Origin of the sequence: Pseudoalteromonas sp. Angola-4, from assembly GCF_028599265.1 — a bacterium.
Classification (GTDB): domain Bacteria; phylum Pseudomonadota; class Gammaproteobacteria; order Enterobacterales; family Alteromonadaceae; genus Pseudoalteromonas; species Pseudoalteromonas atlantica.
The window spans coordinates 1-57,671 of the sequence record NZ_JAQREK010000019.1; the positions used below are offsets into that span (position 1 = coordinate 1).

The 57,671-nt window shown below is 41.7% G+C and carries 46 protein-coding genes (1 of these 46 running past the window's edge); 29 read left to right on the forward strand and 17 right to left on the reverse strand.

Annotated features, from left to right (window positions below; translation table 11 throughout):
- Window positions 1-83 precede the first annotated feature (83 nt).
- From PSH48_RS17555 to PSH48_RS17595, 9 genes are all read left to right on the forward strand, one after another.
- The gene (locus PSH48_RS17555) at window positions 84-9,698 is read left to right on the forward strand and encodes a T1SS-143 repeat domain-containing protein (protein ID WP_273611974.1); all 9,615 of its coding nucleotides are present in this window, start codon (window positions 84-86) and stop codon (window positions 9,696-9,698) included.
- Complete coding sequence (locus tag PSH48_RS17560) at window positions 9,695-11,815, forward strand: ATP-binding cassette domain-containing protein (protein ID WP_273611975.1); 2,121 nt, start codon at window positions 9,695-9,697, stop codon at window positions 11,813-11,815. Before PSH48_RS17555 ends, PSH48_RS17560 begins: the two co-directional genes overlap by 4 nt.
- A complete protein-coding gene (locus PSH48_RS17565; RefSeq protein ID WP_273611976.1) occupies window positions 11,815-13,122 on the forward strand; it encodes an HlyD family type I secretion periplasmic adaptor subunit in 1,308 nt (435 codons plus the stop codon). The genes PSH48_RS17560 and PSH48_RS17565 overlap by 1 nt, the downstream gene beginning before the upstream one ends.
- A gap of 12 nt (window positions 13,123-13,134) precedes the next feature.
- The gene (locus PSH48_RS17570) at window positions 13,135-14,436 is read left to right on the forward strand and encodes a TolC family outer membrane protein (RefSeq protein WP_273611977.1); all 1,302 of its coding nucleotides are present in this window, start codon (window positions 13,135-13,137) and stop codon (window positions 14,434-14,436) included.
- A gap of 2 nt (window positions 14,437-14,438) precedes the next feature.
- Window positions 14,439-15,017, forward strand: coding sequence for an OmpA family protein (locus PSH48_RS17575; RefSeq protein WP_138684499.1), 579 nt, complete (start codon window positions 14,439-14,441; stop codon window positions 15,015-15,017).
- A gap of 116 nt (window positions 15,018-15,133) precedes the next feature.
- Window positions 15,134-15,718 (forward strand): YqaA family protein, encoded by a 585-nt coding sequence (locus PSH48_RS17580; RefSeq protein ID WP_273611978.1) that lies wholly within the window; start codon window positions 15,134-15,136, stop codon window positions 15,716-15,718.
- 231 nt (window positions 15,719-15,949) lie between these two features.
- On the forward strand, window positions 15,950-16,855 hold the full coding sequence (locus PSH48_RS17585) for a GGDEF domain-containing protein (protein WP_273611979.1): 906 nt from the start codon (window positions 15,950-15,952) through the stop codon (window positions 16,853-16,855).
- A 153-nt stretch (window positions 16,856-17,008) separates the two neighbouring features.
- A complete protein-coding gene (locus PSH48_RS17590) occupies window positions 17,009-18,370 on the forward strand; it encodes a hypothetical protein (RefSeq protein ID WP_273611980.1) in 1,362 nt (453 codons plus the stop codon).
- Window positions 18,371-18,546: 176 nt separating this feature from the next.
- Window positions 18,547-21,252 (forward strand): DUF2339 domain-containing protein, encoded by a 2,706-nt coding sequence (locus tag PSH48_RS17595; RefSeq protein ID WP_273611981.1) that lies wholly within the window; start codon window positions 18,547-18,549, stop codon window positions 21,250-21,252.
- 82 nt (window positions 21,253-21,334) lie between these two features.
- Here PSH48_RS17595 and PSH48_RS17600 read toward each other — a convergent pair whose 3' ends face one another.
- Complete coding sequence (locus PSH48_RS17600) at window positions 21,335-24,775, reverse strand: PAS domain-containing hybrid sensor histidine kinase/response regulator (RefSeq protein ID WP_248530587.1); 3,441 nt, start codon at window positions 24,773-24,775, stop codon at window positions 21,335-21,337.
- A gap of 392 nt (window positions 24,776-25,167) precedes the next feature.
- Here PSH48_RS17600 and PSH48_RS17605 point away from each other — a divergent pair, with 392 nt between their 5' ends.
- The 12 genes from PSH48_RS17605 (at window position 25,168) to PSH48_RS17660 (ending at window position 38,832) form a co-directional block, all read left to right on the forward strand.
- Window positions 25,168-25,431 (forward strand): DUF4212 domain-containing protein, encoded by a 264-nt coding sequence (locus tag PSH48_RS17605; RefSeq protein ID WP_004586074.1) that lies wholly within the window; start codon window positions 25,168-25,170, stop codon window positions 25,429-25,431.
- Window positions 25,432-25,441: 10 nt separating this feature from the next.
- The gene (locus PSH48_RS17610; protein ID WP_004586075.1) at window positions 25,442-27,166 is read left to right on the forward strand and encodes a sodium:solute symporter family protein; all 1,725 of its coding nucleotides are present in this window, start codon (window positions 25,442-25,444) and stop codon (window positions 27,164-27,166) included.
- A gap of 113 nt (window positions 27,167-27,279) precedes the next feature.
- Window positions 27,280-29,118 (forward strand): DUF294 nucleotidyltransferase-like domain-containing protein, encoded by a 1,839-nt coding sequence (locus PSH48_RS17615; RefSeq protein ID WP_004586076.1) that lies wholly within the window; start codon window positions 27,280-27,282, stop codon window positions 29,116-29,118.
- 15 nt (window positions 29,119-29,133) lie between these two features.
- Window positions 29,134-29,757 (forward strand): 3'-5' exonuclease, encoded by a 624-nt coding sequence (locus PSH48_RS17620; protein WP_273611982.1) that lies wholly within the window; start codon window positions 29,134-29,136, stop codon window positions 29,755-29,757.
- Window positions 29,758-29,894: 137 nt separating this feature from the next.
- Window positions 29,895-30,623 carry an SIMPL domain-containing protein gene (locus PSH48_RS17625; RefSeq protein ID WP_273611983.1) on the forward strand — a complete coding sequence of 243 codons (729 nt, stop codon included), beginning with the start codon at window positions 29,895-29,897 and terminating at the stop codon, window positions 30,621-30,623.
- A 79-nt stretch (window positions 30,624-30,702) separates the two neighbouring features.
- On the forward strand, window positions 30,703-31,365 hold the full coding sequence (locus PSH48_RS17630) for a peroxiredoxin-like family protein (protein ID WP_055252797.1): 663 nt from the start codon (window positions 30,703-30,705) through the stop codon (window positions 31,363-31,365).
- 178 nt (window positions 31,366-31,543) lie between these two features.
- Window positions 31,544-32,554 carry an erythrose-4-phosphate dehydrogenase gene (gene epd / locus PSH48_RS17635; protein WP_273611984.1) on the forward strand — a complete coding sequence of 337 codons (1,011 nt, stop codon included), beginning with the start codon at window positions 31,544-31,546 and terminating at the stop codon, window positions 32,552-32,554.
- Between the two features lie 63 nt (window positions 32,555-32,617).
- The gene (locus PSH48_RS17640) at window positions 32,618-33,793 is read left to right on the forward strand and encodes a phosphoglycerate kinase (RefSeq protein ID WP_004586081.1); all 1,176 of its coding nucleotides are present in this window, start codon (window positions 32,618-32,620) and stop codon (window positions 33,791-33,793) included.
- A gap of 203 nt (window positions 33,794-33,996) precedes the next feature.
- Complete coding sequence (fba, locus tag PSH48_RS17645) at window positions 33,997-35,061, forward strand: class II fructose-bisphosphate aldolase (protein ID WP_004586082.1); 1,065 nt, start codon at window positions 33,997-33,999, stop codon at window positions 35,059-35,061.
- A 634-nt stretch (window positions 35,062-35,695) separates the two neighbouring features.
- Entirely contained in the window at window positions 35,696-36,385 is a 690-nt protein-coding gene (gene phoB / locus PSH48_RS17650) for a phosphate regulon transcriptional regulator PhoB (protein WP_004586083.1), read from the forward strand.
- 58 nt (window positions 36,386-36,443) lie between these two features.
- Entirely contained in the window at window positions 36,444-37,751 is a 1,308-nt protein-coding gene (gene phoR, locus PSH48_RS17655; protein ID WP_273611985.1) for a phosphate regulon sensor histidine kinase PhoR, read from the forward strand.
- A 115-nt stretch (window positions 37,752-37,866) separates the two neighbouring features.
- Window positions 37,867-38,832, forward strand: a complete 966-nt coding sequence (locus tag PSH48_RS17660) for a PstS family phosphate ABC transporter substrate-binding protein (RefSeq protein ID WP_055015103.1) — start codon at window positions 37,867-37,869, stop codon at window positions 38,830-38,832.
- A gap of 91 nt (window positions 38,833-38,923) precedes the next feature.
- Here the strand turns inward: PSH48_RS17660 and PSH48_RS17665 are convergent, their stop codons facing one another.
- From PSH48_RS17665 to sfsA, 8 genes are all read right to left on the reverse strand, one after another.
- The gene (locus PSH48_RS17665; RefSeq protein ID WP_055015104.1) at window positions 38,924-39,160 is read right to left on the reverse strand and encodes a hypothetical protein; all 237 of its coding nucleotides are present in this window, start codon (window positions 39,158-39,160) and stop codon (window positions 38,924-38,926) included.
- 30 nt (window positions 39,161-39,190) lie between these two features.
- A complete protein-coding gene (gene panC, locus PSH48_RS17670) occupies window positions 39,191-40,039 on the reverse strand; it encodes a pantoate--beta-alanine ligase (protein ID WP_138611784.1) in 849 nt (282 codons plus the stop codon).
- Window positions 40,039-40,833: a 3-methyl-2-oxobutanoate hydroxymethyltransferase gene (panB, locus tag PSH48_RS17675; RefSeq protein ID WP_055252800.1), complete on the reverse strand. Its 795-nt coding sequence runs from the start codon at window positions 40,831-40,833 to the stop codon at window positions 40,039-40,041. Before panB ends, panC begins: the two co-directional genes overlap by 1 nt.
- A 30-nt stretch (window positions 40,834-40,863) precedes the next feature.
- Window positions 40,864-41,349, reverse strand: a complete 486-nt coding sequence (gene folK / locus PSH48_RS17680; protein ID WP_029773910.1) for a 2-amino-4-hydroxy-6-hydroxymethyldihydropteridine diphosphokinase — start codon at window positions 41,347-41,349, stop codon at window positions 40,864-40,866.
- Window positions 41,350-41,353: 4 nt separating this feature from the next.
- Complete coding sequence (gene pcnB, locus PSH48_RS17685) at window positions 41,354-42,685, reverse strand: polynucleotide adenylyltransferase PcnB (protein WP_273611986.1); 1,332 nt, start codon at window positions 42,683-42,685, stop codon at window positions 41,354-41,356.
- A gap of 234 nt (window positions 42,686-42,919) precedes the next feature.
- The gene (gene gluQRS / locus PSH48_RS17690; protein ID WP_273611987.1) at window positions 42,920-43,864 is read right to left on the reverse strand and encodes a tRNA glutamyl-Q(34) synthetase GluQRS; all 945 of its coding nucleotides are present in this window, start codon (window positions 43,862-43,864) and stop codon (window positions 42,920-42,922) included.
- Window positions 43,865-43,880: 16 nt separating this feature from the next.
- Complete coding sequence (dksA, locus tag PSH48_RS17695) at window positions 43,881-44,324, reverse strand: RNA polymerase-binding protein DksA (RefSeq protein WP_004586092.1); 444 nt, start codon at window positions 44,322-44,324, stop codon at window positions 43,881-43,883.
- Between the two features lie 226 nt (window positions 44,325-44,550).
- The gene (gene sfsA, locus PSH48_RS17700) at window positions 44,551-45,267 is read right to left on the reverse strand and encodes a DNA/RNA nuclease SfsA (RefSeq protein ID WP_273611988.1); all 717 of its coding nucleotides are present in this window, start codon (window positions 45,265-45,267) and stop codon (window positions 44,551-44,553) included.
- Window positions 45,268-45,387: 120 nt separating this feature from the next.
- On the opposite strand from sfsA, the gene pepB reads away from it, so the two are divergent.
- Entirely contained in the window at window positions 45,388-46,683 is a 1,296-nt protein-coding gene (gene pepB / locus PSH48_RS17705) for an aminopeptidase PepB (RefSeq protein WP_273611989.1), read from the forward strand.
- A gap of 182 nt (window positions 46,684-46,865) precedes the next feature.
- Entirely contained in the window at window positions 46,866-47,432 is a 567-nt protein-coding gene (locus tag PSH48_RS17710) for a phosphoribosyltransferase (protein WP_004586095.1), read from the forward strand.
- 145 nt (window positions 47,433-47,577) lie between these two features.
- Here PSH48_RS17710 and PSH48_RS17715 read toward each other — a convergent pair whose 3' ends face one another.
- Window positions 47,578-48,234 (reverse strand): Crp/Fnr family transcriptional regulator, encoded by a 657-nt coding sequence (locus PSH48_RS17715; protein WP_004586096.1) that lies wholly within the window; start codon window positions 48,232-48,234, stop codon window positions 47,578-47,580.
- Window positions 48,235-48,719: 485 nt separating this feature from the next.
- Here PSH48_RS17715 and PSH48_RS17720 point away from each other — a divergent pair, with 485 nt between their 5' ends.
- Window positions 48,720-48,950 carry a YgjV family protein gene (locus tag PSH48_RS17720; RefSeq protein WP_004586097.1) on the forward strand — a complete coding sequence of 77 codons (231 nt, stop codon included), beginning with the start codon at window positions 48,720-48,722 and terminating at the stop codon, window positions 48,948-48,950.
- 50 nt (window positions 48,951-49,000) lie between these two features.
- Here the strand turns inward: PSH48_RS17720 and PSH48_RS17725 are convergent, their stop codons facing one another.
- The 6 genes from PSH48_RS17725 to PSH48_RS17750 form a co-directional block, all read right to left on the reverse strand.
- Window positions 49,001-49,678, reverse strand: a complete 678-nt coding sequence (locus PSH48_RS17725) for a FlgO family outer membrane protein (RefSeq protein WP_004586098.1) — start codon at window positions 49,676-49,678, stop codon at window positions 49,001-49,003.
- A gap of 120 nt (window positions 49,679-49,798) precedes the next feature.
- On the reverse strand, window positions 49,799-51,454 hold the full coding sequence (locus PSH48_RS17730; RefSeq protein WP_273611990.1) for an amidohydrolase: 1,656 nt from the start codon (window positions 51,452-51,454) through the stop codon (window positions 49,799-49,801).
- 131 nt (window positions 51,455-51,585) lie between these two features.
- Window positions 51,586-51,822, reverse strand: a complete 237-nt coding sequence (locus PSH48_RS17735; RefSeq protein ID WP_004586100.1) for a calcium-binding protein — start codon at window positions 51,820-51,822, stop codon at window positions 51,586-51,588.
- Window positions 51,823-51,830: 8 nt separating this feature from the next.
- A complete protein-coding gene (locus tag PSH48_RS17740) occupies window positions 51,831-52,067 on the reverse strand; it encodes a calcium dependent protein (protein ID WP_024033183.1) in 237 nt (78 codons plus the stop codon).
- Window positions 52,068-52,355: 288 nt separating this feature from the next.
- A complete protein-coding gene (locus PSH48_RS17745; RefSeq protein ID WP_004586102.1) occupies window positions 52,356-52,583 on the reverse strand; it encodes a hypothetical protein in 228 nt (75 codons plus the stop codon).
- Between the two features lie 25 nt (window positions 52,584-52,608).
- Window positions 52,609-52,842 carry a calcium dependent protein gene (locus PSH48_RS17750; RefSeq protein WP_004586103.1) on the reverse strand — a complete coding sequence of 78 codons (234 nt, stop codon included), beginning with the start codon at window positions 52,840-52,842 and terminating at the stop codon, window positions 52,609-52,611.
- 301 nt (window positions 52,843-53,143) lie between these two features.
- On the opposite strand from PSH48_RS17750, the gene PSH48_RS17755 reads away from it, so the two are divergent.
- From PSH48_RS17755 to PSH48_RS17770, 4 genes are read left to right on the forward strand one after another with little or no spacing between them, the layout of a single operon-like run.
- Window positions 53,144-54,595, forward strand: a complete 1,452-nt coding sequence (locus PSH48_RS17755; protein ID WP_273611991.1) for a sensor histidine kinase — start codon at window positions 53,144-53,146, stop codon at window positions 54,593-54,595.
- A gap of 4 nt (window positions 54,596-54,599) precedes the next feature.
- Window positions 54,600-55,121, forward strand: a complete 522-nt coding sequence (locus PSH48_RS17760; protein ID WP_024033179.1) for a hypothetical protein — start codon at window positions 54,600-54,602, stop codon at window positions 55,119-55,121.
- Between the two features lie 2 nt (window positions 55,122-55,123).
- Window positions 55,124-56,473 carry a sigma 54-interacting transcriptional regulator gene (locus PSH48_RS17765; RefSeq protein WP_004586106.1) on the forward strand — a complete coding sequence of 450 codons (1,350 nt, stop codon included), beginning with the start codon at window positions 55,124-55,126 and terminating at the stop codon, window positions 56,471-56,473.
- Between the two features lie 20 nt (window positions 56,474-56,493).
- Window positions 56,494-56,994 (forward strand): DUF1543 domain-containing protein, encoded by a 501-nt coding sequence (locus tag PSH48_RS17770; protein ID WP_138576894.1) that lies wholly within the window; start codon window positions 56,494-56,496, stop codon window positions 56,992-56,994.
- 8 nt (window positions 56,995-57,002) lie between these two features.
- Here PSH48_RS17770 and PSH48_RS17775 read toward each other — a convergent pair whose 3' ends face one another.
- Window positions 57,003-57,230 (reverse strand): hypothetical protein, encoded by a 228-nt coding sequence (locus PSH48_RS17775; RefSeq protein WP_004586108.1) that lies wholly within the window; start codon window positions 57,228-57,230, stop codon window positions 57,003-57,005.
- A gap of 125 nt (window positions 57,231-57,355) precedes the next feature.
- On the opposite strand from PSH48_RS17775, the gene PSH48_RS17780 reads away from it, so the two are divergent.
- A protein-coding gene (locus PSH48_RS17780) for a multifunctional CCA addition/repair protein (RefSeq protein WP_273611992.1) crosses the window boundary here: on the forward strand, window positions 57,356-57,671 show its start. 935 nt of this gene lie beyond the right edge of the window; the window shows 316 of its 1,251 coding nt (coding positions 1-316); the start codon lies at window positions 57,356-57,358; the stop codon falls past the right edge of the window.

Consider the following 57,671-nt stretch of genomic DNA (forward strand, 5'->3'; position numbering starts at 1 on the left):
AAAATGGCGAGTATGTTACTGATCCGATTGATGCAAGCGCACTAAACGACGGCACACTCACTGCTACAGCCAGCGTATCCGATGTGGCAGGTAACCCTGTTACAGCTGAGGATACAGTTGAACTTGATAACACCGCAGCGCTCACAACCAGCATTGATAAAACCGCCGACGGCGTGATTAATGGCAACGGCGAAAGCGCCGCCATGGTTGTGCGTGGCACGGTTAGCGATGTGGAAGACGGCCAAACCGTGACGGTGATCATCAGTGATGGCACAAACCAAGTTGAAACCGCGGCGCTTGTGCAAAACGGCGAATACGTTACTGATCCGATTGATGCAAGCGCATTAAACGACGGCACGCTCACCGCTACAGCAAGCGTGTCAGATTTAGCGGGTAACCCGATTTCAGCACAAGATTCAGTCGAACTTGATAACACTGCAGTTATTACAACCAGCATTGATAAAACCGCCGACGGCGTGATTAATGGTAATGGCGAAAGCGCCGCCATGGTTGTGCGTGGCACGGTTAGCGATGTGGAAGACGGTCAAACTGTGACGGTGATCATCAGTGATGGCACAAACCAAGTTGAAACCACGGCGCTTGTGCAAAACGGCGAATACGTCACCGATCCGATTGATGCAAGCGCACTAAACGATGGCACACTCACTGCCACAGCCAGCGTATCCGATGTGGCAGGCAACCCGATTTCAGCACAAGATTCAGTCGAGCTTGATAACACCGCAGCGATCACAACCAGCATTGATAAAACAACCGACGGCGTGATTAACGGCAACGGCGAAAGCGCCGCCATGGTTGTGCGTGGCACGGTTAGCGATGTGGAAGACGGTCAAACTGTGACGGTGATCATCAGTGATGGCACAAACCAAGTTGAAACCACGGCGCTTGTGCAAAACGGCGAATACGTTACCGATCCGATTGATGCCAGTAGCCTAGATGATGGTACGCTCAGCGCTACAGCTACGGTAAGTGATATAGCAGGCAATAACGCAACAGATACAGATACAGTGACTCATGATAAAACAGCTGTGACCAGTATTGATGTGGCAACCGGTGATGATGCATTTATTAATACCGCAGAGCAAGAAAGCGTGGTAGTAAGTGGTGTGATAGAAGAAGCTGATGCTAACCAAACAGCCACGGTTGTCTTTACCGATGTGAACGGAGACAAAGTCACTGTTGAAAACGTAGCTATTAATGCAGATGGTGAGTGGCAAATAGCGGCTACGGATATTTCAACGCTAGCAGATGGTGAAATTACAGCGAGTGTTAGCGCATTAGACGTTGAGGGTAATTTAGCCACAAACGAAACCAGCTTTACTAAAGACACCACAGTTGCCGTAACGGTAGATATAAACGATACAAGTGACAACGTAATAAACGGCAATGGTGAAAACACCAATGTTGAAATCACTGGAACTACAACCGGCGTTGAAGATAACCAAACAGTCACGGTGGTTGTAAAGGATGCAGCGGGTAATGAGCGCAGCTTTGAAGCGACGGTTATTAATAATGCCTACACGATTACCGGTGCTGATTTATCAGGGCTAGATGACGGTACATTAACCGCCACAGCCACCGTAAGTGATGTTGCAGGCAATACCGCAACCGATACAGACACAGCCATTCACGATAAAACCGCAGCAACCACCATTGAAATGGCAGCAGGCGATGACGTTGTTAATACTGATGAGCAGGGTAATGTTGTAGTAAGCGGTGTAATAGAAGAGGCTGATGAAAATCAAACCGCCACGGTGGTCTTTACCGATGTAAATGGTGACAAAGTCACAGTCGAAAATGTAGTTATTAATGCCGCGGGTGAGTGGGTAATTAATGCCACTGATATATCAGAACTTGCTGATGGAGAGATTACCGCGGAAGTGAGCGCACTTGATATTGAGGGCAATTTAGCGACTAATTCAACAACTTTCACTAAAGACACCACCATTAATATTGATATTGATACTGGTGAAAGCGGCATTAACAGTAGATCATTTAAAGACGGTGAAGTAACCACGTTAAATGGTACAACCGATGCTGAACCAGGTTCTATCGTTACACTTACGATTTTTGATGGCACTACTAGTGAAATAGTGACTGCAGCAGTAGCAAATGGTGGAACTTGGACTGTTAACGGTATAGATGTATCTGAGCTTGATGATACACAGTCGTGGACTATTACAGCAACCGTTACCGATTCTGCAGGAAACACAGCGCAAGATATCGCACCCACATTAGATGCGCTTGATAGCCAAACATTAAACGAAAGTAATACTGCAAGTGGTGGCACAAGCTCAGCGACTAGTTCAATAGAAATAGATAACGCTGACCTTACATTAAGTACAAATCAATCTGGCCTTGAAGGCTTAACGGTAGATGGAAACCCTGTAACTGTTACCTTAGCAAATGATGGTTTATCGTTAGAAGTTAAAGACTCTCAAGGCAACTTAGTGTTAAGTGTGGCGCTTGCTGGCGGTGAGCTTACTACCACGTTACATGCCCCCATTGATCATGAAAGTGAAAGTTTACTAACAGATATTTTTGTCGATGCGTTGCAAACAGATGCCGATGGCACAACCGAGCTTGTCGTTGTACCAACATCCGTTACGATTACCGACTCAGCCCCACAAAGCAGTGACGACAGCTTTACAGTCACCGAAGCAGACACTGATGCAGGTAGAGTATCAACAGGTAGCTTAGTCACTAACGACAGTGTAGTAGAGGGCGCACCAATCGTTACAAGTGTAACATTTAATGGCACTGATTATGATGTAACAACAAATACACCAGCTACGATAGTAACCGATGAAGGCACGTTAACGGTTAACAGCGATGGAAGCTGGAGCTTTAACGCGCTTGATAATCGTGATTCAACCCCTTCACCACAGTTTACTATTGAATACACAATAGCAGATCGCGACGGTGTAGGTAGCTCTACCAGTACAGCTACATTTACAGTACAAGATGGCAGTGCGGGCAGTTTTACTAACCAAGCAACCACCTACACTGAAAGTGACTACGGCGTTATTACCACGAATAACAAAAACTTTGATGTTGTGGCAGGTTCTGATGCATTAGTTGCCGATTCAATCACCTTTGATGACACTATTGCAAGTTTAGATTCGCTTAACTTAACAAGTTCAGGCTCTGCTATTACCTTTGTTTTAAGTGAAGACGGAAAAACAATTACAGGCTCAGCTAATGGCAGCGAAGTTATTCGCTTTAGCGTAAGTGCAACGCAAGATGCAAATGGCAAAGATTTAGATGCTAAGGTTCAAACAACAGTAAGCTTACCCCTTGATAACCCTAATGGAGAGAATATTGATTTTGCGCTTTCTATTAATGGGGAGGACAGTGATGGTACAGCAATCAGCGGTGCGGGTAACGTAACCATAACCGTTCAAGATGGCGGTGGGCCTCAGGTTGAAGATACCTCAGAAACACCTATTAGTATTGACGAAAGTGGTTTAGACCCCGCTAATAACACCACCGTATCTCAGCAAGGTACCGTGAGCACAACAGTTGGCAGTGACACAATTACATCGCTAGCATTCTCTAGTGATTCACAACCAAATTTAACTGCCGGTGGTGTCGCGCTTGTATACACTTTAAGTGATGATGGAAGAACGATAACGGCAAATACTGGCGAAGGTACAGAAACAATTTTTGTAGCGACGTTACCCGACATTAATGGCACGAGTAATCAAAACTTAACATACGAGTTTACGCTTTACCGTCCATTTGACAACACAATAGAAGGTACCGGCGTACCATTGCAAGTCGAAGTGATCGATAATGATGGGGACAGTAATACGACCACATTAAACATTACCGTTAATGATGGCGGGGCAGAGCATACTCAAAATGATATTACTTTAAATGTTTCTGAAACACCTAACAGCGTGGCTGACAATAACGAAGATGGAGATGGCCAAGCAAATACTGATACTGATACCTCATTTACAGTAACAGCAGGTCTTGATGATGTAGTGGACATGCAAGTTAGTATTACTGATGGGGCAGCGGTGCTTGATAGTAATGGTAATCAGCTAACGCAAACTACGCTCGATGAGAACGGTAATGCTGTCACCACAAATATTGTTTGGCAAGTTAATAGCGACGGTACCGCACAAGGTATTTTAGAAGGCACTTCAACCGAGGTCTTTAAAATCACTTTACCAGATGTAAATGTTGATGCACAAACCTCTGCCACCTATGCTATTTCATTCGAAATTTCAGGTGCAATAGATCACACAGGTGATACCACAGATGCACCGCAAATAGTGATTCCAGTGTACACAGAAGATACCGATGGTTCACAAGTTACAAGTAATGTTACGGTGACATTAAACGACGGTACCGACCCTGTAATAGCTAACTCAGCTACAAGTGTTGATGAAGCTAACCTTAGAGGTAATGACTCAATAACGGCAACAGGGCAAATTAGTGTTACCCAAGGCTCTGACGAGATTATTGAGATTAAGCTTGTAGATGACTTTATAACAACCTTTAACAACGAAGGTTACGTTACTGCAGATGGAAATAATGCAATTACATTAAACGATAAAAACGCTGATGGCTGGTATATCGCTACAGCAAGTGGCGAAGATGTTTTACGCGTTAAATTTAATCCTGATGGCTCTTACACTTACGAGCAATTTACAGCAATAGAACATCCTGATGCTAACGGAGCCAATACGAAGGATATTAGCTTTGATGTAACAGCTGTTGATGCTGATGGCGATACAAATAACGCGTCAGTAACTATTTCAATAACAGATGATACACCAACAATTGATGCAAACCCTGTTGAAGTCAATTTAGTCGAGGGGCAAAGCACGACTATTGATTTATTAGACACAAACAGCAATGACTTTGTAGGCAATGATAATAACCCAGGCGCTGATGGTGCCAAACTGTCTTCATTTAATTACGGTGGTACTGAATATACTGCGTTTGATTCAGGCAGTGATACCAACGGTAGCTATAAAGAAGTGGCTCTGCAAGATGAAAATGGTAACGATACTCAAGGTACATTGAGAGTATACGAAAGTGGTAAAGTGGTATTTGATACATCTGCATTTGATCAAACAGCAAGTGTTGATTTTAATGAACAAATTACTTACAACGTCATAGATAACGATGGTGATGAAGTGACAGGTTCGATTATCGAACTGACCACTAGTGATGCTGAAGGTTCGATGAGCGTAACAGCACAGAATATCCGTGAAGATGCAACTGATGATAATGGCATTGTAAACTCAGCGCGTAGCCAAATCATAATAAGTATTGACCGGGGAGACATAGATCAAAACGAAACAGTGAGTGAAATTAGAATAGAAGTTGCCTCTTTACAAGGCGGTGAACTTTACCTCAATGACGCTTTAGCAACGGATAACGCTAACGTTTCGATTGTTGATGGCTACTATGTATTCACTGGCGATACGATTACAATTAACGCTGATGATACAGTGACAATAAGTGACTTATTTTTTCAACCTGCGCAAAATAGTTCAGATGAAACCCAATCTGTAACTGTAAATATAGAGGCGACAATTGGCATCGGCAGTGCCTCTAGAGAGTTGTCGGCTAGTGATACTATTGCCGTTGAGTCAGTGGCCGACACCCCTGATTGGGATGACACAAACGATTACAGTTACACAACAGCAGAAGATACCGAAGCTACTATTAATATTGGCGCTTCACTGCAAGATACAGATGGATCAGAAACACTCACTTATATAATCAATAATATACAAGAGGGCTTAATTGTTAGTGCCGATGGCCGTGAACTATCAAACGGTGATGAAATAACCGCAGCAGAGGCGCAAAGCTTAACTGTCGTTGGCGAAGAGCACGTAGCAGGCACGTTTACATTTGATATTACTGCAGTTGCTACTGAAGCTGAAAATGATGATAGTGCATCATCAAACACGCAAACGGTAACGGTTGAAATAACTCCTGTTGCTGATGAACCTCGCTTATTTGTGCGAAACCAAACCGTAGATGAAGATGCGCTCACCCCAGCTATCGATTTATTTAGTGGTTTACTTGTAGATGAAGATGGCTCAGAAACACTGCGTTTTGAAGTTGAATTACCAGAAGGTTTTGAGCTAGTAGATGAAAATGGAAATGTATTAACTCAAGATACAGATGGAAATTGGCTAGTCAGTGATACAGAGCTGCAAGCAGGGAACATATTCTTAAAACAAAAAGAAGATGCCAGCCGTGCAACCGATGCTACCTTCGATATTACGGTTACAGCTATTGCAACAGAAACCAGCACCGGTGAAGAAGCACGTACACAGCCAGATACTCTACAATTAACTGTTATAGGTAAAATAGATCCGCCAGAGCTAGATGAAGAAAATAGCAATGATAACTGGGCATTTGCAGAGGTAGATGAAAACAACTTTACGCTGCAAAACACTCAAGGTACGGAAGATACTAACCTACGTTTAGATTTTTTAATTGTGACCTCTGATGTGGATCAGTCAGAAGCAATTAGCTTAGTTATTTCTGACTTACCAGACTCGGTAATGCTAGTTGATGTAAACGGCGACCCAGCAGATTTACCAATTGTTGGTACTGATGCTAACGGCAAGCCAATGTACAGCTTAACGGCTGCAGAGATGGAGAATTACTATTTAGCGCCTGTTGATGACTTTAGTGGTGAAGTTAACTTTAATATTAAAGTAGTTCCAACAGAAGCTGATGGTGATACTAATGATTACAACATTGCTGTAACCACAAACTTTAACCCAACAATCGACAATAATACGCAAAGCCTAGCAACAACGTCTGAGGGTAATGAAGATACACGCATTGCACTTAACTTTAATCCCGATTTAATCGACAGCGACGGGTCAGAAACAATAACAGGTGCCGTAATTACAGGCATACCAGCAAACACTACCTTGTATGTTGATGGCAACGAAGTGAGTGTAGGTAGCGGGTATGATTTAGCTGATTTAATTAATGACGAATACCCAACACTTGAGGATGTTTTAGCCAGCGATAGAGTGCGTTTACTGCCTGATGAGGATTTCTCAGGCACGCTTACTGTTGATGTACTTTATACCGTGACCGATACATCTGATGTAGGCAGTGTGAGCGAAGACATTAGTAGTCAAGTTACAGTAACCGTAAACGGGCAAGTTGATACCCAAAGCAGTGCCGAGCGCGATAATAGTGGTGCTGTTACCCGCCTTGAAGCAACCGATGAAACAATAACGAGCTCAAGCAGAACAATGAGCTTATCAGGTGCTGTTAGCTTTACAGAAGAAGATATCGATGGCTCTGAGGTTATTACTCATATAGAAATAATACTCCCTGATGGCGTAAATATAGAGGTGCTTCATCCAAATGGGGCGTACCCAGATGGCTCTGGCCGTTGGATTATACCTATTGATGCAGGTACAAGTGACACAGTACAAGATGTAATTAGTGACTTACTTGCTGATGTGACCTTAGAAGCGCAAAACTCTACGGGTGATATAGATGTTACTGTTAAAGCGCGCGTAGCCGATGGCAGCCACGCCGTATTATTAAGTGACAACTTTACCGTTAACTTTAGTGTAACAGGTGAAGGGAGCAGCTCAGAAGCTTCTGAAGTAGGGCAATTACAAATTTCAGTGGTTGATGCTGTAGAAGATGAAGTTGTTGATTTTACAGGCCATATTAATACCAGCTTGACTGATGATGAAAACGACACCGTGACTGTTTACATAAGCGCAGACAGCTTACCTGAAGGCCTTATTATTGAAGGTGACGGTGTTATCGCAATCCCTGGGGATGATGGTGAAGTTGCTGAGTATATTATTCCAGAAGAGTCGCTTGGCAACTTAAGCTTTACCAGTGCAGGCGATGACTACTCAGGGCAATTAATCATTCCGGTAACCATTATTGCAGTAGATGATGATAGTGGTGATGAGTATATTGATGACACTCAATCTTTAGAAATAGATGTAACCCCTGTCGCCGACGGTGGTGAGTTTAGCGCTGCTATTAACAAAATTAAAGAAGATAACCGCACCACAGCGCTTGGCTTAACGTTAGCATTAACCGATTTAAACCAAGTGGATGATGATTCAAACCCTCAGCAAAATGGGGGAGTTGAAGAGGTTGATTTCAGTCAGCCTATTACTATTACTTTACCGGACGGTGTGGGGCTATATGACCCTAATAATATGTTTACCGACAACGGCGATAACACATACACCTATAACGGGACAGAAGCAGAGTTTGCCGCTGCGCTTGCAGGTATTGGCGTTGAGCCAATTGAGGACCAATCAGGAACTGATATTGATATTCAAATAACGGCAACCATAGTTGATACCGCACAATTAAGTACAGGTACAGCTACAGCTACAACGCAAGTTACTAATACAATTAGTATTGCAGTAGAGGCGGTAACCGATGAAGCCGTATTAACAGTGGCAGATGCACAAGGGAGCGAAGATGCCGATATAGCATTAGCAGGCTTAAGCGCGCTTCTAAAAGATGATGATGGCTCTGAAACTATATCAATTACTATTTCGGGCGTACCAAAAGATGCCGTATTAAAAGACGCTGATGGTAATTTACTTGTTAATAACGGTAAAGACGGTGGCACCTTTAATGGTGAAGACACCACAAGCTGGACCGTAACTGCAGAGCAATTAGCTGGTTTAATTATTGTACCGCCGCTTGATTTTAGTGGTGAGTTTGAATTAACCCTAAATGCGCTAACACAAGACGAATCACCTGGTGAAATTGTACAAACCTCAGCCTCGTTTATCGTTGTAGTAAACCCTGAAGCGGATGCGCTCGATTTTTCTAAGCAGCCGTTTGAAAGCTACGATGGGCAAGAAGATGACACTATAACTATTGACCTTGAAGCATTTAGTGAAGAGGCTGATGGCTCAGAGACAATTCAGTTAACGGTTAATATAGCAGCCGATTCGGACAGTAGTGCTCTTGAGTATATTGACGGCGAAGCGTTTATTACTATTGGGAGTGAAACTGTATTCTTTACCAGTGATGGTAATGGCGGCTTTAGCGCAACAATTACAAGCGATAGCAGTTCAATAGAAAACTTTGACTTTAATGCCGGTGGTCTTGCGTTTGGTACATTGAACATGAGTGTCGATGTAGCAACAGTTGATAGCGCAGAAATTAATGGCGAAACAGTAACAAGTGTGGGTGATACACAATCATCAGAGTTTATTATTGAGTTAGAGCCTCAAGCTGATGCGCCTGTATGGACTGCCGCAAATGATGTTACAAGTAATTCAACCAACAATATTGCCCTAAACTTAGATGCAGACTTGCAAAACCCTGCAGCAGATGAAACCGGCTATATTGAAATTACCGGCTTACCTGATGGATACAGCTTTAACTTTGGAGAAAAAGTAGGTGATACGTGGACCGTTGATATTGCTGATATTGAAGCTCTCGAAATTATTGACGCCGATGCAGGTGATAGCTTCACGCTAACGCTTAATGCGTTTTCTACACTTAACGGTGAGACTCAACAAGCTCCCACCGAAGAGGTGGATGTGACAATTTCAGCTTCAGCAAGTAACACTTCAAGCTCAAGCGGCGCTCAAGCTCAATCATATAGTGAGGGCTCAAGTGGCAGCGACACTGCTTTTGCTCAAAGTATGAATGAAAGCCTAGACGGCGATCAAAACGTATGAAGTTAAATTTAAAACGAGAACAAATGCAGGCACTGGGCAAGCACATTGCTGATGCCCTGCATTTACGCCATCAAAGCGATAACTTGTTACTTGGTTTGCCTAGCAATGAATTTTCGGCTCATCATTTAGAACAAGCATTGAGTAATATTAATGTGAGCGCTCAGCAGCAAACTGCGCCTAAGCATTATGCTTATCCTGCTTTGGTACTCGATAAAGATGGCTATTTTTGGTTTTTTGAGAGTAAGGGACAAAGTACATTTAGCTCGCAAGATGGAGCGGAACCAAAGCAGTTAACTGATATTGATAAAGAGTTAATTTGGTATCTCTCTCACGAAGATGTAACCGATGAGCGCTCAGAAAAACTCCATACCCGTATCCCCGGTTGGCTAAGACCTGCCTGGGAGCAGGTAAAACCATTTTATAACTCATTATTATTGGCGTCACTAACGGTAAATTTACTCGCATTAGTAGTGCCACTATTTACTATGAATGTGTATGACCGTGTTGTACCCAATGCAGCGTTAGATACCTTATGGGTGTTAGCAACGGGTGCAACAATAGCGATTGTATTTGACTGGCTTTTAAAACAAGCGCGAGGGCATTTGACTGATGCCGCAGGCAGGCAAATTGATTTACGTATTAGCAGTATGTTGTACGCTAAAGTACTCGGTATGAGGCTAGAGCAGCGCCCAGCTTCTTCTGGTGCTTATGCAAAGCAAGTACAAGATTTTGATAGCGTAAGGGAATTTATCACCTCTGCAACCTTGGTCTCTGTTATTGATTTACCCTTTACCTTATTGTTTTTAGCTTTAATTTTTTGGCTTGGGGGATTAATTGTACTTATTCCTGTAGCCGTGCTTAGTATTGTTATTATTACAAGTGTTGTACTCCAAGCTAGATTAAATGAAAGCGTAGAGCAGGCATCTAAGCTATCTACCCAGCGTCAAGCGTATCTAATTGAAAATTTAAACCAACTTGTTGAGCTTAAGCAAATGAATGGCCAAGCAGGGGCACAACAAAAGCTTGAGCAAACACTCGCACAAATGGTTGATTGGCAAAATAAATCACGTCACAGTGCAACAACTCTAACGCATACCGTTTCTAGCCTCAGCCAATTTACCAGTATTGGATTAATCGTTTTCGGTGTGTACTTAATTAGTAATGGCGATATTAGTATGGGCGCACTGATTGCTATTGTTATGTTAAGTGGGCGTGCATCAGGGTCAATATCGTCGTTGGCTGGGCTTGTTTTAAAGTACAAGCAAACTCAAACGGCTATTGAGTCCGTTAAAAATATAATGGCGTTAGAGCAAGAGCAGCAAAGCGGTGAAAGTACTATTGATGCAACGTTAAGTGGCAATATTACAGCTCGTTATTTAAGTTTTCAATATCATGAGCAAGAGCTCGAAGCTATTCATAATATTAATTTTGAAATAAAGCCAGGTGAAAAAATAGGCTTATATGGACGAGCAGGGTCAGGTAAGTCAACCTTGTTAGCTATTATTGCTGGCCAGTTCCGAGCAACCTCTGGGCAGCTTTTAATAGACGATATAGATATAAAGCATTGGTCTTTGAGTGCACTGCGCAGACAAAGTGGCTGGGTAGCACAAAGCCCAAGCCTATTTTACGGCACCGTGCTTGAAAATATCACATTAGGTGCTCAAAACATAAACCCGACTGAACTCACCAAAGCGCTTGTTCAATCTGGCGTAAGCCGCTTTATAGATCGTTTAGAATCGGGGCTTGAAACCCAAGTGGGCGAATTTGGCCGATTTTTATCTGGCGGCCAACGCCAAGCTGTTTGTATTGCACGAGCGCTACTACAAAGTAATAACGCCTTACTTCTGTTAGATGAGCCTTCTTCAGCTATGGATGAAGGGCACGAAAAACTATTAATAAAAACCCTAAAAGAGCGCACCGAAACTGTGGTTATTTCTAGCCACCGTAAAGAAATGCTCTCAATTTGCGACAGAATTTTTGTCATAGACCATGGCCGATTAAAAAGTATAGAAACCCCAAAATCATTATTTAGCGAAAAAGTGTCGGGCGGCGTAAAACTGGTGAGTAAAAAAGTAACGCGAGTAAGTAATGCCAATATTGGGAGTGGGTCTAAATAATGGCTGATTTATATATGGGGCAGCTGCAAGCTGCAAAGCAAGCTAAGCGGTTGGTTATTATTGTTTTTATTTTGCTGTTTTCAGTCGTTTTGTGGGCCAAGTTTGCTAAGCTAGAAGAAGTGATTATAGGACAAGGCACTGTTATTCCTGTTCAGCGTGTACAAACAATAGAAAACCTCGACGGTGGCATATTAAAAGAAGTACTTGTACATGAGGGACAGTTAGTTGAAGTGGGCGACCCATTGCTTTTAATTGATGAAACTCGCTTTGCCGCAGCATTTGCTGAATCAAGCCAAGAGCGAGAGTCTTTACTCGCAAGGCGTAACCGCCTGTTAACAGAGCTTAAAAGTGTTGAACTTGATGATAAAAGTAGTTTTGGAGCCACTATTCAGCGCCTAGAAATACCACGAAAAGGCGTGTCGCCAGAGGTATATAGGCAAGCCTATAACACTTACACATCTCGTTTAACTCAGCTCGAGTCACAATTACAGCAGCGTACGCAAAGCTTATTGCAACAAGAGCAGGCAAGTAATGAACAACTGGCTAATATTTCAGCGTTAAAGCAAAGCTTAAAGCTTACGAGCAGAGAGGTAGAGTTAACGCAAAGCGCAGTAGATGCTGGAGCCGTTGCTGAAATGGAACTGGTTAAGTTACAACGCGATGAAATCGCAATGAAAGGTGAACTAAACCAAGCTACGGCACTGTTACAGCAGCTTAGAGCAGCCAAAAGCCAAGTGCTTGAAGAGCGTAAAGCTATTGTATTTGATTATTTAGCCGATACGCAAAACCAGCTAGATGAAGTGAGTAATGAGCTGGCTAAAATTTTGCAAAGCAGTAAAGCACTCGAAGACAGATTATTAAAAGCACAAGTAAGAGCGCCAGTAAGAGGGACTGTTAAAAATATAGTCTCGCGTTCTATCGGCAGTGTCATCGACCCTGGTGAAGTTATGATGGAAATTGTGCCGCAAAATGATCAGCTTTTAATTGATACCAAAGTACAGCCAAAAGATATTGGCTTTATCAGAGTGGGCATGCCTGCCAAAGTAAAATTTACTGCATATGATTTTGTGATTTATGGCGGATTGGAAGGCGAGGTTACTTATATCAGCGCCGATGCTCAATATTTAGAAGACGGCACCGCTTATTACCAAGCTTTTATAAAAACCACCGTAAGTCAGATTGCTCAGCAGCCTATCATACCGGGTATGCAAACTCAGGTAGATATAATTACTGGGAAAAAAACTGTTTTAGATTACTGGTTAAAACCTTTGCTAAGAGCAAAGGCAAATGCCATGCGTGAACCATAATAGGAATATTAAATGCGAATTATAGGATTACTCTCTGTTTTAGCTTTAACACCGGGGTATGCAAGTGCTCTTACATTAGAGCAGTCGGTAGCAGAAACATTAAATACAAACCCTCGCTTAATGCAAAAGTATGCGAGCTTTGAAGCTAAGTATCGTGATAAACGCAGTGCATTTAGTGAATACTTACCGCAAATACGTTTATATGCGGCCTATGGCTATGAGCATGTGAATTATAAATCGGGCAGCGAATTTGACACAGAACTAGACCGCCGAGAATTGGGCTTAAAAATTACGCAAATGCTGTTTGATGGTTTTAGCACTTCTTCTGAGGTGGCTAGATTAGATAACGAAGCACGCGCCGATCAACTCGGTTTGATCTCTGAGGCAGAAAATATCAGCCTTGAAGTTGTTCAAGTCTATTTAGATTTATTAAAAGCAATTGAATTAATTGAATTGTCTGAAAAAAATATCGAAATACATAAAAAGATTTTAAGTGATATTGAGCAGCGCCACCAACGTGGTTTATCAAGTGATGCCGATGTAGCTCAAGTGCAATCACGTTTAGCAACATCGCAGTCTGGTTATCTAGCCGCTAAGAATAATTTATTAGACATACAAGCAAATTATTATGATTTAGTAGGCAAGTATCCTGAGGATCTCGTTATCCCTAAAGCGGATGCACATTACCTACCTGACTCTTTAGAAGAGGCTATGAGAATTGCAAAAAGCGCACATCCTGAGATTGCTGCCGCTATTTACGATATTCAAGCTGCTGATAAACAAATACAAAGAGAGAAAAGTGGGTATTGGCCTAAAGTGAGTTTAGAGTTAGATGTAGCTGATAACCGAGATATATCAGGATCGCCTGGGCGAGATGACAATGGCAGAATAATGCTAACCATGAGTTACGACTTATACAGTGGCGGTAAAACTAATGCTGATACTGACGCCGCTAAATGGCGCTATCAAGAGGCTGTAGCAGTAAAAGACTCAACACATAGACAAGTAAAAGAAGCAACGAGCTTTGCGTGGAATGCGTATATATTTTTAGATGAGCAAAAAAAGTTTTACCAAGAAAACGTAGGGTATGCAGAAGTTGCACAAAGAGGCTACGAAAGACAATTTGGTTTGGGGCGTCGTTCATTATTAGATGTACTTGATTCGCAAATTGAATTATTCACAGCAAGAAGAAACTATATTGAATCAGCGTATGATCAACGTATTGCAAGTTACAGACTAATTAATGCAACGGGTCGTTTAGTGAGTGCCTTAAAAGTAGATAAGCCAGATGCTTGGCAGCTTGGAGATAGATAATAATGAAAAAAATAGCTTTATTAAGTGCCGCTTTACTTTTAACAGCCTGTGCTACTGAGCCAGGTCCGTACGAGCAAAAATTACAGTCTAATGATTTGCTTGATCAAGACCAAGATGGGGTTATTAACGAGCGCGATAAATGTGCAGACACGCCCTTTAAAGCGGTAACAGATAACGACGGTTGCCCGCTTGAGGAAAACATAAGCACAACTCGTGGGGTGGTAATTAACTTTGAATTTGATAAGCATGCACTTACTACTGATGCAAAGCAAAAAGTAGCCGAGTTTGCTCGCTCTATTGAAAATTCACCACTACTGAGTGTTATTTTAATAGGCGATACCAGTAAAAAGGGCTCACTTGAATACAACCGAAAGCTAGCGTTAAAACGTATTGAAACGGTTAAATCAGCACTGCTTGCGCTTAATGTGAGCGAAGAGCAAATTTCGCAACAAACGTTTATCGAAACTAAAAAAATTCCGACAGAGCTACAAGGCCGAGAAACGCGTGTTATTGCTTTAGTTGAAGGTGAGCAGTCTAGCGTTATGCAAATGCAGTTTGACGTATATAACTCAACCATTTAAATAGCGCACAACAATGGATAATAGCCCGTTTTATAACGGGCTTTTTTATGCTTAAGCGTACCTTAATACTCTTACTATACACTGTGCTTACAATGGCAAATTATTAAGGGATTTACATGGCTATTCAAAAAAAACTAAAAGAAAAAACACGGCACTTTATAGATTCTAAACATATGCTAACAGGCATTACCGTAGCGTCGTTTTTAGAATCTACGATAGTCCCTATTCCGCTTGAAGCAGTGCTTGTGCCTCTTATGCAAGCACGTCGTGAAAAGCTTTGGTTAATAGCGCTTATGGCTACAGTTGGGTGCGTGATTGGTGCTTTATTTGGTTATGCGCTGGGTTATTACCTATTTGACGCTGTAGGTGACTGGGTTATTGAAATGTTTTCAAGCCAAGAGCAATTTGACAATGTTAAGCAGCAAATGCAAAGCCAAGGTTTTTGGTTTGTAATGACGCTGGGCATTGTGCCCATTCCGTTTCAAATTGCGATGCTTGCCGCTGGGGCTACGAAATACTCTATTGGTTTGTTTTTATTAGCCTCTGGTATTGCTCGTTCAATTCGCTATTTTAGTTTAGCCGTTGTTGTATATTACGCAGGTAATAAAGCCGAGCAAATAATCAGTAAACACAAAACTAAAGCGATGATTGCTATTACTATTTTAATATTAGCTTTATGGGGCCTTAGCACTCTAATATAGTTTTATGCTTGGTTGGTATAGTTAAGTAAGCTGCTCAGCGCGACTAAAACTGTGTAGGTACTAATGCAAATGTGGGTTTGTAGCTTTGCATTGTATTTGTGTCTGCATTGCTCAAGCTTTTGTATACAAGGTGGTGAAATAACCCAGCAAGTACAGGGTAAGGTAACCTTTTATAACGGTTTTTTCTGGTGTGCTATAGTTTGTTAATAACGCACTAAAAAGCGCCACCCTATGATTGAAACTGTAAAACTTACCGTTAGGCTGTCTAACTTTTATAAAATGAGTTGGATAAATAAGGCGGTAAGTATAGCGTTACTGCTCTACATTATTGTTTTCTCACTTTATGCTTTAAATACTTTCCCCCCTTTAGATGTGCAAAATAACGTGTACGGTTTTACTACCGACTTTTGCAATCTCATCGTGCTCGTATTTTTATTTTGGATAGTGCAATGCTCTGAGCTTTCAAAACAAGCGTACGTGTTTTCTACTTTAGGTTTATTGCTATGGAGTATGGGTACAACGGCTGATGTAATAGATGAATTAGTTGTGCAGCCTTATTGGATGAGTGTTTATTTTGAAGACTTATGCAGAACCATGGGAATGCTTTTTACCGCCTATGGGTTATTTAAGACCATGCGTTTTGTACAAAGTATACATAACCGTTTAGCGCACGAGTTGATAACGGACGATCTTACACAAGTACATAATAGGCGTTATTTTTATCGGCATGTTAAAACTGCCCCTAGTACGCCTTACGTTATTTTAATTATAGATATTGATCATTTTAAGGCTATTAATGATGAGTTTGGACACGATGAAGGTGACTTAGTGCTACAGCAGCTAGCCACTAAATATAATCGTGTGTTTGTTAATAACGCTAAATTTGCGCGCCTCGGTGGTGAGGAATTTGGTGGCTATTTGCCTACCGGTAATATAAGCCAAGCGGCTGAATTTTGTGGGCAACTAATAGACATTGCACACAATATTAAAGTTAAACAGGTCAAACAGCTTACCGTAAGTATTGGTATGGCGCTGCAAAGCGCTAACGAGCCCCTCGACAAGGTAATGAAGCGGGCAGACATGGCTTTATACGTTGCTAAAAATAATGGCCGAGATCAATATAAAATAGCCCCTTAAGCTTTCTACGCAAATATCCTTTTTATTTGCACATTTATTACACTTTTAAACGTTTTCGTAAAGAACTGTCAGCGAGGGTAATACTTTGTAAACTATGAAATTAAAATGCAGCAAAGAAGTCATAATAGTGATTTTAATAATAAGGAAACTTTAATGACCAACTCTCTGTTGAAAGCTGCTTTACCTCTAAGTTTAATGTCTATTTTAGTTGGTTGTGGCGGCAGCGACGGCTCAAGTGATACAGGCTACGTACAATTATATAACGGCTCATATAACAGCCCATATACGCGTTTATTTGTAGACGAAACTGAGCGCTCAGGCACTGATTTTGCTGATGTAACCACGCGTCATAATTACAGCACCGGCACTTACGATTTAAGCTTTGAATACTTAGATGCAAACGACAGCTACATTACAATTAGCGAACAAGAAGTATCAATCAAAGGTGACAAAACCGAACTAATTGTAATGAGCGGTAACTTTGACGAACCTACGTTCACAGAGCTAAGTGTGCCCATTTCAAGTGATACAGATGAGTTTTACTTAGGTTTTTACAATATCACCAGTGAAGACACTAGCTACGATATTTACCTAGCAACCGATGATGGCGTATTTGAAAGTGCTGAACTATTTACATCAACACAGTATTTAAGTGAACTAGATTTACAAACCCTTGATGAGGGTTACTACACAATTTATATCACTGAGGCAGGTAGCACTGATGTAGTGTATGAGTCGGAGTCGGTTTATTTTTACGATGAAGAAAGCTACGTAGCCATGATCCGCCCAAGCTATGCAACAGAAGAAAACGGTATCACGCTCGATATTGTGACTGACAATAACTATGTTACAGCGCTAAAGCACCAATCAGCGTTAGGCCAATTGCGCTTTATAAATACCGTTGACGATTACTCGCCAGTTAGCTTTAGCACGACCCGTGGCACCACAGTTAACGATACCAATACGGTAGCAAGCGATACCTACACCGATTACATTGAGCTTTCGCCAAATAGTTACAGCGTTGCAATGTACGACGAAGAGGGCACTAAGCTTGCCGATAACTTTTTAATGACCCTAGAGCGCGAGCAAAGTGCGGTAGGCGTTTTTTACAACGATGTCGATAATGGTTTACGCATGATGAGCGTTGAGGAAAACCTAACACCTAGCAGCTACAGCCATACTATTTCGGTTGTTAACCTAATTGAAAGCTACGCAGGGCAAACAGTAAGCGAAGTTGACGTGTACTTTACCTTAAATGGTGAAACTGTTGATGACGCCACCAATGTAATTGATGGCTTAGATAGATACGATCAAGAAGAAATTGATGTAGATGATGAAGCTTACACCGTGTATGCCGTATACGAAGATAACGGCCAACAAATAGTGTTAATTCAACAAAGCGATATAGATTTTACCGAAGAAGGTAACTATATCTTAATTTTAGAGCACGATGAGACAACCAGTTCAGGCTTTAAAATGAGTGTAACGCGGACAATTACAGACAGCGTAGAATAAGTAACATGTAACACGTTCTAGAAAGTAAAAGCCCTAAGCTTTATTGTTTGGGGCTTTTTTTTGCCTAGCTGTAGCGTGATTTTGTTTACATTAAATAAACCCATATATAAGCAGAGTGCTATAACTTTTAAAAATTTTAGGTACACTCATAACATAATAAATAAAAAGAGCGTGCCATGGATGAGTTTTTAGGAATAGTGGGTTTATTTGCATTTGCTATAATGGCCGGTGCTATTTGCGGTATTGTCGCAATTGCACAACTTAGTAATTTAAAGCAAGAAATTGCCCAATTAAAAGCAAAAGTACTTAGTTTAGAATTAGCTAACAACGCACAAAGCCACGGTGAAAACGCCGATAAAAGCACCAATTGCTCCACAGCTGAACATGCGGACACGGCCCAAGCAAATAGCAATGAAGCGACTTTTAATCAAGTTAGTCCTAATCAATCCAATCAGCCAAGTCAGCCTCGTGGGCAGGTAAAAACGCCAGCTTCAGCAATAAAGACTCCCGGTAATGCTTCTGCCAGTAAACATAAGCAAGGCAGTAAAAACCTCAAACCCACACTTTTCACTTCTTTTTTTGAAAAACTGCGTAGCGACTTTGAACAAAACTGGATGACCTGGATAGGCGCAATCGCATTGGCGCTAGGCGGTATATTTTTAGCAAAGTACAGTTTAGAAGCCGGGTTGCTCTCTCCTGCAATGCGATTAACTCTAGGCGGTTTATTTGGTGGTGGCTTAATTGCAGCCGCAGCTTATATGCATTACAAAAATAGTGTATTTGAAGGGTTTAATAACTATATACCTGCAGCGCTTGCCAGCGGGGGTTTTATTACGTGCTTTGCACTGACCTTATTAGCGTATAGCAGCTATAACATGATCAGCCCTTTAACAGCATTTGTTGTCCTTGGGGTTATTGCCATAAGTGCGAGCGCTATGGCAATAATGCTTGGCCCAGTATTAGCCGTACTAGGTATTATTGGTGCTTATTGTGTCCCCGTGCTGATTAATACCGGCAGCAATAATTTATTTGCGCTTTATATGTACATTGGGTTTGTGAGCTTATCTGCTGCGCTGGTCGCGCATAAAGTACAGCGTGCATGGCTGTGGTATTTACTTTGGGCGGGGCATTTGAGCTGGTATGTTGTTGGCTTTACTTTAGCTAACAGCAGCACCATTTGGCTTATGGGCACGTATGGGCTATTAAGTATTATTGGTTTAATTGCCGTGCCACGCTTGGGGTTAAAACTTGCGGTGGTTGAAACTCGCCCACATAGTTTAAAGCGCCTAATAAGCGCACTCCCTAGTAACCCTTTAATGCTTGCCTGTATTGTCCCTTTGTTACTGGCTATGCTTTTTGATAGTAATAACTACTTACAGTGGCAAATAATAAATGCGTTAAGCATATTAACATTGCTGTTTTTAGTGCTTAAAAATAGCCGCTGGGATTTATGGCAAGGGGTGGCGATGTTAATAGCTGTACTCTGGCTATTAAGCACGCCTTCTTATTATGCTGATTATTCTGACTCGCTATTTATATTTAGGCACCAATATGGTGGCGCTATATTTTTAGGGTTAGCGCTCAGCGTATATGGGCTTTATTTTGGTATAAAGTGGCAGCCTAAACGATTGGCTTTTCATATTACTGCCTCGTTTAGCGTATTTATAATGATTGCCACCTTATACGCTATAATCCCAAACCATGCGTTGGCCACAGCCTATCCATTGTGGGCAGTGATACTACTTACAAGTAGCGCCATTTTAATTAAGTGCGCAATAGGTGGCGCAACGCTTTTTCAGCGCTTTACATATTGGGTGGGGGCAAATGCCAACATCACGCTTGCTATCACTATGTTATTAAATGACAGCGGTCTAACCATTGCACTGGCTATTCAAGTTTTACTTATTAGCGTGTTAATAAACCGCTATCGGGTGCCTATACCACATTGGCCAATTAAAGCGCTGGTGGCTGCATTACTACTTCGCCTTACACTGTCACCGTGGACCCCAAGTTACGAGGCGCTTAGTGTATTGGGTGTACACTGGAGCTTAGTAGTTTATCCTTTGTGTGTGGTGTTATTTTATACTGCAGCCAAATGCTTTAACGCATCGCATTTAAAAGTTTGGCTTGAAGGCGCAGCGCTGCATTGCTTGGCGTTATTTATTACCACCGAAACCAGCTATCAACTGGTAGGGCACTATCCGCAGTTTGATTCTTTGAGCTTTTACGAACAAGCTTTACTCACCTGTAATTGGCTTGCGCTGGGTTGTGTATATTTACACCGTGCTCGTATTGCCGGTAGCTTAGCTAAATTATACCAAGTGGCAGGCATGGCATTAGCAGGTGCTGCGGGTGTTACTGCACTGAGCATCTTACTAAACGCCAACCCATTTTTAAGCTCTATTTATATTGGCGAATATTTTGTATTTAATTGGCTATTTTTGCTTTGGTTAGTGCCTGCGGGTCTCGTGCTTTGGCTTTATACGTTAATTAAGCCGCTGTATACAAAAGCTGCGCCATCTATACTCACAGTAGCGGGTGTATTGAGTGTATTGGCAATTAATGGCTTTATACGCCAATACTGGCAAGGCCCTTATATTTACTTATCAACAGGTGCAAGCAACGCAGAGCTTTATAGCTACTCGGTTATTTGGCTTGTGTTAGGGGCTATTACTGTGGTGTTAGGGCATTTAAAAAATCAGCTATTAATCCAAAAAATAGGGTTAGGATTATTGGCAGCCGTTATTTTAAAAGTATTCTTAGTGGACATGGCTAATTTAACGGGACTTTTAAAAGCGCTGTCGTTTATTGGCTTAGGCTTGTCGTTAGTGGGGCTTAGTTGGTTATTTCAAAAACTACGAAGCCAAGCCAAACCAGCCTAATAATTAAGGGTTCCAACGCCTTGGTTAAGCACATAAATAAGCCCAGCTAATACTGGGCTTATTTTTTGCTGCCAATTGGCTATTACGTACTGTGATTAAGTAAGGCTTTAAGCTTACCTGGCTTAATAGGCTTACTTAAATAATGAATATTAGCCGCTTTGGTTTCTTGTTTAAGCTCGGTGTCGCGTACGGCGGTTATAAGTATGGCGGGCACTTCGCTTTGCCATGTATCACGCAGTGTTTTTATAAGCGAAATACCATCGCAATCATTACCTAATTGGTAATCCATTAAAATCACATCGGGCGCTGCGTGCTGTTTAGCGTGCGCGAGTACTTTATTTACATCGTCAAACAAGGTGTAATTGGCTTGCCACTTTTTAAGTAAACTGGCCATTGCTGCTAGGTTTTCGGGGTCATCGTCTACCGCGACTATGTTAATCGCGGCGCGGTTTTCTACTAAACTGCTGGCAGTTGCCTTTTGTTGTACAAACTGCGCATCGCCATAGGGTACTTCAATACTAAAGCGGCTGCCTTTACCGGGCTCAGAGTGCACATCAAGCTCTAAGCTAAGTAAATCGGCCATACGTTTTACAACGCCAAGCCCTAAACCAACGCCTTTGTTATCACCGGCTTCTATACGGTAAAAGTCGTTAAATATTTTAGCTTGTTCTATTTGGCTAATACCTGGGCCGGTGTCCCATACTTCTATACGTAAATTATGTTTACGGTTTCTGCACGCTATTAATACTCGCCCTGTTTCGGTGTATTTAACCGCATTAGACACCAAGTTTTGTATAATTCGGCGCAAGTAGGTAATATCGCTATGCACAATTTGTGCGTTTGAACGCACGGTTAGTTTTAAGCCTTTATCGCTTGATAAAATAGCGTACTCGCTTTGCAGTGGCATAAGTATATCGTTTATACAAAAGTGGCGTGGGGTAGGGGTCATTGCGCCTTGCTCTAACTTGGCAATTTCTAGTAAGGCCGACATTAAATGCACGGTTGAGTCTAAACTGTGGCCAAGCTTATTAAAGCTATTTTGGTTAGTTGTATCAAGCTGCTTTTCATCAATGGCTGCAAGGTATAAACGCGCCGCGTTAAGGGGCTGTAAAATATCGTGGCTTGCCAGTGCTAAAAATCGCGTTTTACTGTCGTTGGCTTGCTCTGCTTCGCGCTTGGCTAAAGTAAGTGCTTGCTCTGTTTTTACTCGGCTATCTATTTGTGCTTGTAAATCTTTATTAATGGTTTGCACTTCTTGGGTTCGCGCTTCAATGCGGTTTTCAAGATCCATGTTAATTTCTTCAAGCGCATTTTGCGTACTTATATGGTTTGTAATGTCTGAAAAACTCGTTACAAAGCCGCCATCGGGTAGGGGGTTACCTATCATTTCGTACACTTGGCCATTACGGCGGTGACGAATAAAATGATGCGAGCTACCATTTTTTAAATGCTGAACGCGTTTTTCTACTTGGCGCTCTATTTCGCCTGGGCCACATTCACCGCGTACTGCGTTGTACCTTATTATATCTTCAATGGGTTGCCCCACTTCTAAAAAGCCGTCGGGGTAGCCAAACATTTGGCTGTAGCGCTTATTCCATGCCACTAGTTTTAAATCTTTATCGACCACCGAAATACCATGGCTTAAATTTTCGAGCGAGGTATACAGCAAGTTTTGGTTAAACTGCAGTGCTTGTGTGGTTTCGTCAAAAAAGTTAACCACCTCTTCAAAGGCCATACGTTTACCCGATGAAACCGTACGTATTAGCGCCTGCGCCGAAGACGCCCCTAACACCCCAGTTAACGCACGCTCGCAGTAGGCTATAAATTCGGGCTCGGGGTGGGCATTATTGTCACTTAGCTGGTGCGAAAGTGAAAAGTGCGCCAGTACTTGTTGGCTACGCTGAATACCTAAAAAGGTTTGCAGCAGTATTTTAAAGTCATAAACCGTGGCTTTAACATTTTTGTTTAAGCGGCGCGATAAAATAGCCTGATCTTTAGGGTTAACAAATGCAGCCGCCTGAATTTTATCTATCAAGCGCTCTTCTGCCCCTAACGAAAAACTAATATAACAACCAATGTTAGCAAATAAGGCAATCAGAGTGCCGCGTGTAATAAGAGTTTGCTGAAGCTCGCTATCAAGCGCGCTACCGGCATCTAAAATTGGCATCATTAAAAATAATACCCAACAAATAAAACCCGCTAATAGCCCCGCATATACACCATAAGCATGGCCTTTACGCCAGTAAAGCCCGCCCACAATAGCCGGGAGCAGCTGCGTTACTAACGAAAATGCCACCAGCCCCATACTAGCCAGCGCACTACCATGGCCAAACCATTGCTGATAAAAATAAGCCAATATAAGTATGCCGGCTATGGTAAAACGCCTAACTAATAAAATTTGCGATTTATAACTGCTGGTAATTAAGTTGCGCTTAAACTTACGGCGTAGCAGAAGCGGCAGCACTACATCGTTAGAGATCATGGTGCTAAGCGTAAGTGTGGCCACCACTATCATGGCGGTGGCTGCAGAAAGCCCGCCAATAAATACAAAGGTACTTAAAAAAGCTTGGTCGTGAATAAGCGGTAGCGCTAATACAAAGCTGTCGGGTGAAAAACTGCTACCAATACTTGGGTGAATTGCGGCAGTAGCAATAGGAATTATCATCGCGGCGGTGAGTAATAAATACAGCGGAAAAGCCCAGCGAGCAGTAAATAAATGGCGTTTGTCTTGGTTATCTACCACGGTGACATGAAATTGTCGTGGTAAACAAATTATGGCCGCGGCAGCCATAAGTGACTGGCCAATAAAGTTAAAACTAAAAAAGTTAAAGTTGCCCCAGTGTTGCCAAATCGACTCTGTGACTTTGTCGCCGCTAAGGGTGGGTAAATTAAATAAGGTGTACAAGGCTAAGCCAGCGACGGCAATAAGCGCAATCAGCTTTATCATTGACTCAAAGGCGACTGCTAGCATAAGCCCAGAGCGGTATTCGGTAACATCTACCTTACGGGTACCAAAAAATATTGCAAACAGCGCCATAATTAACGTGGCGGTGAGGGTAAGCATTTCGCCAGATATTTGATTGCTGTTTTGCAAAAGCAAAAAGCTAGTACTGAGTGCTTTTAACTGCAGCGCAATATAGGGAATGGTAGCAAGTAGGGCAATAACAGTGACCAGTATTGCACTGGTTTGACGTTTACCGTAGCGGGCAGAAATAAAATCGGCAATGGTGGTAATGTTTTGTTTTTTACTTACTAATACCAGTTTGCGTAAAAAGCCTTGGCCAAAAAAGAACAACAATGAAGGCCCCAATAAAATGGGTAAATAGCTCCAACTACTGGTGGCAGCGGTACCAACCGAACCATAGTACGTCCACGAGGTACAATAAATCCCTAACGATAACGAATACACAAAAGGATGATGGCTAATCCGTTTAGCAAGTGGTGTTGTTTTATCGCCCCAATTAGCAAGCCAAAACAGCACCCCAATGTAGCCTAATGCTACAAAAATCAGTACAGCAGTCATGTTGTTATTAAACCTTATTATTTATACCCACACACAATAACAGAGATAACTTTAAGTGTGCGTGCACAATTTTATGCAAAATATTAACGTTGTTTTTATTGTGTTGATTTTAAATGATTATTTATATTGTTGATGATTTATTAGACTAATGTCGCATTTTTACACAAAGCCACTTAAATTTTGCCGTTAGCGCCCTTTGGTAAAAGCTAACCTACTGAAAATTATGTGTAATTGTATTTTTAAATACAATTGCATTTGCAGTTTACGTAAACGTTAACAGGCTGTTACGACTATGGTCTCACTTCACTCTTCACGCCGCGTTGCTAAATTAATAACCGACTATAAAAAAACCACTCATTGCAATTATGCAATGCTTAAAGGGGAAAATAAAAATGGCTTTTAAAGATGAAGAACAAGCAAAAGCTTATTGGGCAGAAAACATTTCACTACTGTTTAAGTTACTAGCAGTGTGGTTTGTGGTCTCATTTGGCTTTGGCATATTACTGGTAGATGTACTGAATGAAGTACGTTTTTTTGGGTTTAAACTTGGCTTCTGGTTTTCACAACAGGGCGCTATTTACACCTTTGTAGCTTTGATTTTTGTTTACGTTTTCAAAATGAACACGTTAGATAAAAAATACGGCGTAGACGAATAGGAGCTAGGTAATGGATGTTCAAACACTCACATTTATAATTGTTGGTTTAAGTTTTGCGCTTTATATCGGCATTGCAATTTGGGCGCGTGCAGGCTCTACAAATGAGTTTTACGTGGCAGGGGGCGGCGTACCTCCGCTTGCCAATGGTATGGCAACCGCAGCCGATTGGATGAGCGCAGCGTCGTTTATTTCAATGGCGGGTATTATTTCGTTTGCAGGTTACGATGGCGGTGTTTACTTAATGGGGTGGACTGGCGGCTATGTATTACTCGCTATGTGTTTAGCGCCTTACTTACGTAAATTTGGCAAATTCACTGTACCTGACTTTATAGGCGACCGTTACTACTCACAAACAGCACGTGTTGTTGCTATTTTGTGTGCCATCTTTATTTGTTTTACTTACATTGCTGGGCAAATGCGTGGCGTAGGCGTGGTATTTTCGCGCTTTTTAGAAGTAGAAATTGAAACCGGTGTTTACATTGGAATGGTGATTGTATTCTTTTATGCGGTACTTGGCGGCATGAAAGGCATTACCTACACGCAAGTAGCGCAGTATTGTGTACTTGTGTTTGCCTACCTTGTGCCCGCTATCTTTATTTCAATGATGATGACAGGCCATTTTTTCCCGCAAACCGGCTTTGGTGCCACATTGAGTGATGGTTCAGGCATGTATGTACTTGATAAGCTAGACGGGTTAAGCGCAGAGCTGGGCTTTGCACAATACACCGAAGGCTCTAAAAGCATGATTGACGTATTTGCTATTACCGGCGCGTTAATGGTGGGTACTGCAGGTTTACCGCATGTAATTGTTCGCTTTTTCACTGTACCTCGCGTTAAAGATACCCGTATTTCAGCAGCGTGGACACTGGTATTTATTGCCATTGTTTACACTACTGCACCGGCGGTTGCCTCGTTTGCACGCGTAAACATGATTGACACTATTAACGGTAAAGATGGTAGCGGTACAGAGTACGCTCAAGCACCAGCGTGGATCAAAAACTGGGAACGCACGGGTTTAATTACCTTTAATGATAAAAACGGCGACGGCAAAATGTTTTACACCGCCGGCAAGGTAGAAGACCCAACAAGCGCAAACGAAGTAAAAGTAGACCGCGATATTATGGTACTGGCTAACCCTGAAATTGCTGATTTACCAGCATGGGTAATCGCATTAGTTGCGGCCGGTGGTATTGCTGCTGCGCTTTCAACCACGGCGGGGTTATTGCTGGTTATTTCAACCTCAGTGTCGCACGATTTACTTAAACGAACCCTCAAACCCGACATAAGCGATAAACAAGAGCTACTAGCTGCTCGCTTAGCTGCGATGATTGCCATTGTTATATCGGCTTACTTTGGGATTAACCCGCCTGGGTTTGTTGCATCGGTGGTCGCCTTTGCCTTTGGTTTAGCGGCGGCGAGTTTCTTCCCAGCAATTATTATGGGGATATTCTCTAAAACAATGAATAAAGAAGGCGCAATTGCTGGCATGGTGACCGGTATAGGCTTTACCGCTGCGTATATTATCTTCTTTAAATTTGTAAGCCCTGAGCTTAATAGCCCAGAAAATTGGTTCTTAGGTATTTCACCCGAAGGCATTGGCTTAGTGGGAATGATAATTAACTTTGTGGTTGCTGCAACCGTACTTAAATTAACAAAATCGACACCGCTTGAAATACAACAAATGGTGGAAGGTATTCGTAATCCTAAAGGGTCAGGTGAAGCACACGCACATTAATGCGCTAAGCCTACTTAAAAATAAAGCACCAAAAGCCCGACTTTAGTCGGGCTTTTTATTTGTTCAAATAATGAGTACATTAGGTTTTGTGTATACTTTTTAAGAGTACAGCAATGAGTGTAGAGCAGCAGGAAGTTGCCCAGTTTGTGTGTATGCAGGCGCCATTTAGCATGCTACACGACAGTGCGTGTGAGTATTTTGTAAGCCATATTGATAGTGTTTATTTAACCCGAGAAAACCAAGCGCAGTGGCTGCAAACGCAAACCCCAAAGCTTTTTTTAATTCGCTCTGGTTTATACGACCTAGTGGATGCAAAAGGTGATGTAGTAAAGCGTTTAGCGCAGGGGGATTACTTTGGCTATCCTTCTTTGTTAACAGGAGAGGCGATTCAAAATAGGTTACAGGTACAAAAAGAGGGCATAGTGTATATGCTTGCGCAAACGCATTTTGACTTTTTACGTCATCAATACAAACCGTTTGAGCAATATTTTGTACGCGCGCACGCCAATCGTTTACTTTCATCACATTATAAAAGTAAAAACGATAGCTGGTCTGAGCGTAGAATATCTGAGCTGATGACCCGCACCGCCATAACCTTAGCCCCCGATGCCAGTATTAGGCAAACCGCTAAAAAAATGAAAAAACACGGCGTATCGTCAATTATGATCACCGAACACGCCATTTTAGTTGGCGTAGTGACCGACCGCGACTTACGTAACCGTGTACTGGCCGACGAGGTAGACCCGCAAGATGCGGTTAGCAGCATAATGAGTGCAAAGCCTAAATTTATATTTGAAAACAATCGGGTGTTTTCTGCTTTGCATTTAATGCTTAAATACAATATTCATCATTTACCTGTACTTGATGAAAACCATAAGCCTTTGGGTATGCTTACCAGTACCGATTTACTGCGCCAGCAAAAAAGTGACCCTGTGCAGCTTATTGGCCGTATTTATAAAGCTCACAGCATTGCCGATTTAAAACGTTATGCGGGCGAAATCCCTGAGTTACTGCGTAGTTTTTCGTACAACATAGAAGACATATCGCTAATTGGTAAATTGCTCAGCGGCTTAACCGATGCACTTACTTCGCGTCTTATTCATTTATTTCAAGAAGAAAATGGCGCAGCCCCCACCAGTTTTTGCTTTATATGTTTTGGCTCGCAAGCACGCGAAGAGCAAACCCTACATTCAGATCAAGACAACGGCTTATTACTCCCAGATGATTTAAGCGAGCAACACCAAGCTTACTTTAAACACATGGGGGAGTTTGTATGTGAGCAGTTAGTAGAATGTGGCATTAGGCGTTGCCCAGGGAATATTATGGCCAGCAGCGATGAGTGCAGAATGAGTGTAAGCCAGTGGTGCGAGCGCTTTTTTAAATGGATAAAAAGCCCAACGCCTAGCGCCATGCTTAACTGCAAAATATTTTTTGATTTGCGCTTTATAGAAGGCTCCAATGCCCTATACAGCGGCTTTTGTGAGCAGTTAAACAGAATATCGCGCGATGAGTTATTTTATGCTGCTATGGCAACCGATATAAGAGCCAGCTCAGTGCCTATTGGCTTGTTTAATAAACTTAAAACGCAAAAAAATGATAATAATCATAAATACATTGATTTAAAAAAACGTGGTGTGGTGATCATTAACGACATAGTGCGTTTATATGCGTTAAAAGCAGGCATAAAACGCGCCAATACCCAAGAGCGCTTAGATGCTTTACTTAAGCATTCACTGCTAAATAAAGACGATATTTATAATTTAAAAGATTGCTGGCGATTTTTAACTCAGTTGCGTTTTAGTACGCAAATAAACGAAGAAGGTTTGCCAAGTAACTGCATAAACCCCGATAAATTAAGTTCATTAGAGCGTCATCAGCTTAAAGAGGCTTTTTATTTAGTAAAACAAGCGCAGCAAGCCGCGGCGTTTAAATTTGCCCGTGGCAGTTTGTAATAAGAGGTAAGCGCTGTGGTAAAAAAATGGCTCAGTAAGTATATAAAAAGGCGTAATTTATTAAGTCAAAATGCGTTAACGCAACGCTATTTAGTGATTGATTTAGAGCTTACTGGGCTTGATGTAAACCAGCATGAAATTGTCTCAGTAGCCTGGGTAAAAATAGATAACCAATGTATAAAAATGAGTGAGTCTCAGCATTTAATTAATAAAAACGTTAAACGCTTAGACCAAAGCCCTGTTTTTCACGGCATTGTGGAAGACACCGTTGCTAAAGGACAAAGCCTGCACACTATATTAACGCAGCTAAGCCGTGATTTTAGTGACCATATTTTGGTTTTTCATAACGCCATACTGGATTGGGGGTTTTTAAAAGCAGCCCTTAAAAACGCTAATATAAGTGCACAACCTAAGTTGATACTCGACACCCTCCACATAGAAAAAAAGCGCCTTATTTGCCAAGGTGCAGAAATAAAACAAGATGATTTAACCCTAAGTGCGTGTCGCAAACGTTATGAGTTACCAAGCTATCATTGCCATAACGCACTTACAGACGCACAGGCCACCGCCGAATTACTACTAGCCCAGTGCTACCAAATAAACCGTGGTAAAGAGCTAAAAGTGGGTGAGTTAACCTAGGTTGGCTGTAGGCGCGGCTTTATGCCGCATGAGGTAAACTCTGCTTACAATAAAGCGCAGTTTACTTTTATTTTCAACTGTATGATTATAGGTACGGTTACGTAATCATTATTTAACTAATTACTTTAAGGAACGACGTGAAACTCATTACCGCTATTGCTCTACTCTTTTTGCCACTCATCGCTTTTGCTAATTCAAGCTTACCTGCCAATCGTCATATCTCAGTGCAAGGCACTGCTGAGGTATTAGTTGAGCCTGACATGGCTAAAATACTATTTAAGGTGAATAGTGTTAAAAATGAGCCGAATGCCGCCAATAACGCGCTTGAGAATAAAGTGAAGTTATTAATAGATGGGCTCAATCAATTTGAAATAAGCGCCGATGACGTAGTTGCCTCAAACGTTAAAATTGAAAAAACAGGAATGGATTATATTGAAACAGGGCATCAGGCACTTAGCGAATACGCAGCGATAAGAACGTTTGAAGTAACGCTAAACAGTATTGAGCGTGTGAGCGATTTAACCGATTTTTTATTGAACCAAGAAGTAAATGCGATTCAAAATATTGCGTTTTTATCTTCAAAATTTGAGCAATTACAAGCGCAAGCCACACAGTTAGCAATTGAAGATGCAAAAATAAAAGCGGATTTACTTGCTGATTCATTCAATGCAAAAGTAGGTGAAGTACGCACTATTCGCTCAACTAAAAACAACTATGACAGTGGTTTTAGTACAGCTATAACCAAGATGCACAGGGCGCAGTATGATAATAACTCTTTTCCTCAAATACTTAGTAACGATTTACAGGCAACAATAAGCTTTAAATCATCCATAAACGTGGTGTTTGATTTAGAGATAACTGATTAAATTAATAATTTCATTTCAAATACATGTTCGTACTGTAAGCTAGTTTTATGTTTTTGATTAATTTGAAGGTAGCAATACTATGAGCGATGAAAGCAACACATTAAAAGCACAAACCGAAGCAAAAATAGCAGCAGGGCGAAAAGGTAATCCTGATTTTATGAAAGGCGTTGATGAAACCATTGCTCAGGCAAAAGCGTTTCAAGAAGGGGCAAATGCACTTAATTTAGATCAAAATGCCCCACGCTTTGAACTGCCGAACCAGCACGGTGAGCAAGTTTTATTAGATGAGCTACTTGCAAAAGGGCCTGTGGTTATAACTTTTTATCGTGGTAGTTGGTGCCCTTATTGTAATTTACAGCTAAAAGCATTGCAGTCACGCCTACCTGAAATTCACGCATTAGGCGCACAGCTGGTGGCTATTAGCCCACAAGCGCCCGATGGCTCAATGAGCGAAAACGACATACGTAATATGGATTTTGTTGTGCTGAGTGACCAAAATGCAGATATAGCAGCAAGCTATGGCGTAGCGTGGCAAGTACCTGCATTTTTATTAGAGCATATGCGCGAAGACCGCGGCCTTGATTTAGAGTCGCTTAATAACGGCAACGGCAGTATTTTACCTATCCCTGCCACGTTTGTTTTAGATAGCGAAGGTAAAGTGACGTGGCGCTATGTCGATGTTGATTACCGCACCCGCTCAGAGCCACAAGATATAATTAATGCTTTAAAAGCACTACAGTAAGCACTCATGCAAGCTCGCTTTATGCCCAAAAGTAGCCAAGTAAATTAGCTACTTTTGGGTTAATTTAAAGTTTCTAATCGCTCCCTCTTATAATAATGTTCAAGGTCGATTACAATACAGCCATCTAAAAGGCATCGATGCCTTTGTCTGCACGTAAAGAGAGTGGATTTTATATTTCATGGCAATCAAACTTGCAATTAATGGTTTTGGTCGTATTGGTCGAAATATTGTCCGCGCGTTGTACGAGTCAGGTTTGAGCAACGAGATAAAAGTTGTTGCGATTAACGAACTTGCTGACCCTGAAGCTATTGCTCATTTATTAAAATACGACACGTCCCACGGTCGTTTTTCTTTTCCTGTAAAACTTGGTGAAGACACCATTAGTGTTGCAGGCGATACCATTGCACTATTTTGTGAAGAAAACCCAGTAGAATTGCCTTGGCAAACCCTTGATGTAGATGTAGTGCTTGAATGTACCGGTGTTTATCACTCGCGCGAGCATGCACAATTACACATTACCGCGGGTGCTAAAAAGGTGTTGTTTTCGCACCCAGCTGATAACGATGTAGATGCCACCATTGTGTATGGCATTAACGACGATGAGCTCAAACGCGAGCACACTATTGTATCTAACGGCTCGTGTACTACAAACTGTGTAGTGCCTGTTATTAAAGTGCTAGATGATGCGTTTGGCATTGAATCGGGCGCTATTACCACTATTCACGCGTCGATGAACGATCAACAAGTGATTGATGCGTACCATCATGATTTACGCCGTACCCGCGCTGCGAGTCAGTCTATTATTCCAGTTGATACAAAATTAGCACGAGGAATAGACCGCATTTTACCCAAATTTGAAGGGCGCTTTGAAGCCATTGCGGTTCGCGTGCCGACAATTAACGTAACGGCAATGGATTTAAGTGTTACAGTAAATGCCGATGTAGATTTAAAGGCGGTAAATACGGCACTTAAAGCCCAAGCAAAAGACCGCTTAGAAGGTATTTTAAGTTACACCGAAGAGCCATTGGTATCGGTTGATTTTAATCACGACCCACATTCTTGTATTATTGATGGCACGCAGACACGTGTTAGTCACAAACGCCTGATAAAGTTACTTGTTTGGTGTGATAACGAATGGGGTTTTGCCAATCGCATGCTAGATACAGCACGTGCGATGATGGCTAAGTAAGCATTTTATAATAATTTTAAAATTTATTTTTCAGGTTCAAGTATCGTTAACTAAGGAGATGTTATGTCGGTCATAAAAATGGCAGATTTAGATTTAAACGGCAAGCGCGTATTAATTCGTGAAGATTTAAATGTACCAGTTAAAGCAGGTAAAGTGACCTCAGATGCACGTATTCGTGCTGCACTGCCTACTATTAAGCTAGCTCTTGAAAAAGGCGCTAAAGTAATGGTTATGTCGCACCTTGGCCGCCCAACAGAAGGCGAGTACGATGACGAATTTTCACTTGCCCCTGTAGCCGATTACCTAAACGATGCACTTGAGCAAAATGTCCGCCTTGAAAAAGACTACTTAAACGGCGTTGAAGTTGCCGATAACGAAGTGGTTGTATTTGAAAACGTACGATTTAATAAAGGCGAGAAGAAAAACGACGAAGCCTTATCAAAACAACTTGCTGCCCTGTGTGATGTGTATGTAATGGATGCATTTGGCACCGCTCACCGCGCACAAGCGTCTACTCATGGCGTTGGCTTATTTGCAGATGTTGCCTGTGCTGGCCCGTTATTATCAGCAGAACTTGAAGCACTAGGTAAAGCACTAGATAACCCAGCACGCCCATTAGTGGCCATTGTAGGTGGTTCTAAAGTATCAACTAAATTAACTGTTTTAGACTCGCTTTCAACGATTGTAGATCAGCTTGTAACAGGTGGCGGTATTGCTAATACCTTTATTGCTGCTGCGGGTCATCCGGTTGGTAAATCACTTTATGAAGCAGATTTAATGGATGAAGCAAATCGTTTATGTGCAGCAGCTAAAGCAAACGATGGTGAAATTCCGGTACCGACTGATGTTGTAGTAGGTAATGAATTTTCAGACTCTGCAGTCGCTACGCTTAAAGATGTAAGCGAAGTAACAAGCGATGACATGATTTTTGATATTGGCCCTGATACAGCCAGCCAGCTTGCAAAAATTATTGCAAACGCCGGTACTGTTGTATGGAATGGCCCAGTTGGCGTATTTGAGTTTGATCAGTTTGGTAATGGTACACGTGCTATTGCTCAGGCAATTGCTAACTCTAATGCGTTTTCGATTGCAGGCGGTGGTGACACTTTAGCGGCAATTGATAAATACGGCATTGCCGATAAAGTATCTTACATTTCTACCGGTGGTGGTGCGTTCTTAGAGTTTTTAGAAGGCAAAAAACTTCCAGCAGTAGAAATGCTAGAGTCGCGCGCTAAATAATAAATTTTTAGCCGCATTAGGTGAGGGGAAACCCTCACCAACGATTAATTATTAAATACCTCTCACCCTTATTTAATAGTTAATTAAGACAAAACTAAGCAGTGTAAATTGCTTTATTTTGTGGCGCAGTGATTGCGTCAAACTAACATATCCGTTCAAACTAGATGGCAGGAGACTGCTGTCGATAAATTGGAGAATACCCAATGGCTTTAATCAGTATGCGACAACTTTTAGATCATGCAGCTGAACACGGTTACGGCGTTCCAGCCTTTAACGTGAATAACCAAGAGCAAATGCGCGCAATAATGGAAGCGGCTGATAAAACAAACAGCCCAGTAATTGTTCAAGGATCAGCAGGCGCACGTGCTTATGCTGGTGCTCCATTTATCCGCCACATGATTTTAGCAGCCGTTGAAGAATGGCCGCACATTCCAGTAGTAATGCACCAAGATCACGGTACCTCACCCGGTGTTTGCCAACGCTCAATTCAACTTGGCTTTTCATCAGTTATGATGGATGGCTCATTAATGACTGACGGAAAAACCCCATCAAGCTACGAATATAATGTAGAAGTAACACGCGAAACCGTGGCTATGGCACATGCTTGTGGCGTATCGGTAGAGGGCGAGCTAGGTGTACTTGGCTCACTTGAAACCGGTGAAGCGGGCGAAGAAGATGGTGTAGGCGCAGAAGGTAAACTAACTACTGATCAAATGCTTACCGACCCAGAAGAAGCCGCTGATTTTGTAAATAAAACCCATGTTGATGCCTTGGCAATTGCTTGTGGAACATCGCACGGTGCGTACAAATTTACGCGCCCACCCACAGATGACATTTTAGCGATTGATCGTATTAAAGAAATTCACGCACGTATCCCGAACACGCACTTAGTAATGCACGGATCGTCGTCTGTACCACAAGAGTGGTTAGAGATCATAAATCAATACGGTGGCGAAATTCCTGAAACGTATGGCGTACCTGTTGAGCAAATTGTAGAAGGGATCAAATACGGTGTACGTAAAGTAAATATTGATACCGATTTACGCCTGGCCTCTACCGGTGCTATTCGCCGTCATATGGCGCTTAACCCATCTAACTTCGATCCGCGTAAATACCTAGCAGAAGCAACTAAAGCAATGACAGAGATTTGTGTTGCGCGTTACAACGCGTTTGGTACAGCTGGTCAAGCAGGTAAAATTAAGCCAATTTCACTTGATGACATGCACCTTAAATATTTAAGTGGTGAGTTAGACCCACAAATTAAATAATGATCTTTGATTAATAAATAGCGTTATAAAAACCAGCTGGCGTAATCCAGCTGGTTTTTTTATACCGCAAAGCACTGGGATCACTGTTGTACCAACTTAATAAAATGGGATCACTGATTTACTAACCGCCCCGCATTCGGATCATTTATTTACCAACTAGCGCATAAATTTACGCCACGTTAGGCGCTCAATCAATCAGATCGTTTTTTATTTGTACAATAGATCAGATGCTTAGTTGTTTGACTAAGTATAACCGTGATCCCAAACCCGATCGGCTTAGTAAAAATCTGATCTTTTTATAGGCTGCTTAGTAAAAAACAGATCTATTTTTAACCACGTAATCACATCTTCCAGTGCAAACTCAGTTTCGTATCTGGTTTTTTTACTGTGTTAGTAAAGTAATGATCCCGCCATGAATATCTACTCAGAAATAAAACTGTCATCTTTTTGTAAATATGTTTTGATTAACCGTAATTTGCAAAATAGTTTTAAAAATATGACGTTAATGAGGTTTTTTGTCACTATTTTGTGTTTTTTTTACCAGGATTTTAATTTACACGTTACACTTTCATAAAAATGTCATACTTAGTCATAATAATGAAAACTAATTCGATAGCGTAAGAGATAATTTGGAATGTCACGTAAAGTACTAGTCGTAGATGATGAAGCTCCTATCAGAGAGATGTTAGTTTTTGTTTTAGAGCAAAATGGATTTCAAGCAATTGAAGCAGAAGATTACGATTCTGCAATTGCAGCTATGGTTGAACCATACCCAGATATGGTTTTACTCGATTGGATGTTACCAGGCGGTAGCGGTATTCAAATTGCTAAGCAATTTAAGCAAAGTGAATACACACGCCAAATTCCAATCATTATGCTTACAGCCCGCGGCGAAGAAGAAGACAAAGTACGCGGCCTAGAAGTGGGGGCAGATGACTACGTCACTAAACCTTTTTCTCCTAAAGAGTTAATGGCTCGTATTAAAGCGGTTATTCGCCGTGTATCGCCTACCTCATTAGAAGAAGCCATAGAAGTACATGGCTTGCGTTTAGACCCAATATCGCACCGCGTTACCTCTGAGGGAAGCGAGCTTGATATGGGCCCAACCGAATTTAGATTATTACATTTTTTTATGACTCACCCAGAGCGTGTTTATAGCCGTGAGCAACTGCTTGACCATGTTTGGGGAACTAATGTGTACGTAGAAGACCGTACAGTTGATGTGCACATACGTCGTTTACGCAAAGCGATTGCACCGCTGGGGCATGATCGCTTAGTACAAACAGTACGTGGTGCAGGTTATCGTTTTTCTAGTAAATTATAAGGTACCGCAGCTAGGGTGTGAGTACGCATAAATTACTACTCAAAGGTAAAGTGAGTGTATGTATCGAGTTATTAATAAACAGGCGTTAGTAAAACGTCTGTTTATCTATTTTTTACCCCTGTTATTAGTTGGTGTGCTTATTGGTGCACCTTTTTTGCTTTTATTTTTAGGCACTTCTTCTCTTTTAGTCTGGCATTATCATCAACTTTATCGCTTAAGCGATTGGCTTTTAAATCAACGTAGCTTTAACCCACCAGAGGGCGAGGGTGCGTGGGAACAAGTATTTGAAGGCATTTATCATTTACAGCACCGTAATCGTAAAAAACGCAATGAACTGGCTGATTTAATTCGTCGCTTTCGCGATGGCGCTGAAGCTGTACCCGATGCCGTAGTGGTGCTGCAAAGTGATTTAAGTATTGTGTGGTGTAACCAACTTGCACTTAAGGTATTGGGGCTGCAATGGCCAACCGATCATGGCCAGCGACTTGATAACCTAATACGCGAACCTAAATTTGCCAAGTACATGTTGCGCGGTGAATTTGAAGAGCCACTTGAGCTTGATAACGGGCATATTGTTGATCAAGTGCTTGAGTTTAGGGTAATGCCGTATGCCAACACACAGCTTATGGTGGTCGTACGTGATGTAACACGCCTAAAACAGCTAGAGCAAATGCGTAAAGACTTTGTTGCTAACGTATCGCATGAGCTGCGTACGCCGCTAACGGTCGTTACTGGCTATCTTGAAATGATGGATGGGGATATGATGCCACCGCCTGCAATGTGGAATAAAGCCCAAAATACCATGCTTGAGCAATGTAAGCGTATGGATAGCTTAGTCAACCAGCTTTTATCTCTTTCGCGTATTGAAGGGTCGCGTAGACAAGATAACGATAAAGCCATTAATGTACCGCAAATGCTCAATTACATCAAAACCGAAGCGCAATCCATAAACCAAGATAAAGGCCATGAACTTATTTTTAATATAGATAATCAGCTTGATATTAAAGGCGCAGAAGATGAACTACGCAGTGCGTTTTCTAATTTAGTGTTTAACGCTATACATTACACTAAAGCGGGCGGAAAAATTATTGTCACCTGGCAGCGCAAAGAAGGGTATGCGCACTTTAGTGTGAATGATAATGGTGATGGCATTGCACCAGAGCATATAAATCGTCTAACCGAGCGCTTTTACCGCGTAGATAAAGCAAGGAGCCGCACAACGGGCGGTTCAGGTTTAGGCTTAGCAATTACCAAACATGTGTTAACACGTCATGATAGTCAATTAAATATAACCAGTGAGCTTGGGAAAGGTTCGTGTTTTTCTTTCGCTTTTTCAAAGGATAAGCTTGTTAACTTGGCAAGCTAAAAACAATAAAAAGTAAAGTCATAAAAGTGTCATTTAAGGGTAATGTAACTGTCATCTACCCGCTTTACAGTAGATGACAGTTAGGAAATGGGACGAACAAATCGGAGAACCCCGCATGAAATTTAAAAACTTAGTTGCCGCAATGGGTGTGGCTGTTACAACATTAGTATCTGCGCAGGCTGTTGCTCTTGACGAGGCAATGCCTGAATATCAAAAAATTAACGGCGTTTCAGGTAACTTTTCATCTGTAGGTTCTGATACTTTAGCCAACATGATGACTTTTTGGGCAGAAGAGTACAAACGTATTTACCCAAATGTAAATATTCAAATTCAAGCGGCAGGTTCGTCTACTGCGCCACCAGCGCTTACAGAAGGCACCTCTAACATGGGCCCTATGAGCCGTAAAATGAAATCAAAAGAAATCGAAGCGTTCGAAAAACGTTACGGTTACAAGCCTACAGAAGTACGCGTAGCAATTGATGCCTTAGCAGTTTTTGTACACAAAGATAACCCAATCGAAGGCTTACGCATTGACCAAGTAGATGCTATTTTTTCATCTACACGTAAATGTGGTGCATCTGAGCAAGTTAACCGCTGGAGCGATGTTGGCCTAACGGGCGACTGGGCTGCAAAAGACATTCAATTATACGGACGTAACTCTGTATCAGGTACTTACGGTTACTTTAAAAAGAAAGCACTGTGTAAAGGTGACTTCCGTAACAACGTAAATGAGCAACCTGGTTCTGCCTCTGTTGTACAGTCAATCTCATCTTCATTAAACGCGATTGGTTACTCAGGCATTGGTTACAAAACGTCGGGTGTACGTACGGTTCCTTTATCTAAAAAAGGCACTAACTACGTAGATGCAACGCTTGATAATGTTGCTAAAGGTAAATACCCACTTTCTCGTTTCTTATACGTTTACGTGAACAAACACCCTAATAAGCCGCTTTCACCAATTGAAGCTGAGTTCTTAAAAATGGTACTTTCTAAAGACGGACAAAAAATCGTTGAAAAAGATGGTTACGTACCGCTTTCTGCAAAGTTAGTAGAAGCAGAGCTTAAAAAGTTAGGTTTATAATTTAAACCCAACTACAAAAAAAACCGCTCAATGAGCGGTTTTTTTGTGTGTAAATTTTAAAGCGTAAAAAGACTAATTTATTAAAAAGCGATTATAAATCCGTCAGCTTTTGAGCTTGTTCTTTACACTGATTGTAGCTTTCTACACATTTAGCAGAGCACACTTGCTGTTTTAAACCTTTGTCAATTGATTGCTGATCGCAACTATTTTCGCACTGATAGTTTTGTTGTGCGCATTGGTTTAACTCAGGGTTTTTCACTTGATTTTGGCAAGCTGCTAACAATGAAAATGACAGGGCGAGGGCACTCGTTTTAATAAATGTTTGCATGCTTATCCTTAACGTTGAACTGCGCTTTTGTTAAATCTCAACTTGTAAGTTGTCGATTAATCTAACATTGCCTAAAAAGGCGGCAGCTAAAATAACTAGTTGTGTATCATCAAGTGTAGCAGCTTTTAATGTATCTCGTTGAGCTATCTCAAAATAATCAGGCTTTAAGCCGGCTTGCTCTAAACTAAGCTGTGCGCTTTGCTCAAGTGCTTTGTAATCGGTATTGCCTGCTTTGAGCTGCTCAGCGCAGCTGTTTAGTGTTTTAAATAATGCGGTAGCCGTGGCTTTTTGCTCAGCAGATAAATAGCCATTTCGTGAGCTCATAGCTAAGCCAGACACTTCGCGCATGGTCGGTACACCGACAATTTCAACTGGAATAGATAAATCGCGTACCATGGTTTTAATTACTTGCAGCTGCTGAAAGTCTTTTTCGCCAAAGCAGGCATAATCAGGTTGTACTAAATTAAATAACTTAGTCACTACCGTGGCAACGCCTCTAAAGTGTCCTGGGCGCGTGCCGCCGCAATACCCCATAGATACACCCGGTACATCTACAAAGCTCTGCTCACCAAGCCCATTTGGGTAAATGGTGTCTACGCTTGGGGTGAACACTATATCTGTGTTTAAGTCGGCTAAGCCTTGTTTGTCTTCGTTTAGCGTACGCGGGTAGCTATCTAAATCTTCGTTGGCACCGAATTGCATTGGGTTAACAAAAATGCTCACAACCACCTTGTCGGCCATTGTTTTTGCCTTTTCAACTAACGAAAAATGACCCTGATGTAAATTGCCCATGGTTGGCACTAAAGCCACGCTTAAGCCAGCTTGGCGCCACGCTTTAATTTGACTACGTAATGATTTAATTTCAGTAATTGACTGCATTATTTAAACTCATGTTCGGCGCTTGGAAATGCGCCACTTTTAACGTCTGTACAATATTTTTTAACTGCATCTGGCATGTTGCCGGTTTCGAGTAAAAAGTTTTTAGAAAATTTAGGAATGTATCCTGCCGAAATACCGACTAGATCGTGCATTACCAGTATTTGGCCATCCGTTACATTACCTGCGCCAATACCGATAGTAGGGATAGTGACGGCATCGGTAATACGTTTAGCAAGCGCACTTGGGATACACTCAAGCACTAATAATTGGGCGCCTGCCGCTTCTAGGGCTTTTGCATCATCAATCATTTTTTGCGCTTTGTCGTCTTCACGGCCTTGAATTTTAAAGCCACCAAATACGTGCACTGATTGGGGCGTTAATCCTAAATGGCCACAAACAGGAATACCTTGCTGCGTTAAACTTTTAATACTGTCGTAAAGCCATTCACCGCCTTCAAGTTTTACCATATTAGCGCCTGCACGCATTAACTCTGCTGCATTTTTACAAGTGTCGCTAACGTTTGAATAGCTCATAAAGGGCATATCGGCTATAACAAAAAGCTCACGACTGCCACCGCGTACACAACGGGTATGATAGGCTATATCTTGATTGGTTACGCCTAGGGTATCGTCGCCACCTTGCAGCACCATGCCCAAAGAATCGCCAACTAAAATAACGTCCACACCGTTATCATGAAATAACTTAGCAAAACTGGCATCGTAAGCGGTTAATGCGGTGATTTTGTTATTTTCTGCTTTCATTTTATTTAAAGTAGAAACGGTTATTTTAGACATAATATCCTCGCAGGCATAAGCCTTGGTTAATTACAGAGGTAATTGTTGTAAGTCGTTGAGCGGTAAGTCTTGCGCAATGGTTTTTAATGCAATGCCGCTTGGTAAAATCAGTTCTGGGGCAAGCTCAAGTAAAGGGTAAACTACAAACTCACGTTCGCACAGGCCATAATGTGGCACAGTTAAGCGCTGGGTATTAATCACTTGCTGACCAAACAGTAAGGTGTCTATATCGAGCGTACGCGGCCCCCAACGTTCGGCTTTTCTTACCCGCCCATGTTCAAGCTCTATGGCTTGAGTTAAATCAAGTAATTGCTCAGGTTCAAGCGCGGTTTTAATACACGCTACGGCATTTACATAGTCGGGTTGATCTTGTGGGCCCATTGGTTTGCTTGCATAGTAATGCGATACACTTATAAATTCACAATGAGGCAGCTTTTTAAGCGCACAAACGGCGTTATCAAGCTGCTCTTTGGGTGAGTTTAGGTTGGCACCTAAACCCAAATATACACACTGCATGCAATTACTCGGCTGGCTTTTTAGTGGTGCGGCGGCGCGGACGTTTACGTGGTTTTGGCCCACCTTGGTGGCCTAGATTTTTTACCATTTCTTTTTGGCCATTAATATCTAGGCTCAAGTATTGTGTCCACCACTGGGCAAGCTCACTATGTTGGTGCTCACCGGCATCCACTCGTAACAATAAAAAGTCATAAGCGGCTTTAAATCGTGGCTGCTGGGTAAGTCTGTAAGCGCGTTGGCCGGCACGTTTATCTAAACGTTGCTGTATATGCCAAATGTCGCGTGCGCCTAAGGTAAAGCGTTTAGGTACTGCAATATGCTGGGCATTTTCGCTCAGTACTTTATTCATGGCTTGAGCAAAGGCATCAAAGTAAGACAGCTGTTCTTGTTGTTTAATTTTAGTTGTGCGCTCAAGCAGCGGAAACCACATTAAAGCAGCAAATATAAACGCAGGCGTTACTTTTTTATCTGCATTAATGCGTTTATCGGTGTTTTGAAACATTTGCTGAATAAACGCCGCTTCTAAGCCGTCAGGGTTTTTATCTAAAATTTTATCAAGCACCGGAAATAACGACTTAAACAAGCCGTATTGGCGTAGCATTAAATAGTTAGCTTCGGCTTTACCGTTTAAAAACAGCTTTAGAACTTCTTCAAATAAACGCGCTGGCGGTATGTTATCAAGTAGGTTGGCAAGGGCAGCAATTGGCTTTTCGCTTTTTGGCGCTATGCTCATATCAAGCTTGGTTGCAAAGCGTACCGCACGTAGCATACGTACAGGGTCTTCGCGGTAGCGTGTTTCTGGGTCGCCAATTAACTCAATTTGTTTTGCTTGTATGGCCGCTAAGCCATTGGCGTAATCGTATATACAAAAATCGTTAATAGAGTAATACAGCGCGTTGATAGAAAAATCACGGCGCTCGGCGTCTTCTTCAATGCTACCAAACACGTTATCGCGCAGTAACTGCCCGTGCTCGCTTGATTGGCTAATTTGGTTTTTGTCTTCTTGCGCTTCGTGGTGCCCGCGCATAGTGGCTACTTCTATAATTTCGCGACCAAAAACAATATGTGCTAAGCGAAAACGACGGCCAATTAGGCGGCAATTTCTAAATAGTTTTTTTACTTGCTCTGGGGTGGCATTGGTAACAACGTCAAAGTCTTTTGGTTGTTGACCTAACAATATATCGCGAATACAACCACCTACAAGGTAAGCGTCGTAACCACCGTCTTTTAAACGGTAAAGTACTTTGATTGCATTTGGGCTAAATTGTTTACGTGAAATACCATGTTCGCCGCGTGTTACAACAACCGGTTCATCACTTGTTTGAGTGCTTTGCACATCGGCATTTGGGCCGATTATTTGCCTGCAAAATTGAAAAAGCTTGGAAATAATAATCTGTCTCCTACAGAAATGATGATTGGCTGGTCATCGCAATCAAAAAGCACATAAATTAGGTATTATAGTGCGGTGCTTTGTATTTATTGTAAATAGCCTCTATTTAGGCGGCTATCATATACCAGCGCGGTATAAAAATTAAGTTGATGGACTGAAATTAAGCCGTTTTTAAGTTTTTTATTTGCTTAAATGCGTAAATTTAGTGCTGTTTGGATGCTGACCTTGCGAAATTTGAATTTCGGGTATGTTTGGCACCGCTGTTAAGCTAAATTCGTTAATAGCCCACGTAATTAATTGCTCTACAGACAAATCATTCAATTGGCTATGTACAGGTAAGTTTAAAAATTCAAACGCATCAATAAGCGCAGGTTTTGGATTGTCTGTGCTAATAGCGGGCGCATAATTTTGTTTAGAGAGTTTAAAACCAGGCTCGGCCACCACAAGGGGTAAATGTGCGTATTGGGGGATGGGCGCATTAAGCTGTTTAAATAAACTGATTTGCCTTGCTGTAGGCTCGATTAAATCGGCGCCACGTACCACACGATTAATACCTTGCTCAATGTCATCAATAACCACCACTAGTTGGTAGGCAAATAATCCGTCACTGCGCTTTATTATGTAATCTTCATGGGCTAATGCACTATTTACAGTAATATCGCCTTGAATCAAATCGTTAAAATGGCATGTAGGGTGCTGTTGGCTAAGACGAAGTGCGCCTTGCTCTGTTGATAAGTTAAGCGTTTTGCAGTGACCTTGGTAAATGCCACCCATGGCTTTTATTTGTTTGCGAGAACAGCGACAACCATACACACATTGTTGGTGGATCAGCTTGTTTGTTACCTCTTGATAAAGAGATAGGCGCTGAGTTTGATAAACAACGGATTCGTCCCAGTAAAGGCCGTAGGCTTGTAAGGTATTTAGAATATTGGTGTCGGCATTTTTCACCACGCGGGTGGTGTCTATATCTTCAATGCGCACTAACCATTTACCCTGATTTACTTTAGCATCAAGGTAGCTGCCCACAGCCGCCACAAGTGAGCCAAAGTGAAGTGGCCCAGAAGGAGACGGTGCAAATCGACCGCGATAGTCACGCTTTGGCGTGGTAACGGCTGTAGGAGACATAGTTAACTAATTTTAATTAACCGCGCCCAGCTTGTTTTTCTTTAATTTCTGCAAGGGTTTTACAGTCTACGCATAAATCTGCAGTTGGACGCGCCTCTAAACGACGAATACCAATTTCGATTCCGCATGACTCACAAAAGCCAAAATCATCTTCTTTAATTAAGATAATTGTTTTTTCAATTTTTTTGATCAGTTTACGTTCGCGGTCGCGAGTACGAAGTTCTAAAGAGAACTCTTCTTCTTGCGCAGCGCGGTCAACTGGATCAGGAAAGTTGGCAGCTTCGTCTTGCATATGCGATTTTGTGCGGTCAACTTCATTACGTAAGTCGTTACGCCACGCTTCTAAAATCGCTTTAAAATGAGCACGTTGTGCTTCATTCATATACTCTTCGCCCGGCTTTTCTTGGTATGGTTCTAAACCGGCTTGAGCCAATAAACCATGTCTTTGTTGGTCTGGCATAACTCTCTCCTAAATCCTTAATTTAATGCCTCAGCATTAGCCGGCGGTATAAATAGCAGAATCTTATACCCTAGGCAAATTTATTTTTTAATTAATCGAATTAGCTTTAACCAGTGTGTTGACTAAAAAGGCTCATATTTTAATTTTGATGCTTTATTAATCGTTATTTCGGTATTTAAACTTGCCTAGTTATATGGGCATAAAGTTTAAAAGCAAGTTAAATTTTTTATTTAAAGGCCACTTTCTCACTAAGCGTTACTTCACTTGGCGAAATAGATGCCTTATAAGCGTATACCTCCACACCTTTTTTAATCGCGTGGTTTAATAAGTCGCTGTATTTTTTATCTATGTGGCTTGCTGCACTCACCGTATTAATACCTTGGTGCAAAACAGCGAACAGTAATACTGCGCGGTGGCCTTGTTCGATCATTTCTATTAATTCGCGAATGTGTTTTTGCCCACGCACGGTTTGCGCATCCGGAAAGTAGCCTTGCCCACTATGTGGCGCGCTTTCACTTAACAAAGTGACTGACTTTACCTCTACATAGCAAGCGGGTTTATTGTCGCCGGTGAGTAAAAAGTCGATACGGCTGTTTTCGCTGCCGTATTTTACTTCACTTTGAAGCTGCTCATAGCCGTTAAGCTCTGTAATAACCTGGTTGTTGATAGCCTCTTCGACCACTTTATTTGCCACGGCGGTATTAACACATATTAGCTGCGAGAGGGTGTTTTGAGTGAGCTCTAACGACTGAGGGTATTTTCGTTTACTGTTATCGCTGGTTGAATAATAAGCGCTAAAGCCAGGCTCTGCGCAACCTGTCATTTTACCGGTGTTGGCGCAGTGGGCGGTAAATTCAGTTCCATCGTTAAGTTGGAGGTCGGCTAAAAAGCGTTTATAGCGTTTTAATAACGTGGCGGGCTGTAAAGCTGGGGTGTATTTCATTTAAATTCCAATGCTAAACGCTGCAGATGCGTTGGTTTATGTTATTTATCTCAAGCTGTTGGGAACTTGTACTCACTATAGTAAACTCGGTGGCACATTTAAGTGTAAGGGTATTCTAACATGAGTGAAAAATTTGTTGTTCAACTAAGCGAGCAAGCAGCACCAAGCCATTGGGGCGAAAACGCGGCGTTGTCTTTTAACGAGCAAGGCGCAACGGTTCATTTATCTGAGCAAGAAACATTAAAAAATGTTCAAAAAGCGGCGCGAACAATTGCAAGCCAAGGTGTTAAACAGGTTGAGCTTGCGGGCGATACATGGTGCACAGAAAGCCAATGGGCTTTTTACCAAGGGTTTGTAACACCTAAATCATTACATGGTGTTGAATTTGTTGGTAACGCACAATCAGATCTAAACGAGCTGGCGCATTTAAAAGCCTCAGCTACGTGGGCACGAGAAATGGTAAACGGCACAGCCGATGACATTTACCCTGAAAGCCTTGCTGAAAAAGCCGCCGAATTTATTCAATCGTTAGCGCCTGAACACGTAAGCTACCAAATTATTAAAGGCGATGCGTTATTAGAGCAACAGTGGATTGGTATTCATGCTGTGGGCCGTGGCTCTGAGCGTCCACCTGTTTTACTTGAGCTTGATTACAACCCTACAGGCGATGAAAACGCACCGGTAAGTGCAGCACTTGTAGGTAAAGGTATTACGTTTGACTCTGGCGGTTACTCAATTAAATCTAGCGAAGGTATGCTAGGAATGAAGTGCGACATGGGTGGCGCGGCAACGGTAACAGCGGGTTTAGCACTGGCTATTAACCGCGGTATAGAAAAACGCATTAAGCTGTTTTTATGCTGTGCAGAGAACTTAATTTCGGGCCACGCTTACAAACTAGGTGATATTTTAACCTACAAAAATGGCACAACCGTTGAAATTGTAAACACCGATGCTGAAGGGCGTTTAGTGCTTGCCGATGGTCTAATGGCTGCAGGCGAAACTGGCGCAGAGCTAATTATCGATGCGGCAACACTAACCGGTGCTGCACTCGTTGCTGTAGGGCAAGAGTACAACGCATTATTTGCCCTTGATAAAGAGCTGGTACGCGAAGTAGAAGACTTTGCATCGCAAGAAATGGAAGCTGCATGGCCTCTTCCGCTTGAAAAATGGCACCAGCAAAACTGCCCATCTCCATATGCTGATACGGCAAATAGCCGCGCTCAAAAAGGTGGCGGTTACGGCGGCGCATCAAATGCAGCAGGCTTTTTATCTCGCTTTGTACCAAATGATGGTAAAGGTTGGGTACACATTGATTTAGCTGCAGCATTTAATATGGGTAGCACTAGCCAATGGGCTGCAGGTGCAACTACGCAAGGTATGCGCACAGTGGCACGTACATTGTTAGAAAAAGCTTAATAGTACGTAACTAGGCGTTTAATACATAAAATAGGCACCAATTGGTGCCTATTTTGCTATTTGCAGGCAAGCAATTTATTTTTATTTACGGTAAAATCCTTCGCCAATACCTGTTTGGGTGTTTAATTATTGGCTAAAGTGCCTACACTCAAATGTTATACTCACCACTGGGGTTCTAAACTATGTCAGATAAGTGCTACATCACAGCTCAACAGCTACTTGAAGATTCATTCCGCGTAGCGGCACAAGTTTATAAAGATGGCTTTCGTCCAGACTTTATAATTGGTATTTGGCGAGGTGGTGCACCTATTGGTATTGCTGTGCAAGAATACTACGATTACAAAGGCATTGAAACTGATCACATTGCGGTGCGTACGTCGTCTTATTACGGTATTGGCAAGCAATCTAAAGAAATAAAAGTACACGGCCTACACTACATTGTAGAAAACGCTAATGCAGGTGACTCACTGCTTATTGTTGATGATGTGTTTGATTCTGGCCGCAGTATATTTGCACTAAAAGAAAAGCTTTCTGAGCTTATGCGCTTAAACTTACCACGCGATATTCGTGTGGCATGTCCGTACTATAAGCCTAAAAACTCAAAAGTAGAGATGGTGCCAGATTACTTTATTCATGAGTCAGAAGAGTGGTTAGTGTTCCCGCATGAGTTATCGGGTTTAACGCCAGATGAAATAATTGAAGGTAAATCTGATTTAGTAAATATCCAAGATATTTTATTAGATAAGTAATTGCCAAAGCGTTAAGTAGGGGTTTATTTGCGCGGGGGCGTGTTTGTGTACTCGTTTTAAATAAATTATTGCTATAGCGCAGTGCTAATAAATACCACAAAAACTAAAAAAGGCCATTACGGCCTTTTTTTGTGTCTATGAATTTTTACAGCTGCGCAAAACTGTCTACGTAATCACTTAAACTTTGCGTATCGACCGCTTTTAGCCCATGGGAGCTGCGCTGCACTAAGCCTTTTTCAACAAGCTCGGTAACTACGCGACGATAAGCTCGCTCAGTGGTTGCAAAGCGCTCTGCTTCGGCGTTAACGGTTGGGTATGCACGCAGTAACGTTGGGTTATTGTTCTCGGCTCGTAGTAAGCAGTCTTTAGCTATGTTGTAGCTTAAAGGCAGCAGTAACTTATCTAAATTAATTTTTTGGTTTTCTTGAAACTTAGCCGCAATGGTTTGCGCGGTATATAAGCTCAGCTCTGGCTTTTCGAGTAGTAATGCTCGCCAGTGGCGAAGCTCTATTAAATTATAGGTTACATCGCTAAAACAGGTGACCGTATAAATACATGGGTTATTGTTTAGTGCTTCTATTTCACCAATTAGGGTGTTGTTGCAATCTAATTGGCCTAATAATAGGCGGCGTCCGTTACCTACATCATAACTAAATGAAATAGTACCGCTGCGCACCAGCACAAGTTTACTAAGTGGTTGATCTTGGTGGATCAGCACTTCTTTTTTTGATTGTTGATAGCTACTCCCTGCAAAAGTGAGTAATTGTTCAACAAGGTAACTAGAAAAATGGTATTGAAACATCAATATGCTCTTCGGACAATTGTCCTATTTATTACACCTTAATGACGATATTATTAAGGCTCTAAGAATTTACGCTAACTTGCTACTGTATTTAGCCTTGCTAAGTACGTAATACCTTCATTTCCCGTGTAATGATTTAGGAAGCTATTGGCTACAACCAATATACTTTTTAAGGTTTTTTAAGCAAGTTAGTTTTTTATTTTATACCAATCAGCCTAATTAAGTGATCAATTTTAAGGCTAGGAAAACGTGTTGATAGCTAGGCAAAAAATCGCTATTTAGTCGTTCTCGGCAATTGCTCCTGTATTGCTCTACCTTCTGCATCCATGCAGTCGTAAATGAGCATTTTTTAACGCAGGTAGCGACACGTTTAGCCCCACAAAATGATTGAGTATTATTGCGAATTGGTATTAAACGTTGTAACACTGACAAGTGCCACACGTTAGCATTGGCGTAATGCTAACCTAAAGGGTAGGAGAGAACAATTGAGTTGGGAATATTTAGGTTATATTGCATCAGCTTTCTTGGTTGCATCGTTAACAATGACCGATGTAGTAAAACTGCGTTGGTATAATATGTTTGGTTGTATTGTATTTACTATTTACGGTGTGGCTATTGGTGCAGTGCCTGTTGCGTTTACTAATGGCTTATTAGCGCTGGTAAATATGTACCATATTATAAAGCTCTACCGACAGCCTAAAGTCAAAGAAGCGTGAAGCTAAAAATTCAAAAAAAGGGTTAACATTTAAGTTAACCCTTTTTTGTTTTAAAGCACCGCGTCTAAAACAATGCCATCAGTTCTACGAGTTGGATAAAGTGACTCAACAACAAAGCTTGGGATAAATCCTTTAGCCGATGAGACCACTACTTTAGACTTTGCCCCAATAATACGAGCGTTAACTATTACACCACGATTCGTGTAAGTTAGAGTGCCTGATAAAGTGTATTCAATATGCGGGTAACCTTTAATTTCTTTACCATTACGACTAAACGAGAAATCACCTAACGGGGTTACATGCACAGCGCCTGTGTGTTTGTAATCAACTACCGATAAGCCAAACTCCTGCATTTCAGTAATAAAGCTTTCAGCCAAGTGATTACCAAATATATTTGTGGTTTGTAAATTGTCATCTAAGTTCACAAACGAAGTAATTGCAACAGGCGTTCCACTGTTGATGTAGTTCATATTTTCAATCAGCTTCATTGCTAATTGTTCTGTATAGTTACTTAATAATTTACTGCTGTTAATAGGGCGGTAGTTATTTTCTGGGAACTGCCAGTTATTTACGCGTGGCTGATGAACGTCTGTGTAACGATTATGGCTATTGTGATGGCCAATATTATTATGCGAAGCGTGGCCGTTATAAACTGGGTGAGTAGAGCATGCACTAAGTGATAAAGTAAAAAGAGCCGATAAAGTAAGAGATAGTTTTTTTGAAAACATGTTTTCTTCCTGAAACATAAGAGATTTTTTAAATTCCCTCACTTATCGACACACTTTTTAATTACTTTAGTAAATATCCATAATTACTTTGTTTATTTTTAAGTTTGTATGCTTTATAGGCTATTCTTTTTTAAAGCGTAATTCTCCAGCTACCCAAGTCTGTAAAACCTGTGTTTTATAAATCTCATCGACAGGGGCTTTAAAATAGTCTTTGTCTATTAAAATAAAGTCTGCCCATTTTCCGTTTTCTAAGCTGCCTATTTTAAACTCTTGGTGTGCTGCATACGCGCCGCCGAGGGTAAACGCTCTTAGGGCTTGTTCGCGGCTTAGCACTTCGCTTGCGCGCCAGCCGTTCTCAGGCAGCATATTATGATCCATACGGGTAATGGCTGAATACAAGCCATCAAAAGGGTTTGCCAGCTCTACTGGGTAGTCAGAGCCTGCTGCAATCACAGAGCCTTGCTTTAAAAATGTTTGCCATGCATATGCACCTTGTAATTGGTTATCGGTCAAGCGCTGCTGAGCCATATGCATATCTGAGGTGGCATGCACAGGCTGCATAGATGGAATGATTTTAAGTGCTTTAAAGCGCGGAATGTCATCAGGGGTGACTATTTGCGCGTGTTCAATGCGGTTACGCAGTAACATACCGCCCGTTTGCTTAAACACGTTTTGATACGCATCAAGTACCACTTTATTTGCCTTATCACCAATTGCATGAGTGTTGGCGCTAAAGCCATTTTTGAAGCTTAAAGTAAATAATTCTTCAAGCTTGGCTTGGGTTTCTAGCATCAGACCGTGGTGGTTTTTTCTATCTGCGTAGTCATCAATTAGCGCAGCCCCGCGCGAGCCTAATGCACCATCGGCATATACTTTTACACTGCGGATAGACATAAACGATGCTGCATCTTGATAGCGCCCAGCCTTAAGCATGTGCTTTAAATCGGGGCTAGCAGCACTTAGCATGGCGACTATTCTTAGTGGCAAATTACCTTGCTCGCTGCGCTCTTTGTAAACTTCCCAGGTGGTTTTATCGATACCGGCATCGTGAGTAGAGGTAATGCCTAAGCTTAATAAGTGCTCGCCTGCGGCATCTAACGAGTCGCTTATAGCTTGTTTTGAAGGAGCGCTCATATGCTGGGTAATTAACGACTCGGCCTTATCAACAAAAATACCAGTTGGATTCCCAAATTCATCTTTAATGATCTCGCCGCCGTCAGGGGCTTGAGTGGCTGCGGTAATACCGGCCAGCTCTAAGGCTTTGCTGTTAACCCAAATTGCATGGCTGTCAACGCGCGAAAGTACCACTGGACGGTCATTGACTACTTTGTCTAAGTCTTGGGCGGTAGGAAAGCGCGTGTCGCTCCACAGCTCTTGGTTCCAGCCTCGCCCTAGTATCCAGCCTTGTTTATTTTTCGCAAATTGTTCTAGCTTTGTGGTTATTTCAGCGACCGATTTAGCGCCGCGTACATCAAGTTGCGATAAGTTATCGCCAAGGCCAATTACATGCCCGTGAGCGTCAATCAACCCTGGCAGTAACGTATTACCTTTGGCATCAATAAGTTTGGCATCAGGAAAAGTGTTTTTAAGCGTATCATCTCCAGTTTTAACAACTTTACCGTTTTTAATCACTAAGGTAGAAAACGTTTGAATACCACCTTGGTATAAGGGAGTGTAACCATTAGCGTTGTAAATGACCTGCGTTTGCGCAATCGCAGTGCTGCTTACAAATAAGCCGGCAAGCAGTAGTGGGTTAAATAGTTTTTTGAGTTGCATAAGTTGGTTATTTTTTATTGTTAGTAAAATAACACTAGCAAACTCACTTTTAGAATACCAATATGTTGAGGTAGATAGCTTAAAAGCGTAAGGACTGTTAAAAATTTAGCGCTTACGCTTATCAAAAAGAGTTACTTACTGGCGTATATGCCATATTCCGAAAGGGTAAGTCTGCCGTCTTTATCTTTATCATAACTTGAAAAACGCGACCAAAGGGCGGGGTCAATGGCGGTTTCTGAACGGGTTAAAAAGCCATCGTGATTACGGTCAAACTTTTCAAATTTATCGGCAACTTCTGTACTTTGGCCAAGGCTTACATCGCTAAAAAGGCCCAGCGCAACAAGCGCTAAATAGCTTACAGTCTTCATACTTATACTCAGTAAAGGTTATTGGTTAAATAGTCTTTAAACTCAAGAAGCGAGATTTGTTTGTCTTGGTTTTTATCCCAGCGAGTAAAGGTGCTGAGTAGCTGAGGCTGTGGCTCTAATTCGTCTTCTGTTAAGAAGCCGCTTTTATTGGCATCAAGGTGATCAAAACGTTGTTTAACATCTAACGCAACAGCATTAAAGCTGATCATAGTAATAGCGATAACACTAAAAAAAACACACTTCATGGTTTTCCTTCCAACATACAGTGTTTGTAGATTAATAAAAAAAGCACTTGCCATAATTTAACTTCCCAACATTAAATCCGTTTACACATTCCCTCAGGGATTATGGCAAATGCTTTTGGAACCTACCTTACTAGGTAAAAGCTTAAGTAAAACTTAATTAACTTCAGCTGTGGATAATAAATCTATTTTAAGCAGCCCGTTTAGCGCTAACTGATTAAAATTTCTAGCCAGAGAAAAAGACTTAAACATCGTTACTATTGAGTTTGTTATTAAAGCGCTTAATCAAAATTAAGGTTTAAAATTTTGAAACTCTTCTTTAGAAATTTTCTTGTCTTGGTTTTCGTCTAAATCGGCAAATTGCCTCATTACTTCTTTATCTTGTTTGGCTTCTGCAAGCGATACTGCTCCATCCATATCTTTGTCTAAATGAGCAAAGCGAATGTTGACAGAAGAGGCTAAAGCCGTGGCGCTAATGGCTAAAAACATTAATGCAAATGCTGCGATAAGTTGTTTCATAATCATGTTCCCTAATTAAATGAATTTACTGAATAAACTTTTTGAATTCACTTAGCGACAACTGGCCATCTTGGTTAGTGTCTATTTGTGAAAAGTTTTCGTGTAGTACGGCATCTTCACCCGCTTCTGATTCGCTAAGTGTGCCGTTACTGTCTTTATCTAGCTCATTAAATGTAGCTTGAACGTCCATAGCTATTGCATCTGTGCCCATAAACCCAAAAGCCAGCATGGGTAAAATTACTAAAAAGCGGTTGTTCATTTAATTTCCTTATTGATTAAAGTTGCACTCACTATTACAAAAATGATGCCATTTTAAATAAATATTTAAAATCAATGGTTTATATTTTTTATGGGGCGCTGGTCGGAATTTTTTACTTAAATGTGTGTTATTTTTGCAACAGGCGGTACGTGCTATTAGTCGTTAATATAGTTATCAATAGCTTAGCGTGTTGCTAAATAGCAACAAGTGGATATATTGGGTTAAATATAGAAGTTGATTCAGCGAGAGTATAAGGTAAGTAACTAAAATAGGGCGCTTAAAATAATAAAAGGAAATGATAATGCCTGTAACGTTGGCTAAAAAGTATCGTGCAATGCTTAATTGGCGGCCTAACTTAATAGGTCAGTTTATAATTAGTATGCTGCTGTCGTTACTGCCGCTTAGTTTGGTGGTTATTGTTTTTTTAAATGCGTTAAACAAACAGCTTGCTGTTACCCAGCTCATCGTCAGTAATAATTACCAAGTTACTAAGTCGTTTAATTTTTTAAAGCAAGAGCTTAATAGTCTAGAGCGGGCAACGCGACAAAACTGGGTGTTAAAAAGCGAGTCGCTCGACACGTTAATAAACGAAAAATGGCAATCCTCCTTACAAACAATCGACACGCTCAGCCAAGCCAGTGCCACACAGCAATACACTATGCAGTGGCGTCGCTTAGCAACAACATTGCGTAGTACTCATCAAGCTTTAATTGAAAATAACCAACAAGATGCTGCATTGTTTGTGCCTATTAGCGATTTAGTGGCTGAGCTTACGGTGTGGTTGCGCGATACGAATGCAGCGCAAATACAAAACAACCAAAGTGAATTAAGTACTTTACAAAGCTCGTTTATCAACTGGTTAGTGGCGCTTATTCCGCTTACTTTACTAGTGGGCGGGGGCTTTTTATGGCGCATAAGTAAGCGCTTAAAAGGGCTTACGTCGGTAATAGATAAACTAGGGCAAGGCCACCGGCAGCAAAAAATTGCAGTGCAAGGCTCAAGTGAGCTGGTGGAATTAGGCGAAAAACTACAATGGGTACAAGAGCAGTTACATATGCTTGAGCAACAAAAAGATACCTTTTTACGCCATGTAACCCACGAGCTTAAAACGCCGTTGGCTTCAATGGTCGAGGGCACCGATTTACTTAGCGATGAAATAGTCGGCCCCATTACAAAAGAGCAGCAAGCCGTACTTGAGCTTATTAGCCAATCTATGGTGCGTCTGCGCACTATGATTGACAGCCTACTTAGTTATAACGCTATCAGAACCAGTAAAGACAGTGTTAGCGAAGTCGAATTTGGCAATTTAATAAATAAAATAAACAGCCATTTTGAGCACCGCTTAACGGCTAAGCAGCAACGCTTAAATTGGCACAACAGCATAACAAAACAGCCACTTGCATTACCCGCAGAGCTGATAGAAATGACCCTCATTCAGCTCATTTCTAATGCGTTAAAATTTTCAAATACAGGGCAAAGTGTTGATGTAACCTTAGCACTTGAGCAAAAGCTACTAACAATACAAGTGCGCGACGAAGGCTGTGGTATTAAAGAGCAAGAAAAAACCCAGATATTCAGCGCATTTTACCAAGGCAAGCATAATAAAGATGTTACGCTGCAAGGCAGTGGCTTAGGTTTAACCATAGTAAAAGAGTCGGTTGAGCAGTTACAAGGCCAGCTTAGTGTTGAGCATAACCAGCCCCAAGGCTGCTTATTTACAATAAAAATACCTTTAATTAATCAAGGAGTTTAATAGCATGCGTACGCGTTTAATAGCTATTTTATGTGTGCTCAGTAGTACGGTTGTTTTAGCTGGGTGTGAAACAAATAACACACAAACAGCAGCAGTGTCGCAGGAGGTTGAGCCTGCAAAAAATACGGTGCCAAATCCTAAAAAGCGCCCTAAAAGTGACCCCGTTTACCCCAGCGCAGAACGTGTTGTTGCATGGCATGCTAATCAATGTGGCGGTTTTAAAGTAAAGCCAAGCCTACATACTTATTTAGGTGAAAAAGAGCTAAAACGTTTTTTTAAATTCATGTGTGTTAACACCTCAAGTGCACCAGAGGAGGTAATGACACGATTACAAAAACTCGATTTAGCCTACTTTTGGCCTGAGCCAATAAAACAATATTTATGGCTTCAAAAGCAACATGTTACTCGGCAAATAAATGCCCTAAAAGAGCAGCAGGCGTTAAATGACAAAATGCAGCAAACGTTATCGTCTTTAGCCACCATAGAGCAGCAGCTGTTACTACGCGAAGACACTAAGGAGCAGTAATTATGGCAACACACACACCACAAGGTGCAAAAGTATTACTCGTTGATGACGATGCAAGTTTACTTAAATTACTCGCGCTAAGAATCGAGTCTAAAGGGTATGAAGTAACAACCTGCGAAAGCGGCATACTTGCATTACAAATTCTTAAAAACCAAGTGTTTGATGCAGTTATAACAGACCTGCGTATGGACGAAATGGACGGCATGGCCTTACATCGCCAATTACAAAGCCGCTACCCAGCGCTGCCGGTTATAATGATGACTGCGCATGGCTCTATACCCGATGCGGTGGAGGCGACAAAACAAGGTATTTTTGCGTTTATCACAAAACCGGTAGATAAAGACGAGCTGTTTGACAGCCTAGCCAAAGCCATTGAAATACATGGCGTAAACGCAGAAGAATCGCCCCAAAAAAGCAATATAGTAACGCGCAGTGGCGCTATGTTGCACCTCCTTGAGCAAGTAAAGTTACTAGGGCCAACCCAAGTAAATGTGCTTATTTCAGGCGCCAGCGGCACCGGTAAGGAGCTGCTGGCTCAGGCGATTCATCAACACAGCCATGTAAGTGAAGGGCCTTTTGTGGCTATTAACTGTGGCGCAGTGCCGGGGGAGCTTTTAGAGTCAGAATTATTTGGCCATAAAAAAGGCGCCTTTACAGGGGCGGTGAAAGATCACCAAGGTTTGTTTCAGCAAGCTCAAGGCGGCACCTTATTTCTAGATGAAATTGGCGATATGCCGCTTAATTTACAAGTTAAGTTACTGCGTGTACTGCAAGAAAAAACCATACGCCCGGTGGGCTTTCAAGAAGAAATTCCTATTGATGTGCGCATTGTATCGGCCACTCACAAAAATTTACCCGATGCGATTAGCAATCAACAATTTAGGGAAGATTTATACTACCGCCTAAATGTTGTTAATTTAAAATTACCGCCGCTGTGTGAGCGCCGAGAAGACATAAGCCTGCTTGCCCAGCACTTTAGCGCAAGTATTGCTAAACGTATGAACCAAAAAGAAAAGCGCTTTGCAAACGATGCCATGCATGCACTAGTACGTTACGACTGGCCTGGGAATATACGCCAGTTACAAAATGTTGTAGAGCAAGTGGTCGCATTGAGCGCCAGCGAGGTAATTTCTGCACACTTAGTGTTAAACGCACTTAACTCAAACCAAGCCAGTGCAGAGCCGCTTTCTCTAAATGATGCCAAAAAAGAGTTTGAGCGCGATTATGTAATAAACACCCTAAAAATGGCCGGTGGTAACGTAGCTGAAGGTGCAAAGCTTGCCAAACGTAATCGTTCGGATTTTTATAAGTTAATAAAAAAACACAATATTGATGTCGATAATTTAGTGTAATTTAAGAGTAAGGTTATTAAATGCAGTTATTTATGGTGTATCTAGGCGGGCGAATTCAAGGCTGCCACATAGAAATGCACGATATTCGCTTTGTCGTAGGGCAAAGCATTGAGCAAACCTACTCAAAGCTAAAAAGCCAATGGGTGGGCGATAAAAACAATGTGCATATGGACAGCTACATGGCAATTAACCATATCGACGGTTATAAAGTAGAAGTGGTTGATACCTACGTTGAGCAAAATAAGCAGCTGTATTTTGTTAATTTAGGCGCTTACAGAAGCGACTCTATGGCTGAGCAACACGACTTTGCATTGTATGTTGCCAGTAGTGCTGCAGAGGCCAAGCAGCGCGCTAAAAGCGATTTGCTTGCAGGCCTTAGCCATATTCATAAAGATGATTTACATGATGTAGATGACTGCTTTGCTATAGACCTGCTCGACAGCCAATTAAATATTAAGCTTACGCCAAGTGGGCATACTCAACCAATAAAACCAGATTGGTTTGGGTATTATATTCTTTAACAGTAAAATTAAGAGTCTTGCTCGCTTTGCTCATTGGCTTCGCTTTTAGCTGCCATTTTAAATGCCACAATAACTAGGCCAAACATCGCAAAGGGCAGCGCTGCCAACATGTATTCAACCATGTTGCTATCTTGAAAGTTAGCCTGTAGTAAAAAGTGACCCGCCACACACATTACAATAACCACAAGTAATATAGGCAGTAGCATAAGTTCTTTTTTTGATGAATGATTTTTCATTGAGTATAAGGCTATGGCTTAAAATAAAGCGCTATTGTAATGAGCTTACTTAAGCTTGGCAAACTATGGTGATTTTAATGGTATGATCGACATCAAATAACCACCCAGTGTGATTAGGATAAACAGTGAAACACAACCTTAAGCAAGTTTACCTTGTTGGTGGCGCGGTACGCGACCAGCTACTTAATATAGCATCAAAAGATAACGACTATGTTGTTATAGGCGAAACACCCCAAACTATGGAGTCGCTTGGTTTTGTGCCTATAGGAAGTGATTTTCCGGTTTATTTACACCCAAAAACAAAAGAAGAATACGCCTTGGGCCGCACTGAGCGAAAAAGCGGTAAAGGCTATACCGGCTTTGTGGTAGATGCCAGCCCTAATGTCACCCTTGAAGAAGATTTAGCACGGCGCGATTTAACCATAAACTCAATGGCACTTG

Excerpts from the sequence above, each read along its gene's own strand:
- PSH48_RS17725 (WP_004586098.1), bottom strand. The coding sequence starts at position 49,678 with ATGTTTTCAAAAAAACTATCTCTTACTTTATCGGCTCTTTTTACTTTA.
- gluQRS (WP_273611987.1), bottom strand. The coding sequence starts at position 43,864 with ATGTCTCCTACAGCCGTTACCACGCCAAAGCGTGACTATCGCGGTCGA.
- pepB (WP_273611989.1), top strand. The coding sequence starts at position 45,388 with ATGAGTGAAAAATTTGTTGTTCAACTAAGCGAGCAAGCAGCACCAAGC.
- phoR (WP_273611985.1), top strand. The coding sequence starts at position 36,444 with ATGTATCGAGTTATTAATAAACAGGCGTTAGTAAAACGTCTGTTTATC.
- PSH48_RS17580 (WP_273611978.1), top strand. The coding sequence starts at position 15,134 with ATGGCTATTCAAAAAAAACTAAAAGAAAAAACACGGCACTTTATAGAT.
- PSH48_RS17765 (WP_004586106.1), top strand. The coding sequence starts at position 55,124 with ATGGCAACACACACACCACAAGGTGCAAAAGTATTACTCGTTGATGAC.
- PSH48_RS17735 (WP_004586100.1), bottom strand. The coding sequence starts at position 51,822 with ATGAAGACTGTAAGCTATTTAGCGCTTGTTGCGCTGGGCCTTTTTAGC.
- PSH48_RS17570 (WP_273611977.1), top strand. The coding sequence starts at position 13,135 with ATGCGAATTATAGGATTACTCTCTGTTTTAGCTTTAACACCGGGGTAT.
- PSH48_RS17755 (WP_273611991.1), top strand. The coding sequence starts at position 53,144 with ATGCCTGTAACGTTGGCTAAAAAGTATCGTGCAATGCTTAATTGGCGG.
- PSH48_RS17760 (WP_024033179.1), top strand. The coding sequence starts at position 54,600 with ATGCGTACGCGTTTAATAGCTATTTTATGTGTGCTCAGTAGTACGGTT.
- PSH48_RS17710 (WP_004586095.1), top strand. The coding sequence starts at position 46,866 with ATGTCAGATAAGTGCTACATCACAGCTCAACAGCTACTTGAAGATTCA.
- PSH48_RS17750 (WP_004586103.1), bottom strand. The coding sequence starts at position 52,842 with ATGAACAACCGCTTTTTAGTAATTTTACCCATGCTGGCTTTTGGGTTT.
- PSH48_RS17575 (WP_138684499.1), top strand. The coding sequence starts at position 14,439 with ATGAAAAAAATAGCTTTATTAAGTGCCGCTTTACTTTTAACAGCCTGT.
- PSH48_RS17640 (WP_004586081.1), top strand. The coding sequence starts at position 32,618 with ATGTCGGTCATAAAAATGGCAGATTTAGATTTAAACGGCAAGCGCGTA.
- PSH48_RS17615 (WP_004586076.1), top strand. The coding sequence starts at position 27,280 with ATGAGTGTAGAGCAGCAGGAAGTTGCCCAGTTTGTGTGTATGCAGGCG.
- PSH48_RS17610 (WP_004586075.1), top strand. The coding sequence starts at position 25,442 with ATGGATGTTCAAACACTCACATTTATAATTGTTGGTTTAAGTTTTGCG.
- dksA (WP_004586092.1), bottom strand. The coding sequence starts at position 44,324 with ATGCCAGACCAACAAAGACATGGTTTATTGGCTCAAGCCGGTTTAGAA.
- PSH48_RS17585 (WP_273611979.1), top strand. The coding sequence starts at position 15,950 with ATGATTGAAACTGTAAAACTTACCGTTAGGCTGTCTAACTTTTATAAA.
- panC (WP_138611784.1), bottom strand. The coding sequence starts at position 40,039 with ATGCAGTCAATTACTGAAATTAAATCATTACGTAGTCAAATTAAAGCG.
- PSH48_RS17745 (WP_004586102.1), bottom strand. The coding sequence starts at position 52,583 with ATGAAACAACTTATCGCAGCATTTGCATTAATGTTTTTAGCCATTAGC.
- PSH48_RS17565 (WP_273611976.1), top strand. The coding sequence starts at position 11,815 with ATGGCTGATTTATATATGGGGCAGCTGCAAGCTGCAAAGCAAGCTAAG.
- PSH48_RS17740 (WP_024033183.1), bottom strand. The coding sequence starts at position 52,067 with ATGAAGTGTGTTTTTTTTAGTGTTATCGCTATTACTATGATCAGCTTT.
- PSH48_RS17630 (WP_055252797.1), top strand. The coding sequence starts at position 30,703 with ATGAGCGATGAAAGCAACACATTAAAAGCACAAACCGAAGCAAAAATA.
- PSH48_RS17660 (WP_055015103.1), top strand. The coding sequence starts at position 37,867 with ATGAAATTTAAAAACTTAGTTGCCGCAATGGGTGTGGCTGTTACAACA.
- panB (WP_055252800.1), bottom strand. The coding sequence starts at position 40,833 with ATGTCTAAAATAACCGTTTCTACTTTAAATAAAATGAAAGCAGAAAAT.
- PSH48_RS17730 (WP_273611990.1), bottom strand. The coding sequence starts at position 51,454 with ATGCAACTCAAAAAACTATTTAACCCACTACTGCTTGCCGGCTTATTT.
- fba (WP_004586082.1), top strand. The coding sequence starts at position 33,997 with ATGGCTTTAATCAGTATGCGACAACTTTTAGATCATGCAGCTGAACAC.
- PSH48_RS17770 (WP_138576894.1), top strand. The coding sequence starts at position 56,494 with ATGCAGTTATTTATGGTGTATCTAGGCGGGCGAATTCAAGGCTGCCAC.
- PSH48_RS17560 (WP_273611975.1), top strand. The coding sequence starts at position 9,695 with ATGAAGTTAAATTTAAAACGAGAACAAATGCAGGCACTGGGCAAGCAC.
- PSH48_RS17605 (WP_004586074.1), top strand. The coding sequence starts at position 25,168 with ATGGCTTTTAAAGATGAAGAACAAGCAAAAGCTTATTGGGCAGAAAAC.
- PSH48_RS17590 (WP_273611980.1), top strand. The coding sequence starts at position 17,009 with ATGACCAACTCTCTGTTGAAAGCTGCTTTACCTCTAAGTTTAATGTCT.
- PSH48_RS17665 (WP_055015104.1), bottom strand. The coding sequence starts at position 39,160 with ATGCAAACATTTATTAAAACGAGTGCCCTCGCCCTGTCATTTTCATTG.
- PSH48_RS17595 (WP_273611981.1), top strand. The coding sequence starts at position 18,547 with ATGGATGAGTTTTTAGGAATAGTGGGTTTATTTGCATTTGCTATAATG.
- folK (WP_029773910.1), bottom strand. The coding sequence starts at position 41,349 with ATGCAGTGTGTATATTTGGGTTTAGGTGCCAACCTAAACTCACCCAAA.
- epd (WP_273611984.1), top strand. The coding sequence starts at position 31,544 with ATGGCAATCAAACTTGCAATTAATGGTTTTGGTCGTATTGGTCGAAAT.
- phoB (WP_004586083.1), top strand. The coding sequence starts at position 35,696 with ATGTCACGTAAAGTACTAGTCGTAGATGATGAAGCTCCTATCAGAGAG.
- PSH48_RS17715 (WP_004586096.1), bottom strand. The coding sequence starts at position 48,234 with ATGTTTCAATACCATTTTTCTAGTTACCTTGTTGAACAATTACTCACT.
- PSH48_RS17600 (WP_248530587.1), bottom strand. The coding sequence starts at position 24,775 with ATGACTGCTGTACTGATTTTTGTAGCATTAGGCTACATTGGGGTGCTG.
- PSH48_RS17775 (WP_004586108.1), bottom strand. The coding sequence starts at position 57,230 with ATGAAAAATCATTCATCAAAAAAAGAACTTATGCTACTGCCTATATTA.
- sfsA (WP_273611988.1), bottom strand. The coding sequence starts at position 45,267 with ATGAAATACACCCCAGCTTTACAGCCCGCCACGTTATTAAAACGCTAT.